Source organism: Stutzerimonas azotifigens DSM 17556, assembly GCF_000425625.1.
GTDB lineage: Bacteria > Pseudomonadota > Gammaproteobacteria > Pseudomonadales > Pseudomonadaceae > Stutzerimonas > Stutzerimonas azotifigens.
Genome location: NZ_KE384410.1, coordinates 131,424 through 187,176, shown reverse-complemented (window position 1 = coordinate 187,176; position 55,753 = coordinate 131,424). Strand labels below are relative to the sequence as shown.

Sequence of the window (55,753 nt, the reverse complement as noted above, 5' to 3'; positions counted from 1 at the left end):
TTCGACAGCGTCTGGGCCACCAGCAGGTTTGGGTAGCGGTCGATCAGGGCTACGGCACTCTGCCCGCCGAAGTCGATGTAGGCCTCGTCGACCAGCACCACCGAGTCGGGATTGGCCTGGAGGATCGACTCGATCGCCTCCAGCCGCAGCAGGCGGCCGGTGGGCGCGTTCGGGTTGGGAAAGACGATGCCGCCGTTGGGCTGGCTGTAGTCTTCGGGGCGGATGCGGAACTGCTCGTCCAGCGGCACCTCCCGGTACTCGATGTCGTACAGCCCGCAGTAGACCGGGTAGAAGCTGTAGGTGACGTCCGGGAACAGCAGCGGCCGGCCATGCTGGAACAGACCATGGAAGGCGTGCGCCAGCACCTCGTCGGAGCCGTTGCCGACGAATACCTGCTCGGAGCGGATGCCGTAATAGTCGGCCACCGCCTGCTTCAGGCGTTCGCCGCTGGGGTCCGGATACAGGCGCAGGGCGTCGCCCAGCTCGGCCTGCATCGCGGCGACCGCCCGCGGCGAGGGGCCGTAGGGGTTCTCGTTGGTGTTGAGCTTGACCAGCCGGCTCAGTTTCGGCTGCTCGCCCGGCACGTAGGGCACCAAGGCGCTGACGAAGGGGCTCCAGAATTTGCTCATGGGTTCTCGCAATTCTCATTAGGCGGGCCGGTCTGGCACGCGTGCAGTTTCGAGACGGGGCGTCAGTCTATCGCTGGAGGCTTGAGGCTGGACGGTTGGACGGTTGGACGGTTGGACGGTTGGACGAAGAGCGCATGCAGTTGCCTTTTCGTCCAGCCATCCAGCCTCCAGCGCCTTTATCGGCTTCTCAGCTTTTAATCCGGTATTCGGCGCTGCGTGCGTGCGCCGTGAGCGACTCGCCCCGCGCCAGCACCGAAGCGACCTTGCCAAGCTCGGACGCACCCTCGGCCGAGCAGTGGATGATCGACGAGCGCTTCTGGAAGTCGTACACCCCGAGCGGCGAGGAAAAGCGCGCCGTGCCGGAGGTCGGCAGCACGTGGTTCGGCCCCGCGCAATAGTCGCCCAGCGCCTCGGCGGTGTAGCGCCCCATGAAGATGGCGCCGGCATGGCGAATGCTCGGCAGCCACTGTTCAGGCTCCGCAACCGAGAGCTCCAGGTGCTCCGGCGCGATGCGGTTGGCTACCTCGATCGCCTGGTCCATGTCGGCGACCTGGATCAGCGCGCCGCGGCCTTCCATCGAGGTGCGCGCGATGCCTTCGCGTTCCAGTGTCGGCAACAGGCGCGCGATGCTTTCAGCGACGCGGTCGAGGAAGGCGGCGTCCGGGCTGACCAGAATCGCCTGGGCATCTTCGTCATGCTCGGCCTGGGAAAACAGGTCCATGGCGATCCAGTCCGGATCGGTCCGGCCGTCGCAGACCACCAGGATCTCCGAGGGCCCGGCGATCATGTCGATGCCGACCTTGCCGAACACGTGGCGCTTGGCGGTGGCGACGTAGATGTTGCCGGGCCCGACGATCTTGTCCACCGGCGGCACGCTCTCGGTGCCGTAGGCCAGCGCCGCCACCGCCTGCGCGCCGCCGATGGTGAACACCCGGTCGACACCGGCCAGGGCGGCCGCGGCCAGCACCAGCTCGTTGATCTCGCCACGCGGCGTCGGCACCACCATGACCACCTCGCGGACGCCGGCGACCTTGGCCGGCACGGCATTCATCAGCACCGAGGAGGGATAGGACGCCTTGCCGCCCGGTACGTAGAGCCCGGCGCGGTCGAGCGGCGTGACCTGCTGGCCAAGCACCGTGCCGTCGGCCTCGGTGTAGCGCCAGGAGTCCTGCTTCTGCCGCTCGTGGTAGCGGCGCACGCGTTCGGCGGCCACTTCCAGGGCCTGGCGCTGCTGCGGCGAAATGCGCTCGAGCGCCTGCTCGAGACGGGCACGCGGCAGGATCAGGTCGGCCATCGAGGCCACCTCGAGGCCGTCGAAGCGCCGGGTGTACTCCACCAGCGCCGCGTCGCCGCGCTCGCGCACCGCCTGGATGATTTCCAGCACCCGGCCGTTGACCGCCTCGTCGGAGACGCTTTCCCAGCTCAGCAGATGGTCCAGATGACGCGCGAAATCCGGATCGGCAGCGTTGAGTCGGCGGATGGCGATGGGAGCGGTCATGGTGGAGCCTCGTGAACTGTCGCGAAAACCTGTCTGGATGTGCGCCGCCTGGCGGCGGGCGGCCTGGGCCGGGCACCGTCGCCCTGCCGGCGATGGTGAGCGGCGCCCGCTAGATTACCAAGGCTGCCGCACCGGCAGCGGAGAAATATTGGCTATCGGAGACATAGCCGCGCGTTGGCGTTCTCAGGCCTGCCTGCGCTCGACGGCCTCGCGCAGGGTGTCGATCAGGGCCTGGATGCGCGCGTGCTGCATTTTCATCGAAGCCTTGTTGACGATCAGCCGGGAGCTGATGGTGGCGATCAGTTCCTGCGGCTCCAGACCGTTGGCGCGCAGGGTGTTGCCGGTATCGACCACGTCGATGATCTTGTCGGCCAGCCCCACCAGCGGCGCCAGCTCCATCGAGCCGTACAGCTTGATGATGTCGACCTGGCGGCCCTGCTCGGCGTAGTAGCGCTTGGCGACGTTGACGAACTTGGTCGCCACCCGCAGGCGCCGGCGCGGCTCCGGGACCCCGACCTTGCCGGCGGTCATCAGCTTGCACTTGGCGATCTTCAGGTCCAGCGGCTCGTACAGCCCCTGCCCGCCGAACTCCATCAGCACGTCCTTGCCGGCGACGCCGAGGTCCGCCGCGCCCTGTTCGACGTAGGTGGGCACGTCGGTGGCGCGCACGATCAGCAGGCGCACGTCGTCCTGGGTGGTGGGGATGATGAGCTTGCGGCTCTTGTCCGGATCTTCGGTCGGCTCGATGCCGGCCGCGGCGAGCAGCGGCAGCGTGTCGTCGAGAATGCGACCCTTCGACAGGGCGATGGTGAGCATGGGATGTCCTTCGGTTCGGCGCCCGGCAGCGGGCGAAGCATTCGGCCGGCGCCGCGCATGCGGGCCGGCCGACACGGGATCGGATCAGCCCGGAACCCGGCGAATCTTCGCGCCCAGCAGCTGCAGCTTTTCCTCGATGCACTCGTAGCCGCGGTCGATGTGGTAGATGCGGTCGATCAGCGTGTCGCCCTCGGCCACAAGGCCGGCGATGACCAGGCTGGCCGAGGCGCGCAGGTCGGTGGCCATGACCGGCGCGCCCTTGAGGTGCGGCACGCCGGTGACGATGGCGGTGTTGCCCTCGACGAGGATCTGCGCGCCCATGCGGTTCATCTCGTAGACGTGCATGAAGCGGTTCTCGAACACCGTCTCGATCACCGTGCCGGTGCCTTCGGCGATGGCGTTGAGCGAGATGAACTGCGCCTGCATGTCGGTGGGGAACGCCGGATAGGGCGCGGTGCGTACGTTCACCGCGCGCGGCCGGTTGCCCTTCATGTCCAGCTCGATCCAGTTGCTGCCGGTGCTCAGGCTGGCGCCCGCTTCCTCGAGCTTGTGCAGCACGGCCTCGAGGATGGTCGGATCGGTGTCCTTGAGCTTGACGCGGCCGCCGGTGGCCGCCGCGGCGACCAGGTAGGTGCCGGTCTCGATGCGGTCCGGCATCACGCTGTAGCGGCCGCCGCCGAGGCGCTTGACGCCGTCGATGGTGATGGTCGCGGTGCCGGCGCCGGAGATGTTCGCGCCCATGGCGTTGAGGAAGTTGGCCAGGTCCACCACTTCCGGCTCGCGCGCGGCGTTTTCCAGCACGCTGCGGCCGTTGGCCAGGGCCGCGGCCATCATGATGTTCTCGGTGCCGGTGACGCTCACCGTATCGAAGAAGAAGTGCGCCCCGCGCAGGCCGCCGGCCGGCGCCCGGGCCTTGATGTAGCCGCCCTCCACCTCGATCTGTGCGCCCATGGCCTCGAGGCCGCGGATGTGCAGGTCCACCGGCCGCGAGCCGATGGCGCAGCCGCCTGGCAGCGCGACTTCCGCCTCGCCGAAGCGGGCGACCATCGGGCCGAGCACGAGGATCGACGCGCGCATGGTCTTGACCAGCTCGTAGGGCGCGACCAGCGTGCGGATGGTGCTGGCGTCCACTTCGACGGAGAGCTTCTCGTCGATCACCGGCTGCACGCCCATGCGCCCGAACAGCTCGATCATGGTGGTGATGTCGTGCAGGTGCGGCAGGTTGCAGACGGTCACCGGGGTGTCGGCGAGCAGCGTCGCGGCGAGGATGGGCAGCGCGGAGTTCTTCGCGCCGGAGATGCGGATTTCGCCATCGAGACGAATGCCGCCGGTGATGATCAGTTTGTCCATCGGATTCCCGTAGCCCGCAGGCTGCAAGCTCTCATAGAGAAGGAGGGCCCGACGATGCCTCGCATCGCCGGGCGCCGGGTCGTATCGAGGGGCGACGCCTTATGCGCGCCCGGCCCACTCGCTGCGACTGAAGAATTTCATGGTCACCGCATGGATGCTGCCGTCGGCGATCCACGGGTTGAGGTGAGCATAGATCTGCTGCTGGCGCTTGACCGGACTCAGCCCGGCCAGTTCGTCGCTGATGACGTTCAGCTGGAAGTTGCAGCCCTCGCCTTCCACTTCCACCTGGGCTCCCGGCAGCTTCTGCTCCAGGAGGCTTTTCACTTCTGCGGCCTGCATGTTCAACCTCGTTCGGCGCCTGTGCGCACGGGCCGGCCATCATACAAAAAAGCCGCGGAGCTGCGAACCCCGCGGCCTCGCCGGCCGATGAGCACCCTGTCGCACCCAGGACTATACGATCGGCAGGATGCCGTCCAGGCCGCTGACCCTGGCGATGTCGCGCATGTCCGTGGGCAGCCCGCTGATCCGCGCCTCGCGCCCGAGCGCCCGAGCGTCGCGAACGAAGGCCAGCAGCAGGGACAGGCCGACGCTGCTGGATTTTTCCACGGCCGAACAGTCGATCACCAGCGGATCGCTCGGCGACTGGCCGAGCAGCGCGCGCCCCTGCTTGCGCAGGCCCGGACCGGTGCGATAGTCCAGCACGCCGGCCAGGCGCAGCTCGCCGGCGGCGCCGAGGGTCACCTGCGCGTCACTCATCGGCGCCCGCCTGCTGCGCGGCCGGCGTGTCCTTGGCGCGGGCGACCACTTCGGCCCAGCCGTCGATGGTGCGGTCGAGGTTGTTGCCGTTGCGCTGCATGGCGTCGGCGAACTGGTCGCGGAACAGCTTGCCGATGTTGATGCCGTTGATGATGACGTTGCGCACCATCCACTGCCCGCCGATGTTGGTCATGGTGTAGGAGACCGGGTAGACGGTACCCTGCCGGTCGACCACTTCCATGCCGACGCTGGTGCGCTCCGGGTCCTGCTTGCCGCTGGGCGGCAGCACGCGGATCTGCTGGTTGTCGTATTCGAGCAGCGCGTTGCCGTAGAACTGCATCAGGCTGCGCTTGAAGTTCTCCTGGAAGCGCTGCATCTGCTCGGGGTTCGCCTGACGCGAGTACTTGACCGTCATGATGCTGCGCGAGATGCCTTCGGCGTCCACCACCGGGCCGAGGATCCGGTTCAGCGCGTCGTAGAAGGCCGAGGGGTTCTGCCTGTACTGCTCCTTGTTGGCCTTGAGGTCCTCGAGCAGTTCGTCGGTGGTCTGCTGGATCACCTGATGGGCGCTGGGCGCCGCCTGGGCCCACAGCGGCAGGATCGCGATCAGCACCAGCAGGCCGCGACGCAGGAGGTTGGTCATCTGTATTCTCCTCATTCCTTGTTAACTGAATTGAGCAGGAATTTGCCGATCAGTTCTTCGAGCACCAGCGACGATTGGGTATCGCGGATGGTGTCGCCGTCGGCGAGCATCTCTTCCTCGCCGCCCACGCTGATGCCGATGTACTTTTCCCCGAGCAGGCCGGCGGTGAGGATCAAGGCGGTGGAGTCGACCGGCAGGATGTCCACGTCCTGGTCGATGTCCATGGTCACCCGCCCGGTGTAGCTGTCGCGGTCGAGATCGATCGCCGTGACCTTGCCAATGGTCACGCCGGCCATGGTGACCCTCGAGCGCACGCTCAGGCCGGCGATGTTGTCGAAGTAGGCGTAGAGCCGGTAGGTGTCGGAATGACCGACGCTGAGCCCGCTGACGCGCAGCGACAGCAGCAGCAGCGCCAGCAGCCCGGCCAGCAGGAACAGGCCGACACCGATTTCCAGGGTGCGGATGCGCATCAGAAGTCTCCAAACATCAAAGCGGTCAGAATGAAATCGAGGCCCAGCACGGCGAGCGAGCCGTAGACGACGGTCCGGGTGGTCGCGCGGCTGATCCCCTCGGAGGTGGGCTCGCAGTCGTAGCCCTGGAACACGGCGATCCAGGTCACCACCAGGGCGAACACCAGGCTCTTGATCACGCCGTTGAGCACGTCGGACGTGAAGCTCACGCTGTTCTGCATGTTCGACCAGAACGACCCCTCGTACACGCCGAGCCAGTCGACCGCGACCATGGCGCCGCCCCAGATGCCGACCACGCTGAAGATCATGGTCAGCAGCGGCAACGAGATGAAGCCGGCCCACAGGCGCGGAGCGATGACGTACTTGAGCGGGTCGACGCCAATCACCTCCAGGCTCGACAGCTGCTCGGTGGCCTTCATGTTGCCGATTTCCGCCGCCAGCGCCGAGCCGGCACGGCCGGCGAACAGCAGCGCGGTCACCACCGGGCCGAGTTCGCGCAGCAGGGTCAGCGCGATCATCTGGCCGACCGCCTGCTCCGAGCCGTAGTTGCTGAGGATGCTGTAGCCCTGCAGCGAGAGCACCATGCCGATGAAGATGCCGGACACCACGACGATGGCCAGCGACAGCACGCCCACCGAGTAGAGCTGGCGGACCAGCAGGCCCAGGGCGTCGCCGATGCCGCCGCGGCCGAACAGCGCATGCCCGAGGAACAGCACCGAGCGCCCCAGCGCCGCGACCACGTCGAGGCCGGCGCGGCCGAGCAGGCGAACACGCTCGAGCGGCGAATGCCTACGCATGCTCACCTCCGAGCAGATCGCGGGCGTAGTCGCCCGCGGGGAAATGGAAGGGCACCGGGCCGTCGGCCAGCCCCTGCATGAACTGACGCAGGCGCGGGTTATCCGAGTCCCTGAGCTGCTCCGGCGTGCCCTGCCCGAGCACCTGCGAATCGCCCACCACATAGATGTAGTCGGCGATGCTCGCGGTCTCGGCGAGGTCGTGCGACACCACGATGCTGGTGATGCCCAGCGCATCGTTGAGCAGACGGATCAGGCGTACCAGCACGCCCATCGCGATCGGGTCCTGTCCGGCGAAGGGCTCGTCGTACATGAGGATCTGCGGGTCCAGCGCGATCGCCCGGGCCAGCGCCACGCGACGCTTCATGCCGCCGGACAGCTCGTCCGGCATCAGTTCCACGGCACCGCGCAGACCGACCGCCTGGAGCTTCATCAGAACAATGTCACGAATCATTTCATCGGGCAGTTCGGTGTGCACCCGCAGCGGAAAAGCCACGTTCTCGAACACGTCGAGATCGGTGAACAGCGCGCCGCTCTGGAACAGCACGCCCATCTGCTTGCGCAGGTCGAACAGCTCGCTGCGCGACAGTGACGGCAGGTTGTGCCCGGCCACCCAGACCTCGCCGCTGGCCGGCTTCAACTGGGCCGCGATCAGCCGCAGCAGCGTCGTCTTGCCGCTGCCGGAGGGGCCCATGATGGCGGTAACCTTGCCGCGGGGAATGCATATGTCGACACGGTCGAAGATAGTCCGCTCGCCGCGCTTGAAGGTCACCTGCTTCAGCTCGACGGCGTAGGGATTGGCGCTCATCGTTTCTCCTTGAAGACCCGAGAGGAGACGCCAGGCGTGGCCGCCAGGACACGTCTGCCACCGGGCTCGGAACGAGCGGCGCACTATAGCACCGTGCCGTCCGGCTCCAAACCGGAACGCCCGGGCCGGCGCATTCGATCTGTAAGGCGATGTGCGATTGCCGCTATAATCAGCCCCTTTTTCAGCCAGACCCCCGCCATGAACCAACGCCGCCAACTGATCGAATCCGCCCAGCGCACCATCCGCATGGAACTGGACGCGGTCGAACAGCTGAAGAGCCGCATCGACGACGACTTCGTCCGCGCCTGCGAACTCATTCTCGCCAGCAAGGGACGGGTCGTCGTGCTCGGCATGGGCAAGTCCGGGCACGTCGGCAACAAGATCGCCGCCACCCTGGCGAGCACCGGCACTGCCGCCTTCTTCGTCCACCCGGCCGAGGCGAGCCATGGCGACATGGGCATGATCACCAAGGATGACGTGGTGCTGGCCCTGTCCAACTCCGGCAGCACCAGCGAGATCGTGACCCTGCTGCCGCTGATCAAGCGCCTGGGCATCACCCTGATCAGCATGACCGGCAACCCCGATTCGGTCCTGGCCAAGGCCGCCATCGTGAACCTCGATGCCAGCGTGTCGGTCGAGGCCTGCCCGCTGAACCTGGCGCCCACCTCCTCGACCACTGCGGCCCTGGTGCTCGGCGACGCGCTGGCCATCGCCCTGCTCGAGGCGCGCGGTTTCACCGCCGAGGATTTCGCCTTCTCGCATCCGGGCGGCGCGCTCGGCCGGCGCCTGCTGCTCAAGGTCGAGAACGTCATGCACACCGGCGAACGCCTGCCGCACGTGCAGCGCGGCACGCCGCTGCGCGCCGCGCTGCTGGAGATGACCCGCAAGGGCCTGGGCATGACCGTGGTCCTGGAGAGCGACGGCCGCCTGGCCGGAGTGTTCACCGACGGCGACCTGCGCCGGACCCTGGACAGGGGCGTCGACGTGCGCGACGCGGTCATCGACGACGTCATGACCGCGCACGGCAAGACGGCGAGTGCCGAGATGCTCGCCGCCGAGGCGCTGAAGATCATGGAAGACAACAAGATCAGCGCCCTTGTGGTGGTCGACGAAACGGACCGCCCGGTCGGCGCGCTCAACATGCACGACCTGCTGCGCGCCGGGGTGATGTGATGGATGCCGACCTGCTCGAACGCGCACGCAACGTCCGCCTGGCGATCTTCGACGTCGATGGCGTGCTCACCGACGGCCGCCTGTACTTCCTCGTCGACGGCAGCGAATTCAAGACCTTCAACACGCTCGACGGCCACGGCATCAAGATGCTGATCCGGTCCGGCGTGCGCACCGCGATCATCAGCGGCCGCAAGACCCCGGTGGTCGAGCGCCGCGCTGCCAACCTGGGCATCCAGCACCTGTACCAGGGGCGCGAGGACAAGATCGTCGTGGTCGAGGAACTGCTCGGCCAACTGGGCCTCGATTATTCACAGGTCGCCTATCTCGGTGACGACCTGCCGGATCTGCCGGTGATCCGCCGCGTCGGCCTGGGCATGGCGGTCGCCAACGCCGCCGCCTTCGTTCGCCGCCACGCCCATGGAGTCACCGAGGCACGTGGCGGCGAAGGCGCCGCACGGGAATTCTGCGAACTGATCATGCAGGCCCAGGGCACCCTCGAGCCCGCCCTGGCCGCCTACCTGTAGAGGCAACATGCTGCGCCGACTTCGTACTGCCCTGATCCTCGGTTGCATCGCCGCCCTGCTGGTGGCGGTGGGCTATTGGAACATCCGCCCGGAAAGCTTCATGCGCACGCCGGTCGAACGGGTCGCCGAGCAGCCCGAGATCGACTTCTACGCGACCGGCACGCGCACGGTGAAGTACCAGCCGGACGGCCAGCGCCAGTACGTGCTGACCGCGGAGAGGGTCGAGCACATCCTCGCCACCGAGGTCAGCCTGCTGACCTCCCCGGACCTGCTGCTGTACCGCGGCACGCCGCAGCCCTGGCACGTCAGCAGCGTGCGCGGAGAAGTCTCCCCGGACGGCAGCGAAGTCGAGCTGATCGACCAGGTCAGGGTCGAGCGCACCGACGCCAAGGGCCGCACCACACTGCTCACCACCAGCCGCATGACCGTGTTCCCCGATCGGGAATATGCGCAGACCCGCCAAGCCGTTAGAATCGCGGCGGCCAACGGCGTGACCACGGCGACCGGGATGGAAGCGTATCTAAACGACGGCAGAATGCTCCTGCTGTCCAACGTAAGAGGCCAGCATGAGGTTCGTTAACCCCCTTCCCCTTCTTCTCGGCATCGGCGCGCTGCTGGCCAGCGCGGCGAGCTGGGCGCTGCCCGAGGATCGCAACCAGCCGATCCGGGTCCAGGCCGACACCGCCGAACTCGACGACCGCCAGGGCGTCGCCGTCTACCGTGGCGACGTGGTCATCACCCAGGGGACGCTGAAGATCACCGGCAACCAGGTGACCATCACCCAGGACGCCAACGGCGACGTCGAGGTCTTCACCGCCGTCGGCAAGCCCGCCTACTACGAGCAGAAGCCGGCCGTGGACAAGCCGATCGTCAAGGCCTACGGCCTGACCATCCAGTATTTCGCCGAGAACGAGCGCATCGTGCTGATCGACCAGGCGCGGGTGGTGCAGGAAGGCAACACCTTCGAGGGCGAGAAGATCGTCTACGACACGCAGCGCCAGATCGTCAACGCCGGGCGCGCCACCGACACCCAGGTCACCACGCCGCGACCGCGCGTGGACATGGTCATCCAGCCGAGAAACCGCGGCCAGGAAGCAGGGCAGAATCCCTGATGGCGATACTGAAAGCGCAACACCTGGCCAAGAGCTACAAGGGCCGTCAGGTCGTCCGGGACGTCAGCCTCTCGATCGAAAGCGGCCAGATCGTCGGCCTGCTGGGCCCCAACGGCGCCGGCAAGACCACCTGCTTCTACATGATCGTCGGCCTGGTGGCGGCCGACCAGGGCCGCGTGCTCATCGACCAGAGCGACGTCACCCACCTGCCCATGCACGGCCGTGCCCGCGCCGGCATTGGCTACCTGCCGCAGGAAGCGTCGATCTTCCGCAAGCTGAGCGTGGCCGACAACATCATGGCCATCCTCGAGACGCGCAAGGACCTGAACCACGCCGGCCGCCTGCAGGAGCTCGAATCGCTGCTGCAGGAATTCCACATCAGCCACATCCGCGACAACCAGGGCATGAGCCTGTCGGGCGGCGAACGGCGCCGGGTGGAGATTGCCCGGGCGCTGGCCACGGCCCCGAAATTCATCCTGCTCGACGAACCCTTCGCCGGAGTCGACCCGATCTCGGTGGGCGACATCAAGCAGATCATCCACCAGCTCAAGGCCAAGGGCATCGGCGTGCTCATCACCGATCACAACGTGCGCGAGACCCTCGACATCTGCGAAACGGCCTACATCGTCAACGCCGGCCAGCTGATCGCCGAAGGCGACTCGCAGACCATCCTGGCCAACCCGCTGGTCAAGGACGTCTACCTCGGCCACGACTTCCGCCTGTGACTTTTTACCGTCACCTCCGCCAGGGGGGTCTAGGCAAAGGCTTGTTTTCCGGGCATATAATTTGCTTCCTGTCGGCGCCCAAGGGCGTCAGAAGTCGGATCCGGCGAGCTGCGCTGGTCAACTAGGTTCCAAGATCCTGCCATGAAACCATCGCTAGTCCTGAAGATGGGCCAGCAGCTGACGATGCCCCCCCAGCTGCAACAGGCCATTCGATTGCTCCAGCTGTCCACCCTGGACCTCCAGCAGGAAATCCAGGAAGCCCTCGAATCGAACCCGATGCTCGAGCGCCAGGAGGACGGCGAGGATTTCGACACCAGCGACCCCATGGCCGACTCGGCCGAAAAAGGCATTGAAACCGCCACGGCCAGCAACCAGGAGAGCACCTACGAGGAGCCGACGCACAGCGCCGAGAGCCTCGAGGATGGCCAATGGAACGAAAGCATTCCCAACGAGCTGCCGGTCGACACCGCCTGGGAAGACGTCTACCAGACGAGCGCCAGCAACCTGCCGAGCAGCGATGACGACGAGTGGGACTTCACGGCCCGTACCTCCTCCGGCGAAAGCCTGCAGTCGCACCTGCTCTGGCAGCTGAACCTGGCGCCGATGAGCGACACCGACCGCGTCGTCGCAATGACCCTGATCGACTGCATCAACGACCAGGGCTATCTCGAGGAAACGCTCGAGGAAGTCCACGCCTCGCTCGATCCCGAACTGGAGGTCGAACTCGATGAAATCGAGGTGGTGCTGCGCCGCATCCAGCAGTTCGAGCCCGCCGGGGTCGGCGCCCGCGACCTGCGCGAGTGCCTGCTGCTGCAACTGCGCCAGCTGCCGGCCGATACGCCTTGGCTGGAAGAAGCCGAGCGTCTGGTGCGCGACCACCTGGACGTGCTCGGCAACCGCGACTATAGCCTGCTGATGCGGCGGATGAAGCTCAAGGAAGACGAGCTGCGGCAGATCATCGAACTGATCCAGACCCTCAACCCCCGGCCCGGCTCGCAGATCGAATCCAGCGAGCCGGAGTACGTCGTCCCCGACGTCATCGTGCGCAAGCACAACGATCGCTGGCTGGTCGAACTGAACCAGGAAGCGGTCCCGCGGCTGCGGGTCAACGCCCAGTACGCCGGCTTCGTCAAGCGCGCCGATTCCAGCGCCGACAACACCTTCATGCGCAACCAACTGCAGGAAGCGCGCTGGTTCATCAAGAGCCTGCAGAGCCGCAACGAGACGCTGATGAAAGTCGCCACCCAGATCGTCGAGCACCAGCGCGGTTTTCTCGAGTACGGCGACGAGGCGATGAAGCCGCTGGTGCTGCACGACATCGCCGAGGCGGTGGGCATGCACGAGTCGACCATTTCGCGGGTCACCACGCAGAAATACATGCACACCCCGCGCGGCATCTACGAGCTCAAGTACTTCTTCTCCAGTCACGTCAGCACGTCCGAAGGCGGCGAGTGCTCCTCCACCGCGATCCGCGCGATCATCAAGAAACTGGTCGCCGCGGAAAATCAGAAAAAGCCGTTGAGCGATAGCAAGATCGCTGGTTTACTGGAGGCACAGGGCATACAAGTAGCCCGCCGCACCGTCGCCAAGTACCGCGAATCGCTGGGCATCGCGCCCTCGAGCGAACGCAAGCGGTTGATGTAGTCCGACCCTGCGGCGAGCAGGCCGAAGCGTTCGGCGGCAGGCCCTCGGGCCTGCCTCTCTGCACGTGGCAAGAAGGAGAAAGCAGCATGCAAGTCAACATCAGTGGACACCATCTGGTTGTGACAGACGCCCTGCGGGACTACATCGAAGACAAGTTCGATCGACTCCAGCGCCATTTCGACCGCATCATCAAGGTTCAAGTCATTCTCCAGGTCGACAAGGTCAAGCAGAAAATCGAGACCACCCTGCATGTCGCCGGCCGCGAAGTGGTGGCCAACGCCGAACATCAGGACATGTACGCGGCCATCGACCTGCTCACCGACAAGCTCGACCGCCAGCTGATCAAGCACAAGGAAAAGCAGCTCGACCGTCACCAGGGCGTGGTCGTTCGCTGACCCATCATGATCCGACTCGAAGACATCCTGACCCCCGGACGTTCCCAGGTGAACGTTCCGGGCGGCAGCAAGAAACGCGTACTCGAACAGATTGCCCGGCTGGTTTCCAAGGACCTGCCGGACCTCGACTCGCAACTCGTATTCGAAAGCCTCATCGCCCGCGAGAAGCTCGGCTCCACCGGCTTCGGCAACGGCATCGCCATTCCCCACTGCCGCCTCGCCGGCTGCCAGTCGCCGGTCAGCGCCGTGCTGCGCCTGGACGCGCCGGTCGACTTCGATGCCATCGATGGCATGCCGGTCGACCTGCTGTTCGTCCTGCTGGTGCCGGAAGCGGCCACCGACGAACACCTCGAACTGCTGCGCCAGATCGCCAGCATGCTCGACCGCAGCGAGGTGCGCGACCGCCTGCGCCAGGCACCGGACAGCGATCACCTGTTCCAGGTGGTGATCGACGCCCAGCGCGATTACTGAGGAGCCGGCCGTGCGCCTGGTCATCGTCAGCGGTCGCTCGGGTTCGGGCAAGAGCACGGCGCTCGACGTCCTGGAAGACAACGGCTTCTACTGCATCGACAACCTGCCGGCCGGGCTGCTGCCGGAACTCGCCGAACGGGCGCTGCTGCACACCGAGCTGCTGCACCCGCAGGTGGCGGTCTCCATCGACGCGCGCAACCTGCCGAGCCAGCTCAAGCGCTTTCCCGACCTGCTCGCCGAGGTGCGCGCGCGCCACATCCAGTGCCACGTGCTCTACCTCGACGCCGCCGATGAAACGCTGCTCAAGCGCTTCTCCGAAACCCGCCGACGACACCCGCTGACCAACGAGAACCGCTCGCTGGCCGAGGCAATCCATGACGAGGAAGCTCTGCTCGGGCCGATCGTCGACCTCGCCGACCTGAAGATCGATACCACCCACCTGAACCTCTACCAACTGCGCGACACCCTCAAGCTGCGGCTGTTGAACACGCCGGAGCCGGGTACCGCATTCCTCATCGAATCGTTCGGCTTCAAGCGCGGCATGCCAGTCGATGCCGACCTGGTATTCGACGTGCGCTGCCTGCCCAATCCGTACTGGAAGGCGGACCTGCGCGAGCATTCCGGGCTGGATCAGCCCGTGATCGATTACCTGGCCGCCCAGGACGAGGTGGAGGAACTGTTTCAGGACATCCACGCCTATCTCGCCAAGTGGCTGCCGCGCTACGCGGCCAGCAACCGTGCCTATGTCACGGTGGCCATCGGCTGCACCGGCGGCCATCATCGCTCGGTCTATCTGGCCGAGCGCCTCGGCGAGGCACTCAGGGGACGGCTCAAGAACCTTCAGGTACGCCACCGGGACCTCAGCTAGGACACCTGCAATGCCTTCCTGCGAAGTACTGATCATCAACAAGCTGGGGCTGCACGCCCGAGCTGCCGCCAAGTTCGTGGGCGTGGCGTCCCGCTACCCGTGCGAGGTGCGCGTCGGCCGCTCGCAGGACTGCCTGGTCGACGGCAAGAGCATCATGGCGGTGATGATGCTCGCCGCCAGCAAGGGCACCACGCTGCACCTGCACACCACCGGCGAAAACGAAGACGAGGCCCTGGACGCGCTCACCGCGCTGATAGCCGACTACTTCGAGGAAGGCGAATGAGCTGCGGGCGCTGAAACCGCCGAGCCCGGAGTGCCTTCGCTCGAGGACGAGACGAACATGCCGGCAGTCCGGCCGCTACGCCGCGGGGGCTCATGCCTGAGCCCACCTACCAACCCAGCCCCGTATCCAGCCCCATCATCAGGCAGAAGCCGGCCAGCACTCCCAGACTGGCCGACATGCCGTGCGCAGTCCGGTGAGCCTGCGGCACGATCTCGTGAACCACCGCGAACAGCATCGCGCCCGCAGCGAACGCCAGCCCCCAGGGCAGCAGCATGTTGGAAATGCCGACCAGCCAGGCGCTGATCACCGCGGCCAGCGGCTCCACCAGCCCCGAGGCGGCACCTATCGCCACCGCCTTGCCGCGTCCCATACCGGCGCTCGCCAGGACCAGGGCGACGATCATGCCTTCCGGCACGTCCTGCAGGGCGATGCCCAGCGCCAGTTGCCGCGCGTCCTCGAGCGAGGCGACGGTAGCCACGCCGACCGCCATGCCCTCCGGCACGTTGTGCAGGACGATGGCCACCACGAACAGCAGTACCCGTGCCATCCGCGTCTCGTCCTCGCTCGCCGACGGTCTCGACGACAGCACCGGCAGCAGGCGTCCGCCGGCGAACAGGCCGCCCGCCCCGAGCAGCAGACCGGCGACCATCAGCAGGCTGGCCTGCCAGGCCTGGTAACCTTGCCCACGGGCCGCCTCCAGGCCGGGCATCAACAGCGAGAACGCCGTGGCTGCGAGCATCACCCCGCCGCCGAAACCCAGCATCGCCGCCTCGGTGCGCGCACTGATGACTCGCACGAACAGCACCGGGATCGCGCCCAGCGCGGTACCGACGGCACACAGCAGGCCGCCCTGCAGCGCCAGGCCGATGACCGGATCGACGCTGCTTTCGTGGAACTCGACGATACGTTCGAACAACAGCGCGACGCCAAGCAGCAGTACCAGCGAGCCCAGCGCCTGGCGCAACAGGCGGAACTGGGCGGAACCGAAAGCCAGCATGGAAGATCCTTTCGCCGCTCAGCCCAGCGCCCGACGGTAGCGGCGCGCCACTTCCTGCCAGTCGATCACGTTGTAGAACGCGCCGATGTATTCCGGCCGACGGTTCTGGTAACGCAGGTAATAGGCATGTTCCCAGACATCCAGGCCGAGGATCGGCGTGTTGCCTTGCATCAGCGGGCTGTCCTGATTGCCGGTGCTTTCCACCTTCAGATTTCCCGTGCGGGTCACGCAGAGCCAGGCCCAGCCGCTGCCGAAACGGGTCAGTGCCGCCTGAGTGAAGGCCTCCTTGAACGCGGCGAAACCACTCAGCTCGCGATCGATGGCCGCCGCCAGCTCACCCTCCGGCTCGCCGCCGCCAGTCGGCGACATGACCGTCCAGAACAGCGAATGGTTGGCATGGCCGCCGCCATTGTTGATCACCGCGGTGCGCTTGGCGGCGGGCAGTTCGTCGAGCCGTCGCAGCAGGTCCTCGACAGGCAACTCGGCCAGGGGATGCCCTTCGAGAGCCGCGTTGAGGTTGTTGACGTAGGTCTGGTGATGCTTGCTGTGGTGAATCTCCATGGTCTGCGCATCGATGTGCGGCTCGAGCGCATCGTAGGCATAGGGCAACGCAGGCAACTGATAGCTCATGACTCGTCCTCTTTAGTGGTAGTCGCGCGGTTTCGCTCGGGCGTCGGCCAGGCGGTCCCGGGCCGGTTTCGCCAGCAGGGCATCGCAGCGTGGAGAGAAACCCTGCTCGGTGGTGAAACTCAGCAGGGCGACGTAGGTCTCCCGGCTGTGGCGCAAAGCCGCCTGCCGCAGGCCCTCGCCCAGGTGCGGATCGGCCATGCTGCGCAGCAGGCGCTCGTGACAGGCGCACAGGTACTCCGCGCTCTCCTCCGGCTGGCCGAGGCGCAGGTGCAGGTCGGCCAGGTTGTGGTGGGAGACCACCAGCGCGGCCACCGCCTCGTCGGCATCGGGCCAGCGCTCGAACAAGGTCAGGGCCAAGGCCAGTGCCTGCAGATAGAGCTCGCGGGCCTCGACCCAGTCGCCGAGCTGGAAATGACGATTGCCCGCAGCGATCATGTCCTTCCAATGCTCCACGGATGCACCTCCTCGCCCAGCTGGGCGTCATGCGCGCCGGCAATGGCCCGGCACCCTTCGGGAAATGTCAAAGGCCGCCGGCGGTGAGCTTCTCCGGGTCGAGCAGACGCTCCAGCTGGGGGCGATCGAGGTCGGTGTGCTCCAGCGCCACATCGACTATCGGCCGCCCTTCGCGGTAGGCCTGCTTGGCGATTTCCGCCGCCTTCAGGTAGCCGATCACCGGGTTCAATGCGGTGACCAGGATCGGGTTGCGTCCCAGCGCCTCGCGCAGCCTGGCGTCGTTGACCTTGAAGGTGGCGATCGCGCGGTCCGCCAGCAGCCGGCTGGTGCTGGCGAGCAGCTGGATGCTGCCCAGCAGGTTGTGCGCCAGCACCGGCAGCATCACGTTCAGCTCGAAATTGCCGGACTGCCCGGCGATGACGATGGCGGCGTCGTTGCCGATCACCTGGGCGGCGGCCATGGCGGTGGCCTCGGGGACCACCGGGTTGACCTTGCCGGGCATGATCGACGAGCCGGGCTGCAACGCCTCCAGTTCGATCTCGGCAAGGCCTGCCAGGGGGCCCGAGTTCATCCAGCGCAGGTCGTTGGCGATCTTCATCAGCGACACCGCGGTGGTCTTGAGCTGGCCGGAGAGCGCCACGGCGGTGTCCTGCGAACCGATCAGGGCGAAGAAGTTCTGCCCGGGGGTGAAGCCTTGGCCGGTCAGGCCGTTCAGTTCCTGGCAGAAACGCTCGGCGAAGCGCGGATGGGCATTGACCCCGGTGCCTACCGCCGTGCCACCCTGGGCCAGGCCGAGCAGGCTCGGCAGCAGCGCCTGCAGATGCCGGATGTCGGCCTGGATCTGCGCGGCCCAGCCATCGAGCACCTGGCTCATGCGTACCGGCATCGCATCCATCAGGTGGGTGCGGCCGGTCTTGACGTAGGGCTGCACCGCCAGGGATTTCTCGCACAGCGTCTGCAGCAGGTGGCCGAGCGCCGGCAGCAGCTGTTCGCTGAGCTCCAGCACGGCACTGACGTGGATGGTGGTCGGGATGATGTCGTTGCTGCTCTGCCCGCAGTTGACGTGATCGTTGGGGCTGACCGGCTCGCCGAGCCGGTTGCTGGCCAAGGTGGCGATCACCTCGTTGGCGTTCATGTTGGTGCTGGTGCCGGAGCCGGTCTGGAACACATCGACCGGGAAGTGCTGGATGAAGTCACCCTCCAGCAGTTGCTGACAGGCGCCGACGATGGCGTCGCCGATGGCCGGGCCGAGCTGCTCCAGATCGACGTTGGCACGCGCCGCGGCGGCCTTGGCGAGGATCAGCGAACGGATGAACGGCACCGGCATGCGCAGGCCGCTGACCGGGAAATTCTCCACCGCACGCTGCGTTTGCGCGCCGTACAGGGCGTCGGCCGGCACGGCCAGCTCACCCATGCTGTCGCGCTCGAGACGGGTTTCACTCATGGCGTTTTCCTTCCGGTTCCAGATAAGGGAATGAGGGGACCAGCTCGGTCACCGCCAGTTGCCGGCAAAGCAGGCTCAGGCGGCACTGCTGCGCCTCGCTGCAAGCCAGGGACTCGAGCTCGCGCAGCGGGCGGTAGGCGTGGTCGAGACACAGGCAGCGCCAGTGCCAGGGCAAGGCATGGTCGTGCGCCGTATCCAGCAGCAGGCGGAAGGTGGTTTCAGCGGCACGCCAGGGCGTGAGCTGACCATGGCGTACCAAGGCCCGGCTCTGCGCCATGAAACACGCGATCAGCTGCGGGTCGTCGACCGTCAGGGCACAGCGAATCCTGAGCTTCAGGCGGTGCCAGCGATCGAGGGATGTGGGTCGGTCCGATGGGCAGCGCAAAGATTGGCCTCCGATAATTGATAATCATTATTATTGGATAATCAATCTCGAGACAAGCCGGTTCTCGGCCATCCGTCATTTTCGTTTCGGAATCGGCAATGGCCGCGGGCTGGATGGGTCCGAAGCGCGGGTGCGCCGGGCGTCAGCCCGCCGAGATACAACGGAGCGGTGTCTGGTGGGCTGAAGCCCACCCTACGGCAGTTCGTTTTCGTGAGTGGGCGGATTCTCGTAGGGCGAGCCGAGCGGCGCTCCGCTTCAGCCCACCCAGGTGCACGGGACTGGACGCCACACGCCATGGCGCCTGCCACCGGGCTCCCGCGCCGGGGCACCTTGCGCGCCCCGATGGGTCACCTCATCGTGCTCAGCTGCCGGCGACGGTCATGCGCTCGATCAGCACCGAGCCCGAGTGGATGCTGCTGCGCCGTTCCACGTCCGAGCCGACCGCCAGGATCTGGCGGAACATGTCCCTGAGGTTGCCGGCGATGGTCACCTCCTGCACCGGAAACTGGATCTCGCCGTTCTCCACCCAGTAGCCGCCGGCACCACGGGAATAGTCGCCGGTCACCAGGTTCAGCCCCTGCCCCATCAGCTCGGTGACCAGCAGCCCGCGCCCCATCCGCCGCAGCAGCGCGGCCTGGTCCTCGTCCCCGTGGCTGACGAACAGGTTGTGCACGCCGCCGGCGTTGGCGGTGCTCGGCAGCCCGAGCTTGCGTCCCGAGTAGGTGCTCAGCGCATAGGACAGCAGGCGCCCGTGCTCGACGAAGGGCTTGGCGTAGGTCGCCAGGCCGTCGCTGTCGTAGCCGGCGCTGGCCAGGCCGCGGGGGATGTGCGGGCGTTCGTCGAGGGTCAGCCACTCGGGGAACAGTGTCTGGCCGATCGCGCCTTCGAGGAACGACTGCTTGCGGTAGAGGTTGCCGCCGGAAATGGCCGCGAGGAAATGGCCGAACAGCCCGGTCGCCAGTTCGGCGGAGAACAGCACCGGCACCTCGCAGGTGGGCACCGGGCGCGCGCCCAGGCGCTTCACCGAGCGTTCGGCCGCCCGCCGGCCGATGCTCGCGGGGCTGGCCAGCTCCTCGCCGACGCGGCTGACGTCGTAGAAGTAGTCGCGCTGCATCTGCCCGTCGGCCTCGGCGATCATCACGCAGCTCAGGCTGTGCCGGGTGCTGCAGTAGCTGCCGATGAAGCCGTTGCTGTTGCCGTAGGCACGGCAGCCCCGGTGGGTGTTGAGGCTGGTGCCGTCGGCGTTGCGGATGCGCGGATCGGTGTCGAACGCCGCCGCTTCGCATTCGAGGGCCAGTTCGATGGCCCGCTCGGGCGTCACCGCCCAGGGGTGGAAGAGTTCGAGATCGGGCAGGCCGCGGGCCATCAGCTGCGGATCGGCCAGCCCGGCGTACTCGTCCTCGGAGGCGTGCTGGGCGATCGCCAGGGCGGCGGCCACCGTCTCGCGGATGTCCTCGTCGCTGCTGCCGGTGGTGCTCGCCGAGCCCTTGCGCTGGCCGACGTACAGGGTGATGCCGAACCCTTGGTCGCGGTTGAATTCGACCGTCTCCACCTCGCGCTGGCGCACCGTGGTGGACAGCCCCTGCTCCATGGAGACCGACACTTCACTGGCGGTGGCGCCCTGCCGGCGCGCCTCGTCGATGATGCGCGCCACCTTCTCCTGCAGCGCAGCCTGCCCTTCGGGACCGATCGCCTCTACTTCGCTCATAACCTCTCCAGTCTGCTGAACCCCGGCCCGGCGTACGCGGCGGCGACGCCCGGTGCCGAGGCTGCTGTTATCATGGCGGCGTTTCCTACTGGACCGTCCCCATGTCTGATTTCTCCGACGCCGATGCCTTCGACGAAAAAAGCAAATCCCAGGTCAAGCGCGAGCTGCATGCGCTGCAGGACCTCGGCGAACGCCTGACCACGCTCAAGCCCGACCTGCTCGAACGCCTGCCGCTGACCGACGCTCTGCGCAAGGCGCTGGAGGACGCGCCGAAGCACAAGGCCAACGTGGCGCGCAAACGCCACCGCCAGTACATCGGCCGGCTGATGCGCGACCAGGACGTCGACGCCATCCTCGCCCTCGTCGATCAGCTGGACGCCTCCACCCGCCAGTACAACGAGCGCTTCCACGCCCTGGAGCGCTGGCGCGACCGGCTCATCGGCGGCGGCGACAACGACCTCGAGGCCTTCGTCGGCGAATACCCCGAAGCCGACCGCCAGCACCTGCGCGCCCTGGTCCGCCAGGCCCAGCAGGAAGCCGCACGGGAAAAACCGCCGGCCGCCAGCCGCAAGATCTTCAAGTACATCCGCGAGCTGGACGAAGCCAAGCGTGGATTGCGTTAAAAGCGATAAAGCCGCTCGAGGCTGAAGGCTGGAGGCTGTACGCGAACCCGCCGCGCAGCCGTTCCTTCCAGCCTTCCAGCCTTCCAGCCTTCAGCGATTCTTCAGGCGCCGGTCCCCCCCACCGTTATCGCATCGATCTTCAGCGTCGGCTGCCCCACGCCCACCGGCACCGACTGGCCGTCCTTGCCGCAGGTGCCGACTCCGCTGTCCAGCGACAGGTCGTTGCCCACCATCGACACCCGCGTCATCACCTCCGGGCCATTGCCGATCAGGGTCGCGCCTTTGACCGGCGCGGTGACTTTGCCGTCCTCGATCAGGTAGGCCTCGCTGGTGGAGAAGACGAACTTGCCGCTGGTGATGTCCACCTGCCCGCCGCCGAGGCTGGCGCAGAAGATGCCCTTCTTCACCGAGGCGATGATTTCCGCCGGGTCGCTTTCGCCGGCGAGCATGTAGGTGTTGGTCATTCGCGGCATCGGCAGGTGCGCGTAGGACTCGCGCCGGCCGTTGCCGGTGGGCCTCACGCCCATCAGGCGTGCGTTGAGCTTGTCCTGCATGTAGCCCTTGAGCACGCCGTTCTCGATCAGGGTGGTGCACTGGGTCGGCGTGCCCTCGTCGTCGACGCTGAGCGAACCGCGGCGGTTGGCCAGGGTGCCGTCGTCGACGATGGTGCACAGCGACGAGGCCACCGGCTGGCCGATGCGCCCGCTGTAGGCCGAGCTGCCCTTGCGGTTGAAGTCGCCCTCCAGGCCATGGCCGACCGCCTCGTGCAGCAGCACGCCGGACCAGCCCGGGCCGAGCACCACCGGCAGCGTGCCGGCCGGCGCCGGTACCGCCTCGAGGTTGACCAGCGCCTGGCGCAGCGCCTCGCGGGCATAGCCCATGGCGCGGTCCTCGTCGAGGAAGAAGTCGTAGCCGGTGCGCCCGCCGCCGCCCTGGCCGCCGCGCTCGCGGCGGCCGTTCTGCTCGACGATCACGCTGACGTTGAAGCGCACCAGCGGGCGGATGTCGGCGGCCAGGTCGCCGTCCAGCCCGGCCACCAGCACGTGGTCCCAGACCCCGGCCAGGCTCACGGTGACCTGCTTGATGCGCGGATCGAGCGCGCGGGTGGCGGCGTCGATGCGTTTGAGCAGCTCGACCTTCTCCGCACGGCCGAGGCCTTCGAGCGGGTTGTCGGCCCGGTACAGCGGCGAAAAGCGTGCATCGTTCAGCACCGCGACCTGGCGCGACTCGCCGCTGCGGGCGATCGAGCGGGCGGCCACCGCGGCCTGGCGCAGCGCATCGGTGGTGATCGCGTTGCTGTAGGCGAAGCCGGTCTTCTCCCCTGACAGCGCGCGCACGCCGACGCCGCGCTCGAGGTGGAAGCCGCCCTCCTTGACGATGCCATCCTCCAGCACCCAGGACTCGGTGATCTGGTCCTGGAAATAGAGGTCGGCGGCGTCCACGCCCGGGCCGGCCAGCTCGCCGAGGAAGCCCGGCAGGTCGTCCAGGCCGAGCCCGGTGGGAGCCAGCAGGCGTTCGGTAACGGGTAACAGCAGTTCAGTCATGTCTACTCCGAAGTGCCGGCCAGATGCGGCACGGAAAAACGTCGGTGGCGCGCCACCGGCATGCGCTGGCGGATGGAGGCCTGTTCGGCGGCGTCGCGGGCCGCCACCAGTGCGCCCTCGCCCTCCGGCTGGGCGGCGACCAGCCGCCCCCAGGGATCGACGATCGCCGAATGCCCGTAGGTGCGGCGACCGCCGGGATGCTCGCCGGACTGCGCGGCCGCCAGCAGATAGCACTGGGTCTCGATCGCCCGTGCGCGCAGCAGTGCTTCCCAGTGCGCCGCGCCGGTCACCGTGGTGAATGCCGAAGGCGCGCTGATCAGCTCGGCACCGGCGGCGGCCAGAGCCACGTAGAGCTCGGCGAAGCGCAGGTCGTAGCAGACGCTCAGGCCCAGGCGGCCGACCGGCGTGTCGACGACTACCAGGCTATGACCCCGCGCGTAGTCGTCCGATTCCCGGTAGCGACCCCGGCTGTCGGCGACCTCGACGTCGAACAGGTGCAGCTTGTCGTAGCGCGCGACGCGTTCGCCGTGCGCGTCGTAGACCAGCGAGCAGGCGCGCGGCTTGCCCTCCGGCTCGTCATCGGCCGGCAGCGGCAGCGTCCCGGCGACGATCCACAGCTCGAGTTCGCGCGCGGTGCGCGCCAGCCAGGGCAGCACCGGCCCCTCGCCGCGGAGTTCGGCACGGCCGAGCGCGGCCAGGTCGGCGCGCCCCATGGCGGCGAAGTTCTCCGGCAGCACCGCCAGGCGCGCACCGCCGGCCGCCGCCTGCTCCAGCAGGCGACGGGCCTGCCGCAGGTTGGCGGCGACGTCCGCCTGGGTGTTCATCTGGATGACCGAAAGCGACATGGCGGGTCCGGGCTGGGCTCTGGGAAGCACCGGTTGGCCGGCGCACGAACCGCTAGCCTGCAGCAAAACGACCAACCCGCCTAGCCCGTCGCGGCGGATCGGGTCATTCGGCGGGCTTCTCGAACGGGCGGTCGAAGGTGATGCTCGGCGCCTGCCAGGGGCCCTCGACCCGGTACTGCACGCTGGCGAACCGCGCCACCCGGTCGCCGAGCAGCTTGTCGGCGATGAACAGCGCGCCGCCGATGGCCGGCGCGCCGGCGATGATCGCCGCCAGCGGCAGGTTGTTGCTCACCGGCAGGGTGACCAGCAACCGGGCGTCGATGCGGTCGCTGCGCATGTCCAGCGTGCCGTTGAGCTCGAGGTTGCTCGACGGGCCGGTCAGCGTCAGCGGCTCGCGGGTCCTGTAGACCCCCTCGGCGACGTCCAGCCGCCCGCGCACCCGGTCGTAGCTCAGGCCGCGGTCGAGCAGGTCGGAGAAATCCAGGCGCAGGCGGCGGCCGATGGAATTGAGGTTGAGCAGGCCGAATACCCGCAGCGCCTGAGCGCCGCCTTCCATTTCCACCAGTTGGCCCTCGCGCAACTGCGGCGACAGCGTGCCGGACAGCCGCTCGAGGCCGAACCAGGCCGGCGAGCCCGGCCAGCGGGCGTCAACGTCGAGCTGGAAGGCGCGACTCGTCACCGAGGGCTCCAGGCCCCAGGCGGCGAGCACCTCGGCCAGGTTCCCGCCCTGCAGGCGGCCGCGATACCAGCTCTGCCCGCCGCTCCAGCCGCCGCTGCCGCCGAGCTGCAGCCCGCGCAGCTGGAAGGCCAGGTCGCGGAACTCGACGCCGCCGCCCACCGGCCGCAGCTTCAGCGAACCGCCGCCGAGCAGCGCGTCACCCTGCAGCAGGCGCTCGACGCCGATGTCCAGCGCCGGCAACCCCGCCGGATCGACGCCGGCCAGGGGATCGGCGGTGCGCGGCGGCGCCGCCGGGTCCGCTTCCGGCAGGCGCAGGTGGCGGAGCGCGACGACGATGGGCTGGTCCGGCCGGTCGGCCAGCCGCAGCGTGCCGCCGACCCGCTCGCTGTCTAGCCCGACGCGCCAGGCCGCGCCCTCGCGCGTCAGCTGGACGTCCAGGTTTTCGATGGTCTGGCCGAAGCCGTCGAAGCGGTCGATCTGCAACCGCCCGGCGCGCAGCAGCGGCGCCTCCGCGGCGCCTGCGTTGCCATCGCCAGCGGCCGGCAGGTAGCGGGCCAGCGTCTCGCGCCAGGCGGCCCAGTCCAGCTGCGCGACGCGCCCGCGGACACGCACGCCGTCGCCGTCCGGCAGCACGGCGGCCGCGCCGCCAAGGCTCAGCTCGCCGCGCCCTTGCAGCGGGCGCTGCTCGGGCGCGGCGTAGGCGAGGCTGGCCAGCGCCGCCTGGGTCAGCTCGTAGTGCCGCTCGGGGCCTTGCAGGGTCATGCGGAACGAGCTGTCGCGCCGCTCCGAGGCCGGCTTGCCGAAGGGCGCCGGCAGGTCCACCGTCGCCCCCAGCAGCGAAGAGTGCACCCGCAATTCGCTGGCGGCACCGGCCAGTTCGAGCTGCAACTGGTACGGCAGCGTGCCGGACATCGGCTGCGGCCTGTCGAAGCCGAGCCAGCGGGTCAGGCGCTCGACCTCGATCTGCCCCTGCGCCTCGACGCGGCTGGCCGGCGCGCCGGCCTTGCCGGTGGCGACGATGCGCCCGCGCACCGGCTGCCCGAACGCCACCGCGCGCAGCGACTCGGCGGCCAGGCCGCGAGCGGTGTCGTACTGGAAGGCCCCGGCGATCTCGTCCAGTTGCAGCGCCGGCGTCGTCAGCTTCAGCTGCGCGCCCTCGGTCTCGAAACGGGCGACCACCTGCGGCGTGCCCTTGCCCAGCGGCAGGTCGAGGTCCAGCGTGCCGCTCAGCGGGCCGCTGGCGGACCAGCCGTCGAACACCTCGGCGGTGCCGATCGGCGCCTGCTGGAGGATCTGCAGGGCATCGCCCGCCGTGCCTTCGAGACGCCCGTTCAGCCGCAGCCGCGGCGTACGACCGTCGTGCGTGAGCGGTATTTCGGCATTGGCCTCGAGGATCCGGGTATCGAGCAGGCGCCCGCGGTCCAGGCGCACGCGCACGCCGTCGTCCTCGATCAGCACCTCGCCGCGGGCCCTGCGCAGCGCCGGCCAGCCCGGCTGGAACGCCAGTTCCGCATCGCTCACCCGGAAATACAGGCTCAGGCTGCGCGAGCCGGGGTCGGCGCCCTGCAGCGCGCCCTGGTACTCGAAATAGCCCTGCTCGATGGTCCCACCGCGGATCGCCTCGCGCAGCCAGTCGACCAGCGCCGGGCTCATCGCCGGCGACAGGGTCGGCAGGTAGCGTTCGGCGAAACGCGCGTCGCCCTGGCTGAGCCCGACGCGCAGGTCCATGTAGTCCTCCGCCTCCGGGTCCCTCAGCAGGCGGATGAACATGTCGCCGGCCAGGCGCCCTTCCTCGCCGTCCAGGCGCATGTAGGGAATCGACAGCGTGGTCTCGTCGCTGGAATGCGTCCAGCGTAGCCGACCCTGGGCCTGCCGGTAGCGCCAGGCCTGCGGGAACAGCTGGTCGAGCTGAAAGAGGAAATCCGTGGAGGACAGGCGCGCTTCGCCCCCGCCGAGATCGCCGGCCAGGCTGCCGTCGACGTTGTCCACCGTCGGGATGCCGCGCCAGCCGGAAATGCCGGCCCGCGCGACATTGGCTTCATAGCGCAGGCGCCCGTTCGGGTCGGCGTTCGGCCGGTACTCCAGCCGGACGTTGCCGAGCCGGCCGTGCGGCTGCATCTGCGCGAGCGCCTCGCGGGCACCGTCCGACAGCGGCAGCAGGGCGGCGGCCAGCGGCACCAGCGGCGCCAGCTCCAGGCGGTCGGCCTGCAGCAGCCAGCGCGGCTGCAGCTGCTCGCTCTCGCGGACCTGCTCGATGGCGACGCGGGTCTCGCCCCAGCGCGTCTGCCCGTCGCTGAAGGCCAGGCCGTCGAGCAGCAGCCGGTAGCCTTCCTCGCTGCGCCTGGCGTAGGCGGTCAGCGCCAGGTCGCGCAGGCTGACGCCCGGCTGCGCCTCGCGGGCGCCGGCCAGCAGCGGCGCATGCAGTCGCAGGGTGGCCGCCTGCAGGGCCTGTTCACGCCAGCGCAGCCAGAGTTCGCCGCCGGCCTGCAGGCTGTCGAGCCGCCAGTCGCCGAAGCGCTCGGGCAGCCATTCGGCCCACTGGCTCTGCGGCAGGCTCAGGTAGCCGTCCAGTTCGGCGTCGCGCCAGCGCGACGGCGTGGCCTGCCCGCGCAGCTGCAGGGCGAGCGGCTGACCGTCGGGCAGGATCACCCGGCCGTCGAGGCGCAGGCGGTCGCCGGCGCTGGTCAGGTCGAAGTCGGCGTAGGTGAGGGTGAGCGGCGCGCGCGCATGGGCCTCGAAGGTGACCTGGCTGTCGCGCACGCGCAGCTCGCCGAGCCGACGCAGGCCGGCGAGGATGCGTTCGGGGTCGGGCGCCGCCTGCTCATCGTGCGCCACGAAACCGGGCAGCCGCCAGCGCCCGTCCGGCAGTTGCTCGAGCTCGAGGTGGGCGCCTTCGAGCTCGGCGCTGGCCAGCTGCGGCGTGCGCTGCCAGAGCGATTCGAATACGTCCGGCACCAGCGTCACGCTGTCGATGCGCACCGCGCCCGGGCCTTCGCCGATGCGCAGGTCGCGCGCCACGATCTGCGGCGCGAAGGCGCGCCACCCGCCTTCGACCGCGCCGAGGGCAACCGGCTGCTGCAGGGCCTGTTCGAGGCGCTCGCGGATCTCGCCGCGGTACTCGGCCACCAGCGGCACCAGCTGGCGCCCGAGGCTGACGTACAACCCCGCCGCCACCAGCGCCCAGGCCAGCAGCCACAACAGCCGCCGGCCGAAGCCCGCCAGCATCCCGCCCATCCGCCTCACCCCCGGCCGACCGCCTGCTGCCGCATCAGAGCAGCACCACGTCGTACTGCTCCTGGGAGTACATGCTCTCGACCTGGAACTTGATCGGCCGGCCGATGAAGCTTTCCAGATCGGCGACGTTGCCGGACTCCTCGTCCAGCAGCCGGTCGACTACCTTCTGGTTGGCCAGCACGCGGTAGCCCTCGGCCTGGTAGGCGCGGGCCTCGCGCAGGATTTCGCGGAAGATCTCGTAGCACACGGTCTCCGGGGTCTTCAGCTTGCCGCGCCCCTGGCAGCTGCTGCAGGGCTCGCAGAGCACCTGCTCGAGACTCTCGCGGGTGCGCTTGCGGGTCATCTGCACCAGCCCGAGCTCGGTGATGCCGATGATGTTGGTCTTGGCGTGGTCGCGGTCGAGCTGCTTCTCCAGCGTACGCAGCACCTGGCGGCGGTGCTCCTCGTCCTCCATGTCGATGAAGTCGATGATGATGATCCCGCCGATATTGCGCAGGCGCAGCTGGCGGGCGATCGCGGTGGCCGCCTCGAGGTTGGTCTTGAAGATGGTCTCTTCCAGCGTGCGGTGGCCGACGAAGGCGCCGGTGTTGACGTCGATGGTGGTCATCGCCTCGGCCGGGTCGATCACCAGATAGCCGCCGGACTTGAGCAGCACCTTGCGCTCGAGCGCCTTCTGGATCTCGTCCTCGACGCCGTAGAGGTCGAAGATCGGCCGCTCGCCGGGGTAGTGCTCCAGGCGGTCGCCGAGTTCCGGCATCAGTTCCGCGACGAACTGGGTGATCTTCTGGAAATTCTCCCGCGAATCGACGCGGATCTTCTCGATGCGCGGGTTGACCAGGTCGCGCAGGGTGCGGATCGGCAGCGCCAGGTCCTCGTAGATCACCGAAGGGGTGCCCGCCGTCTTCGTCTGCGCGGCGATCTGGTCCCACAGCCGGCGCAGATAGCGGATGTCCACCAGCAGCTCCTCGGCGCCGGCGCCCTCGGCGGCGGTGCGCAGGATGAAGCCGCCGGCCTCCTCGATGCCCTCGGCGGCGACGCAATCGGTCACCACCTGCTTGAGCCGCTCGCGCTCGGCCTCGTCCTCGATGCGCAGCGAGATGCCGACGTGCGCGGTGCGCGGCATGTAGACCAGGTAGCGCGAGGGGATCGACAGCTGGGTGGTCAGCCGCGCGCCCTTGGTACCGATCGGATCCTTGGTGACCTGCACCACCAGGCTCTGCCCCTCGTGCACCAGCGCGCCGATCGGCTCGACGGCATTGCCCTCGCGGGTGGAGATTTCCGAGGCATGGATGAAGGCCGCCCGGTCCAGGCCGATGTCGACGAAGGCCGCCTGCATACCCGGCAGCACTCGCACCACCTTGCCCTTGTAGATATTGCCGACGATGCCCCGGCGCTGGGTACGCTCGACATGCACCTCCTGCAGCACGCCGTTCTCCACCACCGCCACCCGCGATTCCATCGGGGTGATGTTCATCAGGATTTCTTCACTCATGGTCAGTCCTCGACAGGGCGCGGGCGTCGTGCCCGCACGGCTGGCGCCTGGGCAACGGCTTCTCAGCCGTGTGGCCGCCAGCCATGGAATCCGAACAGCTCCAGCATCTGCGAGGTTTCGCACAACGGCAGCCCCACCACCGCACTGTAGCTGCCCTCTATGCGTTCGACGAATACCGCGCCGAGGCCCTGGATGCCGTAGGCACCGGCCTTGTCCGCCGGCTCGCCGGTAGCCCAGTAGGCGTCAATTTCACCCGCCCCCAGGGGCCGGAACCAGACCCGCGTGGTAACCACCTTTGACAGGCAGCGGTCGGCGTCGGCGATCGCCACCGCGGTCATCACCTCGTGGGCGCGGCCGGACAGCGCGCCGAGCATGCTGCGCGCGTCGGCCTGGTCGCGCGGCTTGCCGAGGATCCGGCCATCGAGCACCACGGCGGTGTCGGAACCGAGCACGCAGGCACCGGCCGCCTCGCGCGTATGCAGCACGCGCAGCGCCTTGGCCCGTGCCAGGCGTTCGACGTAGGCATCAGGCGCCTCGCCGGGCAGCGGCGTCTCGTCGACGGGCGACACCCGCACGCTGAAGGCCACGCCGATCTGGCTCAGCAGTTCGGCGCGCCGGGGCGATGCGGAGGCGAGATAGAGCGTGCTCATGCAACCTCTCCGGTCGTCGGGGGCACGCCAGCGTGCGGCCGTGCCGAAACTTCAATTCACCTGCAGCCGCAGGCGCAGGCTGCGCAGGGCCACGAACATCCAGGGCCAGAGCAGCGCGCTGACCAGCACCGGCAGGAGGAAGGGCAGCGTCGGCGGCGGCGGGCTGCCGGACAGCACGTTCAGCCACAGCTGCACCAGTTGCGACAGGCCGAGTACCACCAGCAGCACCAGGCTCTGCTGCCACATGGGGAACATCCGCAGCCGCTGCTGCAGCAGCAGAATGAGGAAAGCCACCAGGGTCAGCACCAGCGCATTCTGGCCGAGCAGCGTGCCATAAAGCACGTCGGCCGCCACGCCGAGCAGCCAGGCGCTGCCCATGCCGACCCGGTGCGGCAGGTACAGCGTCCAGTAGCTGATGAACAGCGCCAGCCACAGCGGCCGGCCGATCTCCATGAACGCCGGCATCGGCGCCACGCTGAGCAGCAGGCCGAGAGCGAAGGTGAGCCAGATCGCCCAGCCGTTGTTCGGTCGTGAACCGATCATTGGCGGGCCCCCTCGGCCGGGGCGGCGGGTGCCGGTGCCGCGGGCGCGGCTGCCGGCGCTTCGGTCGGGGTATTCGCGCCGTTCGCGGCATCGGGCGCGGCGGTGCCGCGGTTCGGCTTGAGCGGCGCCGGAGCGGATTCGCCGGCTTCCTCGGCGGCGATCGCCGAGTCGTTCGCGCGCTGCTCGGGCGTACGCCGGTCGGTGAATACCAGCAGCAGATAACGGCTGCGGTTGAGCGCGGCGGTCGGCACCGCGCGGACGATGGCGAACGGCTGGCCGGAGTCGTGGATCACTTCCTTGACGGTGGCCACCGGGTAGCCGGACGGGAACCGCTGGCCGAGGCCGGAGCTGACCAGCAGGTCGCCTTCCTTGATGTCGGCGGTGTCGGCGACGTGGCGCAGTTCCAGCCGCTCCGGGTTGCCGGTGCCGCTGGCGACGGCGCGCAGGCCATTGCGGTTGACCTGCACGGGAATGCTGTGGGTGCTGTCGGTGAGCAACAGCACGCGCGCGGTATAGGGCATCACCTCGACCACCTGACCCATCAGCCCGCGGGCGTCGAGCACCGGCTGGCCGAGGAACACGCCGTCCTTCTCGCCCTTGTCGATGAGGATGCGGTGGGTGTAGGGGTTGGGATCGACGCCGATCAGCTCGGCCGCCAGCACCTCGTCGTCGACCAGCGCGGAGGAGTTGAGCAGTTCGCGCAGGCGCACGTTCTGCTCGGTCAGCGCGGCGAGCTTCTGCAGGCGCCGCTGCATCAGCAGCACCTCGGCCTGCAGCTTCTCGTTCTCGGCCATCAGCGTGCTGCGGCTGGTGAACTGCTCGGTGGTGCGCTCCCACAGGCGCACCGGCACCTCGGCCAGCCAGTAGAAGGGGCTGAGGACCAGGCCGAGCTGGCTGCGCACCGGCTTGAGCACCTCCAGGCGCGCATCGACCACCATCAGCGCGACGGACAGCACGACGAGCGCCAGCAGGCGCACGCCGAACGAAGGCCCTTTAGCGAATAGCGGTTTTATGGCGAGGTCCTCGCAACGACGGGCTCGAGGCCGCAGGCCTCAGGCAAGGGGAGCTCGGCCAGCCGTTTGCCGCCCGCAGCCTGCCGCCTCATTCGGTCGACAGCAGGTCCATGGTGTGACGATCCATCATTTCCAGCGCACGGCCACCGCCGCGCGCGACACAGGTCAGCGGGTCCTCGGCAACGATCACCGGCAGCCCGGTCTCCTGGGCCAACAGCTTGTCGAGGTCGCGCAGCAGCGCGCCGCCACCGGTCAGCACCAGGCCGCGCTCGGCGATGTCGGCGGCCAGTTCCGGCGGCGACTGCTCCAGGGCGCTCTTGACCGCCTGGACGATGGTGGCGAGGGATTCCTGGAGCGCTTCGAGCACTTCGGCGGAATTGAGCGTGAAGCTGCGCGGCACGCCCTCGGCGAGGTTGCGGCCGCGCACGTCCACTTCGCGCAGCTCGGAGCCCGGGAACGCCGTGCCGATTTCCTGTTTGATGCGTTCGGCGGTGGATTCGCCGATCAGGCTGCCGTAGTTGCGGCGCACGTAGGTGACGATGGATTCGTCGAAGCGGTCGCCACCGACGCGCACGGACTCGGCGTAAACCACGCCGTTGAGCGAGATCAGCGCGATCTCGGTGGTGCCGCCGCCGATGTCGACGACCATCGAGCCGCGGGCCTCCTCGACCGGCAGGCCGGCGCCGATGGCCGCGGCCATCGGCTCTTCGATCAGGAACACTTCACGCGCGCCGGCGCCGAGGGCCGATTCGCGGATGGCACGGCGTTCGACCTGGGTCGACTTGCAGGGCACGCAGATCAGCACGCGCGGGCTGGGCTGCAGGAAGCTGTTCTCGTGAACCTTGTTGATGAAGTACTGCAGCATCTTCTCGCAGACGCTGAAGTCGGCGATCACGCCGTCCTTCATCGGGCGGATGGCATTGATGTTGCCTGGGGTCCGGCCGAGCATGCGCTTGGCTTCGGTACCCACCGCCACCACGCTCTTCTGATTGCCGTGGTTGCGAATGGCGACTACCGAGGGTTCGTTGAGGACGATGCCCCGATCGCGCACATATATAAGGGTATTGGCAGTGCCCAGGTCGATCGACAGATCGCTGGAAAACATGCCACGCAGTTTCTTGAACATGGAGAGAGGGCCCTGGGGCAAACGCGTGGGGAAAAAAGTGCGGCAAACTCTAACAACGGGGCTCGCTTAGGGCAAGGCGCAACGCCCGCGGCTTGACCGGTTCGTGAACCCTGCACGAAGCCCGCGCGGCGCGCCCTGCAGCCCCTCGGCAAAGCCTCCGGCACAGCCCCGCGCTACCGGGCCCGGACCCAACATGCTAGATTGCCGCCTTTTCCGGGCCACCCTTTCCCGGCAGGCCCGGCGGCCTTTTCCGCCGGCCCGCCCGACGGAAGGTCGCGCCCGATTCGCTTCCGCTGGAGATTCCGATGGCGCTTGAACGCTCCGAGGTGGAAAAGATCGCCCATCTGGCCCGCCTGGGCCTGGACGAGGCCGACCTGCCCCGCACCACCGAGACCCTCAACAACATCCTCGGCCTGATCGACCGCATGCAGGCCGTCGACACCACCGGCGTCGAGCCGCTCGCGCACCCGCTGGAGACCACCCAGCGCCTGCGCGCCGACCAGGTCACCGAGCGCAACCAGCGTGACCAGTACCAGGCGGTCGCGCCCGCGGTCGAGGACGGCCTGTACCTGGTGCCGAAGGTGATCGAGTGATGGAGCACACCGACATGCATCGACTCACCCTCGCGCAGATCGCCCGCGGCCTGGCCGACAAGGCGTTTTCCGCCGAAGAGCTGACCCGTGCGCTGCTGGCGCGCATCGCCGAGCACGACGGCACGCTCAACAGCTTCATCACCGTCACCGAGGAGCGCGCGCTGGAACAGGCACGGGCCGCCGACGCCCGTCGCGCCGCCGGCGAGCAGGGCGCCCTGCTCGGCGCGCCGATCGCGCACAAGGACCTGTTCTGCACCAAGGGCGTGCTGACCACCTGCGGCTCGAAGATCCTGCACAACTTCGTCTCGCCCTACGACGCCACCGTGGTCGAGAAGCTCACCGCCGCCGGCGCGGTGAGCCTCGGCAAGCTGAACATGGACGAGTTCGCCATGGGCTCGGCCAACGAATCCAGCCACTACGGCCCGGTGAAGAACCCCTGGGACCTGTCGCGCGTGCCCGGCGGCTCCTCCGGCGGCTCGGCCGCAGCCATCGCCGCGCGCCTGCTGCCCGCCGCCACCGGCACCGACACCGGCGGCTCGATCCGCCAGCCCGCCGCGCTCACCGGCCTGACCGGATTGAAGCCCACCTACGGCCGGGTGTCGCGCTGGGGCATGGTCGCCTACGCCTCCAGCCTCGACCAGGCCGGACCGATGGCGCGCAGCGCCGAGGACTGCGCCCTGCTGCTGCAGGCCATGGCCGGGCTCGACCCCAAGGATTCGACCAGCGTCGACCAGCCGGTCGACGACTACCTGGCGGCGCTGAACCAGCCGCTGGCCGGGCTGCGCATCGGCCTGCCGAAGGAGTACTTCGGCGAAGGCCTGGATGCCAGGATCGCCGACAAGGTGCTGGCCGTGGTCGAGGTGCTGAAGACGCTCGGCGCCACGGTGAAGGACATCAGCCTGCCGAACACCCGGCACGCGATCCCTTCCTATTACGTGATCGCGCCGGCCGAGGCCAGCTCCAACCTGTCGCGCTTCGACGGCGTGCGCTTCGGCTATCGCTGCGAGAACCCCGTCGACCTCACCGACCTGTACAAGCGCTCGCGCGCCGAGGGCTTCGGCGACGAGGTCAAGCGCCGCATCATGGTCGGCACCTACGCGCTCTCGGCCGGCTACTACGATGCCTACTACCTGAAGGCGCAGCGCATCCGCCGGCTGATCAAGAACGACTTCGTCGAGGCCTTCGGCGAGGTCGACCTGATCCTCGGCCCGACCACGCCGAATCTCGCCTGGAAGCTCGGCGAGAAGAACGCCGACCCGGTCTCGGCCTACCTGGAAGACATCTACACCATCACCGCCAACCTCGCCGGCATCCCCGGCCTGTCGATGCCCGCGGGCTTCATCGACGGCCTGCCGGTGGGCGTGCAGCTGCTGGCGCCCTATTTCCAGGAAAGCCGCCTGCTCAACGTCGCTCACCAGTACCAGCAGGTCACCGACTGGCACAAACAAGCCCCAGAAAGCTTTTAACCATGGCGCAGCCATGCGACCTTTCCCCCTCTCCCGCCGGGAGAGGGTGGCGCAAAGCGCCGGGTGAGGGACGCTGGCGGCGACACCCCGTTACAGGAATCGCACCATGCAATGGGAAACCGTGATCGGGCTCGAGATCCACGCTCAGCTCGCCACCGCATCGAAGATCTTCTCCGGCAGCGCCACCACCTTCGGCGCGGAACCGAACACCCAGGCCAGCCTGGTCGACCTGGGCATGCCCGGCGTGCTGCCGGTGCTCAATGAGAACGCCGTGCGCATGGCCTGCATGTTCGGCCTGGCGGTCGACGCCGAGATCGGCGAGCGCAACGTGTTCGCGCGCAAGAACTACTTCTACCCGGACCTGCCCAAGGGCTACCAGACCAGCCAGATGGACCACCCCATCGTCGGCAGGGGCTTTCTCGACATCACCCTCGAGGACGGCACCAGCAAGCGCATCGGCATCACCCGCGCGCACCTCGAAGAGGACGCCGGCAAGAGCCTGCACGAAGACTTCCACGGCATGAGCGGCATCGACCTCAACCGCGCCGGCACGCCGCTGCTGGAAATCGTCTCCGAGCCGGACATTCGCTCGGCCAAGGAAGCGGTCGCCTACGTCAAGGCGATCCACGCGCTGGTGCGCTACCTGGGCATCTGCGACGGCAACATGGCCGAGGGCTCGCTGCGCTGCGACTGCAACGTCTCGGTGCGGCCCAAGGGTCAGGCCGAATTCGGCACTCGCGCCGAGATCAAGAACGTCAACTCCTTCCGCTTCATCGAGAAGGCGATCAATCACGAGGTGCAGCGCCAGATCGAACTGATCGAGGACGGCGGCAAGGTGGTGCAGGAAACCCGCCTGTACGACCCGAACAAGGACGAAACGCGCTCCATGCGCAGCAAGGAAGAAGCCAACGACTACCGCTACTTCCCCTGCCCCGACCTGCTGCCGGTGGTGATCGAGCGCAGCTTCCTCGAGGAGCTGCGCACGCAGCTGCCGGAGCTGCCGGTGCAGAAGCGCGAGCGCTTCGAACGCGAGTTCGGCCTGTCGGCCTACGACGCCAGCGTGCTCTCGGCCAGCCGCGAGATGGCCGACTACTTCGAACAGGTCAACGCCACCTGCGGCGACGCCAAGCTCGCCGCCAACTGGGTGATGGGCGAGCTGTCCAGCCTGCTGAACAAGGACAACCTGGACATCGAGCAGTCGCCGGTCTCGGCCGGGCAGCTGGGCGGCCTGATCCTGCGCATCAAGGACAACACCATCAGCGGCAAGATCGCCAAGATGGTGTTCGAGGCGCTGGCCGGCGGCGAAGGCGCGAGCGCCGACGAGGTCATCGAACGGAAGGGCCTCAAGCAGGTGACCGACAGCGGCGCCATCGAGGCGATGCTCGACGAGGTGCTGGCGGCCAATGCCGCGCAGGTCGAACAGTACCGCGCCAGCGACGAAGCCAAGCGCGGCAAGATGTTCGGCTTCTTCGTCGGCCAGGCGATGAAAGCGTCCAGGGGCAAGGCCAACCCGCAACAGGTCAACGAGCTGCTGAAGAAGAAGCTCGAGGGCTGAAGCACCGGGTTACGGTCGGCGCTGAACGAAATCCCCTCACCCATGCTCGAATGGGCGTTGCGCAGGCCTGCACGCGACGGGTGGGCGTGCGGTAGCGCCGCCTGCCCGCTGACGGCAGGGTCGGAGGCCTGCTGCGCCGTCATCGACAGGAAGGGCTCCCCCATGCGCCTCTCGTTGCGTTCCCCGCTCATCGCCCTGCTGGCGGCCGTGCTGCTGGCCAGTTGCGCCGAGGTTCCCACGCCGCGCCCCGGCGCCGACCGCGAGCCGGCGCCGGCCCCGCGCGAGCGGCATTTCAGCCAGGAAGGCAAGGCCTCGTTCTACGCCCGCATGCACCACGGGGAGCGCACCGCGAACGGCGAGCGTCACGACCAGAATGCGCTGGTCGCCGCGCACCGCTCGCTGCCCTTCGGCACGCAGGTGCGGGTGACCAACCTGGACAACGGGCGCCAGGTCACGGTGCGCATCAACGACCGCGGCCCCTACCAGACCGGCCGCATCATCGACCTGTCGCGCGCCGCGGCGCGCAAGCTCGGCATGCTCGACGACGGCGTGGTCCGCGTGCGTATCGAAGCCGACCTCTGAACCGACGGAGCGTGGATGTCACTGACCACTTTCGCCTTTCTCGTCGCCGGCCTGGTGCTGCTGGTGATCGGCGCCGAAGCCCTGGTACGCGGCGCTTCCAGGCTGGCCGTGCGCATCGGCCTGTCGCCGCTGGCGATCGGGCTGACCGTGGTCGCCTTCGGCACCAGCGCGCCCGAGGCGGCGGTGAGCGTCCAGGCGGCCTTCAGCGGCAGCGGCGACATCGCGGTGGGCAACGTGCTCGGCAGCAACATCGCCAACATCCTGCTGATTCTCGGCCTCTCGGCGCTGATCGCGCCGCTGTCGGTGTCGCGCCAGCTGGTGCGGCTCGACGTGCCGGTGATGATCGGCGCCGGCGTGCTGACCTACGCGCTGGCCTGGAACGGCCGGCTGGGACGATTGGAGGGCCTGCTGCTGCTCGCCGGCATCGTGGTCTACACCCTCACGCTGTTCCTGCTCAGCCGTCGCGGCCAGGCCACCCCACCGGCCATCGAGGCGGACATGCCCGAGGTGCGCCCGAGCCGCTTGGCCTGGCTCACCGACCTGCTGCTGGTGACCCTCGGCCTGGTGCTGCTGGTCGGCGGCGCCAGGCTGCTGGTCGAGGGCGCGGTCACCCTGGCCCGGGCGCTGGGCCTGTCGGAGCTGCTCATCGGGCTCACGGTGGTGGCGGTCGGCACCAGCCTGCCGGAACTGGCGACCTCGATGCTGGCGGTGCTGCGCGGACAGCGGGACATCGCGGTGGGCAACGTGGTCGGCAGTTCGATCTTCAACCTGCTGCTGGTGATCGGCGCGGCGGCGGTGGCCGCGGCGGACGGCCTGTCGATTTCGCCGAACGCGCTGGCGTTCGATTTCCCGGTGATGCTCGCGGTGTTCGTCGCCTGCCTGCCGATCTTCTTCTCCGGCTACCACATCAACCGCTGGGAGGGGCTGCTGTTCTTCGCCTACTACCTGGCCTACACCCTCTATCTGGTACTGTTCGCCACCGGCCTGCCGGCCCTCGAACTGTTCCGTCACGCGATGACCTGGTACGCGCTGCCGCTGACCTGCACCGTCGTGCTGGTGACCTTCCTGCGTGCCCTCAGGCACCCGCGCTGACCTTGCCCCACAGGAGAGCTTCCCCGTGACGCTGATGACTTTCGTGTACCTGATCGCCGGCCTCGTCCTGCTCGTCGCCGGCGCCGAGGTGCTGGTGCGCGGTGCCGCGCGGCTGGCGGCGCAGTTCGGCATCCCGCCGCTGATCATCGGCCTGACGGTGGTGGCCTTCGGCACCAGCGCCCCGGAGACCGCGGTCAGCGTGCAGGCCTCGCTGGCGGGCAGCGGCGACATCGCGATCGGCAACGTGATCGGCAGCAACATCGCCAACGTGCTGCTGATCCTCGGCGCGACCGCGCTGATCGCCCCGCTGGTGGTGTCGCGCCAGCTGATCCGCCTCGACGTGCCGATCATGATCGGCGCCAGCCTGGTGACCTACGCGCTGGCCCTCAACGGCACGCTGAGCCGTCTCGACGGCGCCCTGCTGTTCGCCGGCGTGCTGGCCTACACCCTGTTCCTGATCGTCAGCAGTCGCAAGGAGAAGGCCGCCGCGGACGACGAGTTCGCCGAGGAATACGGCGTCGAGCAGGCCGCCAAGCCCTACGCCTGGTTGATCAACGCGGTGCTGGTGATCGCCGGCCTGGTGCTGCTGGTGCTCGGTTCGGACTTCCTGGTGGAGGGCGCCGTGTCGCTGGCGCGCGCGCTCGGCCTGTCGGAACTGGTCATCGGCCTGACGGTGATCGCCGTCGGCACCTCGCTGCCCGAGCTGGCAACCTCGGTCATGGCGGCCATCCGCGGCGAGCGCGACATCGCCGTTGGCAACATCGTCGGCAGCAACATCTTCAACCTGCTCTGCGTGCTCGGGCTGGCCGCGCTGGTGTCGCCGCAGCCGATTCCGGTCGCCGCCAACGCGCTGGCCTTCGACTTCCCTGTGATGATCGCGGTGGCGATCGCCTGCCTGCCGATCTTCTTCACCGGCTACAGCATCGCGCGCTGGGAAGGCCTGCTGTTCGTCGCCTACTACGTGGCCTACACCACCTACCTGGTGATGGCCAGCACCGGCCGGCCGCTGGCCGAGGTGTTCGGCCACGCCGTGGTCGGCTACGCCCTGCCGCTGACCGCCGTCACCCTGCTGGTGCTGGCCACGCGCGCCTGGCGCAGCCAGCGCGGCCAGGCCTGAGCGGTCAGATCCAGCCGAGGCTCAGCAGCAACAGCATGCCGAGGTTGATGGTCAGCGCCCCGCCCAGCGTGGTCAGCACGATGATGGCCGCGGCGAGCTGGTAGTTGGCGTTGGCCGCCCGCGCCATCACGTAGCTGGCGGCGGCGGTCGGGCTGGCGAAATAGAGGAACAGCACGCCCAGCTCCGGGCCGCGGAACCCCAGCAGCCAGGCGATCAGGGTGAACACCGCCGGAAACCAGACCATCTTCATCAGGCTCGAGCCGATCGCCGGGCCGCGCCCCTCGCGCAGCGCCGAGAGCGACAGCGATCCGCCGATGCAGATCAGCGCCAGCGGCAGCGACATCTCGCCGAAGTACATGCCGGAGGTCAGCACCCACGCCGGCAGCTGGATCTTCCAGTAGGCGAACGGAATGGCCGAGACCACGCCGATCACCAGCGGGTTCCTGGCGATGCTGAGGGCGATGGCGCGCACGCTGGCCCCGCCGCTGGGGTTGTAGATCGCCAGGATGATCGCCGACAGCCCGTTGTAGACGAGGATCACCGCGCCGGCCAGCAGGCCGCCGAGCGACAGCCCGAGGTCGCCGTAGAGGCTGGTCGCCAGCGCCAGGCCGACCACCCCGTTGTTGCCGCGGAACGCCCCCTGCACGTATACCGCGCGCTCCTGCACCGGTACCCGCCAGCAGGCCCAGGCCCAGATGAGGAAGAAGCCGGCGACGTTGGCCAGCAGGAAGTAGGCCAGCAGCGCCGGCTGCAGCGCGGTCTCCAGGTCGGCCTTGAGGATCGAGAGGAACAGCAGGGTCGGCATGGTCGCGTTGAACACCAGCTTCGAGGCGGTGTTCATGAAGGCGTCGTCGATCGCGCGCAGGCGCTTGAGCGCCATGCCCAGCAGCAGCATGACGAAGACCGGCGCGGTAACGCTGAACGTCTGGAGGAGGAGCGCGAGCATGGGCGGGGCGGATCGGCTGACAGAGGCCGATATGTTAAAGAATTTGTCAGCCGCTTGGGTGACTGCCGTGCGCCCGCGTTAGCGGGCGCACGGAGCGGCCTGCCCGCTCAGCGCCTGACCGGGCGCTTCTGCAGCTTGCGCTGGAGCGTGCGGCGGTGCATGCCCAGCGCGCGGGCGGTGGCGGAGATGTTGCCGTCGTGGTCGGCGAGCACCCGCTGGATGTGCTCCCACTGCAGGCGGTCCACCGACATCGGGTTTTCCGGTACCAGGCTGTCGAGGTCGGCATGCTCGGAAAGCAGCGCGGCGAGCACGTCGTCGGCGTCGGCCGGCTTGCACAGATAGTTGCAGGCGCCGCGCTTGATCGCCTCCACCGCGGTGGCGATGCTCGAGTAGCCGGTCAGGATCAGCACGCGCATTTCGGCGTCGAGCTCGAGCAGCTTGGGCAGCAGCACCAGCCCGGAGTCGCCCTCCATCTTCAGGTCCAGCACCGCGTAGTCCGGCGTGTCCTGGCGGGCCAGCATCAGGCCTTCGTCGGCGGACCCGGCGATGCTCACGCGCAGCCCGCGCCGGCTCATCGCGCGCGCCATCACGCGGGTGAAGGTGGGATCGTCGTCGACCAGCAGCAGATGGGGCTGCTCTTCGCCGTCGAGCGTCGTCTCGTCTGTCATGTCAGCTCCTCGGTTGGCGTCAGGGTCTGGCCACGCCGTGCGGCAGGCGCAGCTCGGTCAATGTGCCGCCATCCTCGTGGTTGTACAACTTCACCGTGCCGCCGGCGCGGGTCACGCTGGCCTGGCTGAGGAACAGGCCGAGGCCGAAACCCTTGCCCTTGGTGGTGAAGAACGGCCGGCCGATCTGTTCGGCGATGGCCAGCGGCACGCCCGGCCCGTGGTCGCGGATGGTCAGCTTGACCCACTGCGCGTCCCAGTCCAGGCGGATGTCGAGGTTTTCCGGCGAGGCGTCGGTGGCGTTGTTCAGCAGGTTCAGCAGCGCCTGGCTGAGGTCGGCCGGCGGCATCAGCCGTGGCGCGCTGCCGCGGCCGAGGCTCTGGAAGCGGTAGGTCGCCTCGGGTCGCATCAGGTGCCAGCGCCGCAGCACCGCGTCGACCCATTCCAGCGCGGTCTGCTCGCGGATCGCCTGGCGGCGGTCGGCCTCGGCGGCGCGCACCAGTTGCTGCAGGCTCTCCTTGCACAGCTGCACCTGCGCCTGCAGCAGGCCGAGGTCGTCCTGCAGCTGCGGGTCGCGGTGCTCCTGGCGCAGCTCCTTGAGCAGCACGCTCATGGTCGCCAGCGGGGTGCCCAGTTCGTGCGCCGCGCCGGCGGCCTGGGTGGCCACCGCCAGCAGTTGCTGGTCGCGCATGCTTTCCTCGCGGCGCTGCGCCTGGCGCTGTTCCTGGCGGCGCAGCTCCTCGGCCATGCGCGCGACGAAGAAGGTGATCAGCCCGGCCGCCAGCACGAAGCTCAGCCACATGCCGTAGATCTGCAGCGTGGCGCGATAACCGGGCGGCAGGTCGAGCGGGTCGTACCAGGCCAGCAGCAGCGTGTAGGCGGCCAGGGCGAGGCCGGAGAGGACGATCGAGTACAGCCAGGGCAGCGTGGCCGCGGCGATGGTCAGCGGCACCAGGTAGTAGGAGACGAAGGGGTTGGTCGAACCGCCGGTGTAGTACAGCAGCACGCTGTGGATGATCAGGTCGACGCCCAGGTGCGCCGCGTATTCCTGCTCGGTGACCGGCCAGGGACCGCGCAGGCGCAGCGCGGTGGCCAGGCACAGCGCCGCCGAGACGGCCAGGGTGACGCACAGCGCGAGCCAGGGCAGCGGCAGCAGGTGGATGGCATAGGCCATTCCGACGGAGCCAGCCTGGGCGGCGAGGACGAGGACACGGATGAGCGTCAGGCGCAGCAGGTTCTGGCGACTGGCCGACAGCAGCTGGACGGGTGCGTACATGAGGTCTCCAATGACCGGCGGAGTATAACGAAGCCCGTCACAGCCCTATTGACGTGCGGCAACGCGACGCAGAGAAAGGCTGCGCAACCAGGGCTCGCGCGCTAGAGTCAGCGCGATCCATTTCCTCTCCACAAGGAACGCACCATGCCTGCCACTCGCTTTCTGCCTGCCGCCCTGCTGCTGATGTCCGGCGCCCTCGCCCAGCTTCCGGCCCACGCCGACGAGCCGCGCTACAACCAGGTCTCCCTGCGTGCCGAGGTCAGCAGCGAAGTCGCCCGCGACCTCATGCACGTCACCCTCTTCACCGAATCGCAGAGTGAGGACCCCGCGCAGCTGGCCGCCCAGACCACCCGCACGCTGAACGCCGCACTCGAGCGCGCGCGCAAGGCCAAGGGGGTGACCGTCAGCCAGGGCAACCGCAACAGCTACCCGGTCTACAGCGAGAAAGGCGAGCGCATCAGCGGCTGGCGCGAACGCGCCGAGCTGCGCCTGGAAAGCGCCGACTTCGCCGCGCTGTCGCAGCTCACCGCCGAGCTGATGCAGACCCTGAAGATGGGCGAAATGCGCTTTAGCGTGTCCGACGTCATCCGCAAGGAAAACGAGGATGCGCTGCTGGAGAATGCCGTGGCCGCCTTCCGCGCGCGCGCCGAGCTGGCGACCCGGGCGCTGGGCGGCAGCGGCTACCGCATCGTCTCGCTCAACCTCGGCTCCGGCGGCTTCCAGCCGATGGCTCGCGGCGTGGCGATGAAGGCCATGATGGATTCGGCGCCCGCCGCCGAGATCGAGGCCGGCACCCAGCAGTTGACCGTCAACGCCGACGGCGTCATCGAAGTGCAGATGCCCTAGGGTCTGTTGCCGTTTCGCCGCGAGCCACCTTGCTGCGCAAATGGCGCCAGGCCGGGCGGCGATCCAAGGCGCGGGATGCAGGCACTGGTGAACCCTTGCCAAGTCCCGCAACGCCGCATGGCGCCATTTGCCGGCGCCACCTAAACGAGAATGTATGCTAACGGTAAATCCTTAGCATTCTTTCGTTCGACCTCCTAGAATCGGCCACCATCTCAAGACGGATCGAACGCTCCATGCGACTCTGGCTCGGCACCCTGCGCCAATGGCACTGGATCAGCTCGGCGCTGTGCCTGGTCGGCATGCTGCTGTTCGCCCTCACCGGCATCACCCTCAATCACGCGGCGCAGATCGAGGCCCGCCCGGCGATCAGCTCGCACGAAGGGCAGTTGCCCGAGCCTCTCCAGCGAACACTGCTCGAGGCCCCGCCCGAACAGGGCTTGCCGGAGCCGCTTCGCCAATGGCTGGAAAGCGAACTGCAGCTGTCGCTCGACGGCCGCGAGGCGGAATGGACCGACGGCGAACTCTACGTCGCCCTGCCTCGCCCCGGCGGCGATGCCTGGCTGAGCCTGAGCCCAGAGACCGGCGAACTGCTCTCCGAATCCACCGATCGCGGCTGGATCGCCTATCTCAACGACCTGCACAAGGGCCGCAACACCGGCGGCGCCTGGAGCCTGTTCATCGACCTGTTCGCCGTCGCCTGCGTGGTCTTCAGCCTCACCGGCCTGCTGCTCCTGCAACGCCACGCCGGCGCGCGACCGACGACCTGGCCGATGGTGGGGCTGGGGCTGGTCGTTCCGTTGCTGCTCGCCCTGCTGTTCATTCACTGAGGAATCCCCATGCGCAAAGCCCTGCTGTTGCCCCTGGCCCTGCTCGCTGCACCGGCGCTCGCCGGGGAGCTGGAGGTCGGCGTGCAGATCCCGCGTCTGAACGTCGCCGAATACCATCGGCCCTACGTCGCCATCTGGCTGGAGCGGCCGGACCAGCAGCACGTCGCCGACCTCGCCGTGTGGTACGACCTCAAGCTGAAGGACGACGAGGGCGAGAAATGGCTGAAGGACCTGCGCCAATGGTGGCGGCGCAGCGGACGCCAGCTCGACATGCCGGTCGACGGCCTCAGCGGCGCAACCCGGGCGGTCGGCACCCACCAGCTGAAATTCGACAGCACCCGGCCGCCGCTGGCCGGGCTCGAGCCCGGCGACTACCGACTGGTGGTCGAGGCGGCGCGCGAGGTCGGCGGTCGCGAACTGCTGCGCGTGCCCTTCAGCTGGCCGGTCGACGGGCCGCAGTCGGCCCAGGCCCAGGGCGAGACCGAGCTGGGCACCGTCACCCTCACCCTTACCCCCTGATCCCGTTCAAGGAAGCGCTGCGATGAAACCGAACCTGAAATGGGCCGCCGTGGCCCTCGCCGTCTGCCTGCCCCTCTCCGCCGAGGCCCACCGTGCCTGGATGCTGCCGTCGGCCACGGTGCTCTCGGGCGAAGACCCGTGGATCACGGTGGATGCCGCCGTCTCCAACGACCTCTTCTATTTCGAGCATTTCCCGCTGCGCCTGCAGGGCATCGGCGACACCGAGGCGGTACCGGCGGGCAGCCCGCCCGGCGCGCGCCCGCGCCCGGCCGCCCGGCTGAGCGTCCTGGCGCCCGACGGCAGTGAGGTGCAGCCGCAGAACGGCAGCCTCGGCCGCTATCGCAGCACCTTCGACCTGCACCTGACCCAGAAGGGTACCTACAAGCTGGCGGTGGCCAACGCCGGGCTGTTCGCCAGCTACAAGGAGAACGGCCAGACGCGCCGCTGGATGGGCAGCGCCGCCGACTTCGCCAAGCAGGTACCGGCCGACGCCGAGGAGCTGAAGGTCAGCCAGACCAACACCCGCATGGAAGTGTTCGTCACCTCCGGCAGCCCCAGCGAAACCGTGCTGGAGCCCACCGGTCAGGGCCTGGAGCTGCGCCCCGAGACCCACCCCAACGACCTGTTCGCCGGCGAGGCCGCCGAGTTCGTCTTCCTGCTGGACGGCAAGCCCGCCGCCGGCGTCGAGGTCAGCGTGATTCCCGGCGGCATCCGCTACCGCGACCAGCTCGGCGAGATGAACCTGACCACCGACGCAGCCGGCAAGGTCAGCATTACCTGGCCGAACCCGGGCATGTACTGGCTGGAGGCCGAGACCCGCACCACCGCCGGCGTGACAGCGCCGGCGAGCGAGCGCCGCGCCAGCTACAGCGCGACCCTGGAAGTTCTCGCGCCCTGAGCCGAAGGCCGGCCAGGCGCCGATCGCCCGGCCGGCCCCGCGGAAGCCGCCTCTTGCATCCACGCACCCTCCTGTCGCGCTGCTGGCCACTGCTGGCGTTCGTCGCGCTGGGCCTGGCCCTGTTCTGGCTGCGGCCGGAACGCCAGGTCAGCGCCGCCGCCGTCACGCTGGCCTACCTGGCCGGTTGCGCGCTCGTCTGGCGGCGCCAGCGTCGGCAGAAGCCGCCCGCCCGGCCGCTCGGCGACACCCTGGTCGCCTATGCCAGCCAGGGCGGTCAGGCGCACGAACTGGCCTGGCGCAGCGCCGAGCAGCTGCGCCAGGGCGGGCTGAGCGCCGAATGCCGCGCGCTGGCCGACCTGTCGCTGGATGCCCTGCCCGCGGGTGCGCGGGTGCTGTTCGTTGTCAGCACCTACGGCGAAGGCGAGGCGCCGGACAACGGCGCACGCTTCGAGCGCCGCCTGCTCGCCGACGATGGCCGGCTGGACGGCCTGCGCTACGCGGTGCTCGCCCTCGGCGACCGTCGCTACCCGAACTTCTGCGGATTCGGCCGACGCCTCGAGCGGCGCCTGCATGCCCTGGGCGCCGAGCCGCTGTTCGACGCCGTGGAGGTCGACCGGCTGGACGGCGGCGCCTTGCGCCACTGGCAGCACGAACTCGCCCAGCTCACCGGCCACACCGATTTCGCCGATTGGCAGCCGCCCCTGTACCAGCCGTGGCGATTGCACAGCCGCACCTGCCTGAACCCCGGCAGCCAGGGCTGGCCGGTGTTCCTGCTGGGGCTCGTCGCCGAGCCGGAGCTGATGCACTGGCAGGCCGGCGACATCGCGGAAATCGGGCCGCGTCAGGCACCGGCACGGGTCGAGCGCTTTCTCCGGGCGCTCGACCTGAACCCGACGCAGCCCGCCGCGCCCGGCCAGACGCTCGCCGAGGCGCTGGCCGAGCGGCAGCTGCCCGGCGAACCCGACGACTGCCGGGGCCTCTCCCCCCGCGACCTGCTGGAACGGCTGGCTCCGCTGGCGCACCGTGAATACTCGATCGCCTCCACCCCGGCGGACGGGCGACTCGAGCTGCTGGTACGGCTGATGCACACGGCGGACGGCGAGCCGGGCATCGGCTCCGGCTGGCTGTGCCGCGCGGCCGAGGTGGGCCAGCCGCTCGCGCTGCGCATCAGGCGCAACCCGGGCTTCCACGGCCCGACGACCGACACGCCGATGATCCTCATCGGCAACGGCACCGGCCTTGCCGGCCTGCTCGCGCACCTGCGCGAGCGCCAGGCCCATCCGGGCTCGCGCAACTGGCTGCTGTTCGGCGAGCGCAGCACGGCCCACGACCGCTTCTGCCGCGAGCAGCTGGACGCCTGGCGGGCGAGCGGCCACCTGAACCGCCTCGACCTCGCCTTCTCTCGCGACCAGACGCACAAGCGCTACGTGCAGGACCTGCTGCGCGAACAGCGAGACGAACTGCGTCGCTGGGTCGACGGGGGCGCGGCTATCTACCTGTGCGGCAGCCTCGAAGGCATGGGCCGCGACGTCCAGCACACGCTGGTCGAGCTGCTGGGCGAGGAAACCGTCGAGCGCCTGCAAACCCAGGGGCGCTATCGGCGGGACCTGTATTGACGAGGACGCGCCTTTTTGTACCCCGCCATACCGCGCCAGATACCAGAACAGCCCCTTCCGGGAGAGGGTTGGAGTGAGGGCCTGTGTGCAGGCTTCCCTCATCCGGCCCTGTGGGCCACCTTCTCCCGGAGGGAGAAGGGAAGGCATGTGCGGCACCGAACCCCAGCCTGCGACCGGCGCCTGCACCAGGCCGCGGCCAGCACCAGAACAGCCCCCTCTCCCTCCGGGAGAGGGCTGGGGTGAGGGCTTCAGGTTCCATTGCCCGGATCAGCACCTGTGGCAGGAACGCCCTCAGGCTTCTTCGCCGAAGCCGCCGCCCAGCACCTTGTACAGCTGTACCTGGTTCTGCAGCTGGCCGGAGGTGTTCTGCAGCAGCGCGTCGCGCGCCGAGAAGAAGCTTTCCTGGGCGTTCAGCACGGTGAGGACGTCCGCCGCGCCGGCGCGGTACTGCGCCTCGGCCAGACGGAAGGCGCGCTCGGCGTTGACCAGCACCCGCGCCTGGCTGTCGCGCTGCGCCTGGCCTTCGCGCAGGGCGATCAGCGCGTCCTCCACCTCCTGGAAAGCGATCAGCACGCTCAGCCGGTAGCCGTCGGCCAGCTCCCGGTAACGCTCCTCGCTCAGGCGCACCTGGTTGCGCAGCGCGCCGCCGTCGAAGATCGGCTGCAGCAGCGAGGCGCTGACGCTGTGGGCCAGGTTGCCGCTGTTGAACAGGCTGGCGAAGAGGCCGGCGTCGTAGCCGCCCGAGGCGCTCAGCGACAGGCTGGGAAACAGCGCCGCGCGTGCCGCGCCGATGTCGGCGTTGGCGGCCAGCAGGCCGGTTTCCGCCCGGCGCAGGTCGGGGCGGCGCAGCAGCAGTTCCGAAGGCAGCCCGCCGGCGATGGGGTCGGGCAGGGTCAGCGCGGCCAGCGAGTCGCCCAGCAGTTGCGCGGCGAAGCCCTGCGGCGCCTCGCCCAGCAGCAGCGCCAGGGCGTTTTCCGCGGTCTGCCGCTGCTGGCGCAGGGACGGGATGGCGGCGCGGCGCTGCTCCACCAGCGTGCGCTGCTGCACCAGGTCCAGCTCGGTGCCGGCGCCCAGGCGCACCCGGGCCTCCACCACGGCGAGGATGCGTGTCGCGTTGGCCAGGTTTTCCTCGGCGATGCGCAGCCGCTCGCGCAGCTCCAGCACCTTGAAGTAGCTGCTGGCCACCGCGCCGGTCACGGTCAGCGCCACGGTATCCCGGTCGAAGGCGCTGGCCAGGGCGTCCAGCTCGCTGGCCTGCACGCTGCTGCGATTGCGTCCCCAGACATCCACCTCGTAGCTCGCCGACAGGCTGGCGGAGTAGCGCGTACTGTTCCCGCCGCCGTTGTTGTCCGAGGCCTGGGCGCGGCTGCCGCCGAGCCCGCCGCTCAGGCTGGGCAGCAGGGCGGTGCCGGCGATGCGCGCCTGCAGGTCGGCCTGGCGGACCCGGCTCATGGCGGTGGCCAGGTCGAGGTTGTTGGCCTGCGCGCGGACGATCAGCGCCTCCAGCTCGGGGCTGGAAAAGCCGCGCCACCAGTCGGCGGCCGGCCAGTCGGCCGCGCCCTGGGCATGCTCGAAGGCGGCCGGGCGCGCCAGGTCGGGCTGTTCGTAGTGCGGGGTGAGGTTGCAGCCGGCCAGCAGCACGGCGCCGGCCAGCAGGGAAAGCAGGGGTCTGTTCATCGTCCGGGTACTCAATCGGAAGCCAGGGCCAGCACGGGGTCCATGTGCGCCGCCTTGCGCGCCGGCATCAGGCCGAAGATCAGGCCGATGGCGAAAGCGCAGCCGAAGGCCAGCAGCACCGGCGCCAGGGTGAACTGCACGGCGGTGCCCAGCCGCCCGATCAGCCAGGCCGCACCGAGCCCGGTCAGCACGCCGAGCGCGCCGCCGATGGCCGACACCACCAGCGCCTCGGTGATGAACTGCTGGAGGATGTTGCCGGTGCGCGCTCCGGTGGCCATGCGGATGCCGATCTCGCGGGTACGCTCGGTGACGTTGACCAGCATGATGTTCATCACGCCGATGCCCCCCACCAGCAGCGAGATGGCGGCGATGGAGCCGAGCAGCACGGTGAGGGTGTCCTGGGTCTGGGTCACCGCCTCCAGCAGCGAGGCGGTGTTGCGGATCTGGAAATCCTCGACGCCGTTGTGGCGCGCCAGCAGTGCCTGGCGGATCAGCGCCTCGGTCTCGTCGATGCGCGCCACGTCGGCGATGTGGGCGGTGATGCTCTGTACGTAGCGCTGGCCGAACAGGCGCAGGCTGCCGGTGCTGAACGGCACCAGCGCCACGTCGTCCTGGTCCTGGCCCCAGGGCGTGGCGCCCTTGGCGCTCATCACGCCGATCACCTGGAAGGGCACGTTCTGGATCAGCAGGTACTGGCCCACCGGATCGCGCTCGGGGAACAGGTTGTTGGCCACCGTCTGGCCGATCACCGCGACCGTGGCGTAGGTGCGCTCGTCCTCGGCGGTGAAGAAGCTGCCGCTGGCCAGTTTCCAGTCGCGCACGCTGGGCATGGCCGCGTTGGTGGCGGTGATGCTGGTCTTGTAGTCGATGTTGCCGACGCGCAGGGTGGCGTTGCCCTGCAGTTCGCCGAGCGCCTCGGTGACGTTGTCCAATTCCGCGACCGCGCGGGCGTCCTCGGCGGTCAGGGTGGCGGTGACGCCATCGGCCGAGCGCGGCATGTTCGGCGCGCCGGGGCGCACCGACAGCAGGTTGGTGCCCATCGCGCTGATACGGTCGACCACGTCCTGGCGCGCACCGTTGCCCACCGCCAGCATGGCCACCACCGAGGCCACGCCGATGACGATGCCGAGCAGGGTCAGCACGGTGCGGAACAGGTTGGCGCGCAGCGCGCGCAGGGCCATGCGGATCGCCTCGCCGGTGTCGGCCAGGCCGATACCGGCCAACGGCACCGGCTGCGGCGCCGGGGCGACGACCTGCGCCGCGTCCGCCGGCGGGTTCGCCGCGCCGCTGTCGGCGATGATGCGGCCGTCGCGGATCTCGATCAGCCGTTCGGCATGCTCGGCCACTTCGCGGTCGTGGGTGATGATGATCACCGTCTTGCCGGCGGCGCTCAGCTCCTTGAGCAGCGTAAGCACTTCCTGCCCGCTGCGGCTGTCCAGCGCGCCGGTGGGCTCGTCGGCGAGGATCACCTCGGCATCGTTCATCAGCGCGCGGGCGATGGAGACCCGCTGCTGCTGGCCGCCGGACAACTGGTTGGGGCGATTGCCCAGGCGCTCGCCGAGCCCCAGCCGGGTGAGCAGCTCCTCGGCGCGGGCATGGCGCTCGGGCGCCGGGCGGCCGGCGTAGATGGCCGGGATCTCGACGTTTTCCAGCGCGCTGGAACTGGAGATCAGGTGGTAGCTCTGGAACACGAAGCCGAAGGCCCGGCGGCGCAGCCCGGCCAGGCCGTCGCTGTCGAGCTCGCCCACCGACTGGCCGGCGAAACGGTATTCGCCCCGGCTCGGCCGGTCCAGGCAGCCGAGGATGTTCATCAGGGTGGTCTTGCCGGAGCCGGACGCGCCCATGATGGCGACGAACTCGCCGCGCCGGATGTCCAGCGACACCCCGTGCAGCACCTGGGTGGTCAGCTCGCCGTTGCGGTAGATCTTCTCGACGTCACGCAGTTCGATCAGGGCGCTCATGGCCGACTCCTCAGATCCGCGGTCCGCCGGGGCCCATGCGCCGCTGGCCCGGGTTGCCTCCGGCCGGCGCCGCCGCCACATTCGTCGGCGCCACCAGTTGCTCACCCTCGCGCAGCCCCTCGACCACCTGCGCGCTGACCCGGTCGCGCAGGCCGATGACCACCTCGCGCTCCACCGGCTTGCCGTTTTCCAGCACGCTCAGGCGGTACAGCGCGCCCTGCGGGTGAGGCCGGCCACGGCGACCCTGCAGCACGCTCACCGGCACCACCGGCACGTCGTGGGCCTCGGCGTTGACGAAGAACACCTGGGCGCTCATCTGCGTCATCAGCCGGCCGTCCGGGTTGGCGACGTCGAACTGGGCGTTGTAGAGCACCACGTTGTTGATGACTTCCGGCGTCGGCAGGATCTGCCGCAGCGTCGCCTCCCAGCGACGCTCCTGGCCGAGGGTGGTGAAGTAGACCGGCATGCCGACCCGCAGGCGTCCGATGTCCGCCTCGGACACCTGGGTCTTGACGGTCATCTGCGCCAGGTTGGCGATCTGCACGATCACCGGCGCCTGCTGGTTGGCGTTCAGCGTCTGGCCCTGCTGGGCCGACTGCGAGACCACCGTCCCGCTCATCGGCGCATAGATCTTGGTGTACTGCAGGTTGGCCTGGTTTTCCTTGAGGGTGGCGTCGGTCTGGGCGATCTGCGCCTCCAGCGCCTCGATCTGCGCGGCGGTGACCTGGACCTGCGCCTCGGCGGCCTCCAGGCTCTCCTGGCTGGTGGCCTGCTCCCGGAACAGGGCGCGCTGGCGCGCCAGCTGCAGCTCGGCCAGGCGGTGCTGGGCCTGGCGCTCCTTGAGCTGGGCCCGCTGGTTCTTCAGCTGCGCCTCGCTGGCGACCACCTTGGCCTCGAACAGCGTGGGGTCGATCTCGGCCAGCAGTTGCCCCTCTTCGACCTGATCGCCCAGCTGCACGTGGAGTTTCTGCAACTGGCCGGACACCTGCACGCCGACGTCCACGTAATCCAGCGGCTGCAGGGTGCCGAGGGCGGTGATGTTGTCCTGGATGTCACCGCGGCTCACGCTCAGGGCCGGCGCCCCACTGGTGGCCTGCGCCTGGTTGTGGGTGATCCAGTAGTAGCCGGGCGCGCCACAGAGCAGCACGAGGCCCAGCCCATAGGCGAACAGGCGACGAACCGGGCGGGAAGAGGATGCAGGCATGATGGAGACGTCCCTGATGAGATTACTGCCAACTTGCGACCATGGTAGGCAGCGCCACACGGGCCGAATACGGGGCGATCGGTAAAGGAAAGTAAAGGTTTCTTGACCTTGCGGAGGCCTGGCCGAATGAGCGCCCGTGCTGCGCCCTCGCCCGCCCCGGCGGACCCTGCAGGAGCAGGCTCTGCCTGCGACCAGAGCCCGCGGCCCGCACCCGATCCCGGTGGGCCTGGCCGAGGTGGTCGGTCGCGACGGGTGCGTGCAGGCGTCGGAGCCGGAGCCGGTGGGCTGAAGCCCACCCGGCGGTGGATGCGCCCTGCCGAGCTGAAAAGCTTCGCGAGCAAGCTCGCTCCTACGATTCCGGCGGGAGCCGGCCGGGGTGGCCGGTCGCGACGGGTGCGTGCAAGCGCATCGGGCCCCGGAGCGGGAGGGCCTCCGGGGCTGGCGAACAAGCGAGAAGCCCCGCCTGGGCAGGGCTGCGTGTGTTAGCCGCCGATCAGTAGTGGAAGCTGGTGGTGAGCAACGCCGTGCGGCCCGGCGCCACGTGGGCGTAATGGGTGGAATAGACCTGGTCGAAATAGCGCTTGTCGGTCAGGTTCTGCACATTCAGCTGCAGATCGAGGTTCCGGCTGACCTGGTACTGCGCCATGGCGTCGTAGCGCCAGTAGTCCGGAACTTCGACCGAATTGGCGGTGTTGCCGAAACGCGAATCCACGTAACTGGCTCCGGCCCCGATGCTCAGCCTCGGCAGAACCTGGTAGGTGGACCAGAAGCTGAAACTGTTCCGCGGCGCGTTCGGTACCTCGTTGCCGTTATCCAGCCCCTCTACATAGATGGGCGCCGTGCGGGTGCCGACGTTGGCCGCGCCGGCGTCGACGATTTCGGTGTCGAGGTAGGTGTAATTGGCGAATACCTTCCATTTCGGCGTGATGGTGCCGCTCGCGCCGATCTCGAAGCCGTTGATTTCCGTTTCGCCGATGTTCCGGGTCAGACCGTCCGCGTCGGTAACCCGGGCGTTGGTCTTCTCGGTGCGGAAGATCGCGGCATTGAGCGACAGGCGTTGCTCGAACAGATCCCACTTGGTGCCGATCTCGTAGTTCCGGTTGCGCTCGGGGTCGAGTATGGCATTGGCCTCGCTGAGGCTGTCCGCGCCCTCGCCGCCGGTCTCGCCGGGCGGGTTGCTCGAGGTCGACCAGGCGACGTAGATGCTGCCGTTGGGAAGGGGATTGAAGACCAGCCCCAGCTGGTAGTTCCAGAAATGGGTGTTGTTCTCCGCCAGGGTGGTGACGCCGGTCGACGTGTTGACGCCCTTGGCGCGGGTCTCATAGTCGTCGTAGCGCAGCCCCATGTTCAGCGACCACCGCTCGTTGAGCTTGAGCGTATCGAATACGTACGCCGACAGCGTTTCGGTATCGGTGTCGGTCATGCTCAGGCTGCGGTCGACCGAACCGGTCCAGGGTGCGTCGGGGTTGGGATCGCTCAGGCTGGTGCAGTCGCCGGACGCCAGCAAGGCGGCGTTGCAGGCCGACCCCGCCGCCCCCGGGTTGACGGTATAGCCATGGTTGTGAACGCCGATGCTGCTCGCCTCGATCCCGGTTATCAGGTTGTGCTCGATGAACCCCGTGCTGAAGCGGGCGCGCAGGTCGGTCTGGTTGATCCAGCCTTCGTTGGTGGTATTGCGGTTCTTCGACGAGCGATACACCAGGCCGTTGACGACGTTGCCGCGGCTGTCGTCCGGATTGGTGACGATGTAGTCGAGCGTAGTGCGCACCAGGCGCAGGCTGTTCGAGATCGTCAGGTTGTCGTTGAGGTCGTGTTCGATGGCGAAGGTGCCGGTGTCGGTGGTGTTCTCCCGGTAGTCGCGCGAGCGCAGGCCGTAGAAATTGTCCCGGTCCACCGAAACCGGTCCGCTGGGGTTCGCCTTGCTGCGGTTCACGTTGCTCAGCGGAATGCCGTAGTCCGGCATGTCGTCCGTTTCCAGGTGGTAGTAGGACAGGGTCGCGCGGGTCGGCGTGTCCAGGCCGAAGGTGATGGTCGGCGCCACGCCCCAACGGCTGACGTCGACCCCGTCGCGGCCGGCGACGTTGGCGTCGTGCTTCATCAGGTTCAGGCGCCCGGCGACATGCTCGGTCAGCACCCGGTTGACGTCCAGGGTGTAGCGGCGGGTCTGGTCGGACCCGTAGGTGAAGCCGGCATCGAGAAAATCGTTCTGCTTGGCGGTCTTGCTGATCAGGTTGAGGCTGCCACCGGTGGAACCGGCGCCGGTATAGGCCGAGCCCGGGCCCTTGCTGACCTCGATCTGCTCGAGGTTGAAGACCTCCCGCGTCTGCGAACCGATGTCACGCAGACCGTCCACGAAGATATCGCTCTCGGCGTTGAAGCCACGAATGATCGGACGATCGCCGGCCGGGTTGCCGCCCTCGCCCGCCCCGAAGGTGATGCCCGAGGTAGTGCGCAGCGCGTCGGTCAGTGACAGCGCGCCGGTGTCCTGTATCACCTGTTCGGTGATGACGGTGACCGATCGCGGCGTCTCGCGCAGCGGTGCGGTGTACTTGTTCGACGCCGACGTACCCGCGTTGTAGCCACCCGCGTCCTCGCCGACGACGGTCATTTCATCCAGCGCCAGCGGGTCATCAGCGCTGTTCTGGTTGCTGGCCTGCGCAAATGCCTGGCCGGACATGGCGCCGAGCGCGACGCCGATGGCCGACGCGAGAAGACGCGGGTGGGGTACGGATTCCTGGAGCTGGGACATCGGCACATCCTCTGTTTTTGTAAAGAATGCAAATCTAACGATGGCGATAATAATTATCAATTAGCTCCGAAATATTTTCTTACGTCGCTATACTCGCGCTCCGATCGTGGTTCTTTCCCTCTTTCGCCTCCGGTGACCCCATGCTGCTACGCATTGCCCAGCTGTTCACGTCCGAGGAAATCTCCCGCATCCGCACGGCGCTGGAAAGCGCCCAATGGCTGGACGGACGCGTGACCGCCGGCTACCAGTCGGCGCGCGCCAAGTACAACCTGCAGCTGGCCGAAGACGACCCGCTGGCCCGGGAGATCGCCGAGGCGATGATCGACCGGCTATGGAAGCACCCGCAGTTCATGTCCGCCGCGCTGCCGCACAAGGCCTTCCCGCCGCTGTTCAACTGCTACGCCGGCGGCGGCAGTTTCGGTTATCACGTCGACAATGCGGTGCGGCAGGTGCGCGGCAGCGCCGAGCGGGTGCGCACAGACCTGTCGGCCACGCTGTTCTTCTCCGAGCCGGACAGCTACGACGGCGGCGAGCTGGTGATTCAGGACACCTATGGCGTGCACAGGGTGAAATTCGCCGCTGGCGACCTGGTGCTGTATCCCGGCACCAGCCTGCACAGCGTCGAGCCGGTCACCCGCGGCGCGCGGCTGGCGTCGTTCTTCTGGATCCAGAGCCTGGTGCGCGAGGACGCCCAGCGCACGCTGCTCTACGAGATGGATCAGGCGATCCAGCAATTGACCCGCGACGTGCCGGACCATCCCTCGCTGATCCAGCTGACCGGCACCTACCACAACCTGCTACGCCGCTGGGTCGAGGTCTGAATGGGCTGGTTGCTGCGCCGCGAGGAAGGCGCCGGCCAGGGCGTACCGGAAAACCCGCGGCAGGCCGCCGGCCTGATCCTCGCCGCGGCGCGTGCCGGCGACCTGGACGCCCAGGCGCTGCTCGGGCAGATCCTGCTCGATGGCCATGGCATCGAACGCGATCCGGCGCTGGCGCTGAGGTGGTTCCGCATCGCCGCCGCGCGCGGGCATGCGATGGCGGCGAACATGGCCGGGCGCTGCCTCGAGCACGGCTGGGGCTGCGCGGCCGACCCGGCGCAGGCCGCCCGCCATTACAACGTCGCCGCGGCCCGGGGCCTGGACTGGGGGCTGTACAACCTGGCCAACCTGCTGGCCACCGGCCGCGGGGTGGAGCGGGACGAGGCGCGCGCCTTCGCCTGTTACCGGCAGGCCGCCGAGCAGGGCCACGCCAAGTCGATGAACCTGGTCGGCCGCTATCTCGAGGAGGGCCGCGTGGGCCCGCCGGACCCCGTGGCAGCCCGCGAGTGGTATCGCCGTTCGGCCGAGGCCGGGGACTTCCGCGGGCAGTTCAGCCATGCCGTCACGCTGCTCGCCGACGGGCATCTGGACGAGGCGCTGGCGTGGCTCGAACGGGCGCTGGCGCTGGGCAACCTGAACTTCCTGCGGGTCGCCCGCGGTGCCCTGCTCACCTGCGCCGAACCGCGCCTGACGGCCCTCACCCTCGCCTACCACGCGCGTGCCGCCGCGCTCGGCGACGACAGCGACCGCGAGGCCGAGCGCCGGGCCTGGGCGCAGGTGGCGGAGGGCGGCATTCCGGCGTGACGGCACAGGCGAGCGGGCTGGAGGCTGGAGGCTGGAGGCTGGAGGCTGGAGGCTGGAGGCTGGAGGCTGGACGGAATGGTATGTCTGCAAGGCGAGCCCTGAAACCTCATGGGAAGCAACCAACAGCGGTGGAAAACGCTTCGCGGCTTTCCACGGGTGGCCTTCCACCCTACGGCGCGGCCTGCAACCTGGACGAACACCTGTAGGAGCAGGCTCT

55 protein-coding genes (1 of these 55 running past the window's edge) are annotated in these 55,753 nt (G+C 68.6%); 24 read left to right on the top strand and 31 right to left on the bottom strand.

Annotation, left to right across the window (positions count from 1 at the left end; translation table 11 throughout):
- The 10 genes from hisC to H610_RS0114195 form a co-directional block, all read right to left on the bottom strand.
- On the bottom strand, positions 1–629 hold the 5' portion of the coding sequence (gene hisC, locus H610_RS0114240) for a histidinol-phosphate transaminase (protein WP_028240295.1). The gene continues 433 nt to the left of window position 1, outside the view; the window shows 629 of its 1,062 coding nt (coding positions 1–629); it begins with the start codon at positions 627–629; its stop codon lies off the left edge, out of view.
- 187 nt (positions 630–816) lie between these two features.
- Entirely contained in the window at positions 817–2,127 is a 1,311-nt protein-coding gene (gene hisD, locus H610_RS0114235) for a histidinol dehydrogenase (protein ID WP_028240294.1), read from the bottom strand.
- Between the two features lie 183 nt (positions 2,128–2,310).
- Positions 2,311–2,943 (bottom strand): ATP phosphoribosyltransferase, encoded by a 633-nt coding sequence (gene hisG / locus H610_RS0114230; RefSeq protein WP_028240293.1) that lies wholly within the window; start codon positions 2,941–2,943, stop codon positions 2,311–2,313.
- 84 nt (positions 2,944–3,027) lie between these two features.
- Positions 3,028–4,293 carry a UDP-N-acetylglucosamine 1-carboxyvinyltransferase gene (gene murA / locus H610_RS0114225; protein WP_028240292.1) on the bottom strand — a complete coding sequence of 422 codons (1,266 nt, stop codon included), beginning with the start codon at positions 4,291–4,293 and terminating at the stop codon, positions 3,028–3,030.
- A gap of 99 nt (positions 4,294–4,392) precedes the next feature.
- On the bottom strand, positions 4,393–4,632 hold the full coding sequence (locus H610_RS0114220) for a BolA family protein (RefSeq protein ID WP_028240291.1): 240 nt from the start codon (positions 4,630–4,632) through the stop codon (positions 4,393–4,395).
- A gap of 111 nt (positions 4,633–4,743) precedes the next feature.
- Positions 4,744–5,049: an STAS domain-containing protein gene (locus tag H610_RS0114215; RefSeq protein ID WP_028240290.1), complete on the bottom strand. Its 306-nt coding sequence runs from the start codon at positions 5,047–5,049 to the stop codon at positions 4,744–4,746.
- The gene (locus H610_RS0114210) at positions 5,042–5,692 is read right to left on the bottom strand and encodes an MlaC/ttg2D family ABC transporter substrate-binding protein (RefSeq protein ID WP_028240289.1); all 651 of its coding nucleotides are present in this window, start codon (positions 5,690–5,692) and stop codon (positions 5,042–5,044) included. The genes H610_RS0114215 and H610_RS0114210 overlap by 8 nt, the downstream gene beginning before the upstream one ends.
- Before the next feature lie 11 nt (positions 5,693–5,703).
- Entirely contained in the window at positions 5,704–6,162 is a 459-nt protein-coding gene (gene mlaD, locus H610_RS0114205) for an outer membrane lipid asymmetry maintenance protein MlaD (protein WP_028240288.1), read from the bottom strand.
- Entirely contained in the window at positions 6,162–6,959 is a 798-nt protein-coding gene (mlaE, locus tag H610_RS0114200) for a lipid asymmetry maintenance ABC transporter permease subunit MlaE (RefSeq protein WP_028240287.1), read from the bottom strand. The genes mlaD and mlaE overlap by 1 nt, the downstream gene beginning before the upstream one ends.
- Positions 6,952–7,764 carry an ATP-binding cassette domain-containing protein gene (locus H610_RS0114195; RefSeq protein ID WP_028240286.1) on the bottom strand — a complete coding sequence of 271 codons (813 nt, stop codon included), beginning with the start codon at positions 7,762–7,764 and terminating at the stop codon, positions 6,952–6,954. The genes mlaE and H610_RS0114195 overlap by 8 nt, the downstream gene beginning before the upstream one ends.
- A 198-nt stretch (positions 7,765–7,962) precedes the next feature.
- Between H610_RS0114195 and H610_RS0114190 the strand changes: the two genes are divergently transcribed.
- From H610_RS0114190 to H610_RS0114145, 10 genes are all read left to right on the top strand, one after another.
- Positions 7,963–8,937 (top strand): KpsF/GutQ family sugar-phosphate isomerase, encoded by a 975-nt coding sequence (locus tag H610_RS0114190; protein WP_028240285.1) that lies wholly within the window; start codon positions 7,963–7,965, stop codon positions 8,935–8,937.
- Positions 8,937–9,461: a KdsC family phosphatase gene (locus tag H610_RS0114185; protein WP_028240284.1), complete on the top strand. Its 525-nt coding sequence runs from the start codon at positions 8,937–8,939 to the stop codon at positions 9,459–9,461. The genes H610_RS0114190 and H610_RS0114185 overlap by 1 nt, the downstream gene beginning before the upstream one ends.
- Positions 9,462–9,468: 7 nt before the next feature.
- On the top strand, positions 9,469–10,041 hold the full coding sequence (gene lptC / locus H610_RS0114180; RefSeq protein ID WP_028240283.1) for an LPS export ABC transporter periplasmic protein LptC: 573 nt from the start codon (positions 9,469–9,471) through the stop codon (positions 10,039–10,041).
- Positions 10,028–10,573 (top strand): lipopolysaccharide transport periplasmic protein LptA, encoded by a 546-nt coding sequence (gene lptA, locus H610_RS0114175; RefSeq protein ID WP_028240282.1) that lies wholly within the window; start codon positions 10,028–10,030, stop codon positions 10,571–10,573. Before lptC ends, lptA begins: the two co-directional genes overlap by 14 nt.
- Positions 10,573–11,298 carry an LPS export ABC transporter ATP-binding protein gene (gene lptB / locus H610_RS0114170; protein WP_028240281.1) on the top strand — a complete coding sequence of 242 codons (726 nt, stop codon included), beginning with the start codon at positions 10,573–10,575 and terminating at the stop codon, positions 11,296–11,298. The genes lptA and lptB overlap by 1 nt, the downstream gene beginning before the upstream one ends.
- Before the next feature lie 141 nt (positions 11,299–11,439).
- Positions 11,440–12,942 carry an RNA polymerase factor sigma-54 gene (locus tag H610_RS0114165; RefSeq protein WP_028240280.1) on the top strand — a complete coding sequence of 501 codons (1,503 nt, stop codon included), beginning with the start codon at positions 11,440–11,442 and terminating at the stop codon, positions 12,940–12,942.
- Between the two features lie 86 nt (positions 12,943–13,028).
- Complete coding sequence (hpf, locus tag H610_RS0114160) at positions 13,029–13,337, top strand: ribosome hibernation-promoting factor, HPF/YfiA family (RefSeq protein WP_028240279.1); 309 nt, start codon at positions 13,029–13,031, stop codon at positions 13,335–13,337.
- A gap of 6 nt (positions 13,338–13,343) precedes the next feature.
- Positions 13,344–13,808 carry a PTS IIA-like nitrogen regulatory protein PtsN gene (gene ptsN, locus H610_RS0114155; RefSeq protein ID WP_028240278.1) on the top strand — a complete coding sequence of 155 codons (465 nt, stop codon included), beginning with the start codon at positions 13,344–13,346 and terminating at the stop codon, positions 13,806–13,808.
- A 10-nt stretch (positions 13,809–13,818) separates the two neighbouring features.
- Positions 13,819–14,676 (top strand): RNase adapter RapZ, encoded by an 858-nt coding sequence (gene rapZ / locus H610_RS0114150; protein ID WP_028240277.1) that lies wholly within the window; start codon positions 13,819–13,821, stop codon positions 14,674–14,676.
- 10 nt (positions 14,677–14,686) lie between these two features.
- A complete protein-coding gene (locus tag H610_RS0114145) occupies positions 14,687–14,959 on the top strand; it encodes an HPr family phosphocarrier protein (protein WP_028240276.1) in 273 nt (90 codons plus the stop codon).
- Positions 14,960–15,065: 106 nt separating this feature from the next.
- Here H610_RS0114145 and H610_RS0114140 read toward each other — a convergent pair whose 3' ends face one another.
- From H610_RS0114140 to pmbA, 6 genes are all read right to left on the bottom strand, one after another.
- The gene (locus H610_RS0114140) at positions 15,066–15,956 is read right to left on the bottom strand and encodes a ZIP family metal transporter (protein ID WP_028240275.1); all 891 of its coding nucleotides are present in this window, start codon (positions 15,954–15,956) and stop codon (positions 15,066–15,068) included.
- An 18-nt stretch (positions 15,957–15,974) separates the two neighbouring features.
- The gene (locus tag H610_RS0114135; RefSeq protein WP_028240274.1) at positions 15,975–16,586 is read right to left on the bottom strand and encodes a superoxide dismutase; all 612 of its coding nucleotides are present in this window, start codon (positions 16,584–16,586) and stop codon (positions 15,975–15,977) included.
- A gap of 12 nt (positions 16,587–16,598) precedes the next feature.
- Positions 16,599–17,039, bottom strand: a complete 441-nt coding sequence (locus tag H610_RS23930) for a tetratricopeptide repeat protein (protein WP_051231765.1) — start codon at positions 17,037–17,039, stop codon at positions 16,599–16,601.
- A gap of 67 nt (positions 17,040–17,106) precedes the next feature.
- Complete coding sequence (locus H610_RS0114125) at positions 17,107–18,483, bottom strand: class II fumarate hydratase (protein WP_028240273.1); 1,377 nt, start codon at positions 18,481–18,483, stop codon at positions 17,107–17,109.
- Positions 18,476–18,742, bottom strand: coding sequence for a hypothetical protein (locus H610_RS0114120; protein WP_236614302.1), 267 nt, complete (start codon positions 18,740–18,742; stop codon positions 18,476–18,478). The genes H610_RS0114125 and H610_RS0114120 overlap by 8 nt, the downstream gene beginning before the upstream one ends.
- A gap of 487 nt (positions 18,743–19,229) precedes the next feature.
- Entirely contained in the window at positions 19,230–20,576 is a 1,347-nt protein-coding gene (gene pmbA, locus H610_RS0114115) for a metalloprotease PmbA (RefSeq protein WP_028240271.1), read from the bottom strand.
- A 101-nt stretch (positions 20,577–20,677) separates the two neighbouring features.
- Here pmbA and yjgA point away from each other — a divergent pair, with 101 nt between their 5' ends.
- A complete protein-coding gene (yjgA, locus tag H610_RS0114110; protein WP_028240270.1) occupies positions 20,678–21,199 on the top strand; it encodes a ribosome biogenesis factor YjgA in 522 nt (173 codons plus the stop codon).
- Between the two features lie 101 nt (positions 21,200–21,300).
- Here yjgA and tldD read toward each other — a convergent pair whose 3' ends face one another.
- From tldD to mreB, 8 genes are all read right to left on the bottom strand, one after another.
- Positions 21,301–22,743 (bottom strand): metalloprotease TldD, encoded by a 1,443-nt coding sequence (tldD, locus tag H610_RS0114105; RefSeq protein ID WP_028240269.1) that lies wholly within the window; start codon positions 22,741–22,743, stop codon positions 21,301–21,303.
- Between the two features lie 2 nt (positions 22,744–22,745).
- Positions 22,746–23,588 (bottom strand): carbon-nitrogen hydrolase family protein, encoded by an 843-nt coding sequence (locus tag H610_RS0114100; protein WP_028240268.1) that lies wholly within the window; start codon positions 23,586–23,588, stop codon positions 22,746–22,748.
- Between the two features lie 103 nt (positions 23,589–23,691).
- Entirely contained in the window at positions 23,692–27,510 is a 3,819-nt protein-coding gene (locus H610_RS0114095) for a YhdP family protein (protein ID WP_408054998.1), read from the bottom strand.
- A 25-nt stretch (positions 27,511–27,535) separates the two neighbouring features.
- Positions 27,536–28,993 carry a ribonuclease G gene (gene rng, locus H610_RS0114090; RefSeq protein WP_028240266.1) on the bottom strand — a complete coding sequence of 486 codons (1,458 nt, stop codon included), beginning with the start codon at positions 28,991–28,993 and terminating at the stop codon, positions 27,536–27,538.
- Positions 28,994–29,055: 62 nt separating this feature from the next.
- Positions 29,056–29,643 carry a Maf family protein gene (locus tag H610_RS0114085; protein ID WP_028240265.1) on the bottom strand — a complete coding sequence of 196 codons (588 nt, stop codon included), beginning with the start codon at positions 29,641–29,643 and terminating at the stop codon, positions 29,056–29,058.
- A gap of 51 nt (positions 29,644–29,694) precedes the next feature.
- The gene (mreD, locus tag H610_RS0114080) at positions 29,695–30,186 is read right to left on the bottom strand and encodes a rod shape-determining protein MreD (RefSeq protein WP_028240264.1); all 492 of its coding nucleotides are present in this window, start codon (positions 30,184–30,186) and stop codon (positions 29,695–29,697) included.
- Positions 30,183–31,163 carry a rod shape-determining protein MreC gene (mreC, locus tag H610_RS0114075; RefSeq protein WP_028240263.1) on the bottom strand — a complete coding sequence of 327 codons (981 nt, stop codon included), beginning with the start codon at positions 31,161–31,163 and terminating at the stop codon, positions 30,183–30,185. The genes mreD and mreC overlap by 4 nt, the downstream gene beginning before the upstream one ends.
- Before the next feature lie 124 nt (positions 31,164–31,287).
- Positions 31,288–32,325, bottom strand: coding sequence for a rod shape-determining protein MreB (mreB, locus tag H610_RS0114070; protein ID WP_028240262.1), 1,038 nt, complete (start codon positions 32,323–32,325; stop codon positions 31,288–31,290).
- Positions 32,326–32,630: 305 nt separating this feature from the next.
- On the opposite strand from mreB, the gene gatC reads away from it, so the two are divergent.
- From gatC to H610_RS0114040, 6 genes are all read left to right on the top strand, one after another.
- Positions 32,631–32,918, top strand: coding sequence for an Asp-tRNA(Asn)/Glu-tRNA(Gln) amidotransferase subunit GatC (gene gatC, locus H610_RS0114065; RefSeq protein WP_028240261.1), 288 nt, complete (start codon positions 32,631–32,633; stop codon positions 32,916–32,918).
- 14 nt (positions 32,919–32,932) lie between these two features.
- Positions 32,933–34,384 (top strand): Asp-tRNA(Asn)/Glu-tRNA(Gln) amidotransferase subunit GatA, encoded by a 1,452-nt coding sequence (gatA, locus tag H610_RS0114060; RefSeq protein WP_028240260.1) that lies wholly within the window; start codon positions 32,933–32,935, stop codon positions 34,382–34,384.
- Between the two features lie 106 nt (positions 34,385–34,490).
- Positions 34,491–35,939: an Asp-tRNA(Asn)/Glu-tRNA(Gln) amidotransferase subunit GatB gene (gene gatB / locus H610_RS0114055; protein WP_028240259.1), complete on the top strand. Its 1,449-nt coding sequence runs from the start codon at positions 34,491–34,493 to the stop codon at positions 35,937–35,939.
- Between the two features lie 162 nt (positions 35,940–36,101).
- Positions 36,102–36,521 (top strand): septal ring lytic transglycosylase RlpA family protein, encoded by a 420-nt coding sequence (locus H610_RS0114050; protein WP_028240258.1) that lies wholly within the window; start codon positions 36,102–36,104, stop codon positions 36,519–36,521.
- 15 nt (positions 36,522–36,536) lie between these two features.
- A complete protein-coding gene (locus tag H610_RS0114045) occupies positions 36,537–37,613 on the top strand; it encodes a calcium/sodium antiporter (RefSeq protein ID WP_028240257.1) in 1,077 nt (358 codons plus the stop codon).
- A gap of 25 nt (positions 37,614–37,638) precedes the next feature.
- Positions 37,639–38,730, top strand: coding sequence for a calcium/sodium antiporter (locus H610_RS0114040; RefSeq protein WP_028240256.1), 1,092 nt, complete (start codon positions 37,639–37,641; stop codon positions 38,728–38,730).
- Positions 38,731–38,734: 4 nt separating this feature from the next.
- Here H610_RS0114040 and H610_RS0114035 read toward each other — a convergent pair whose 3' ends face one another.
- From H610_RS0114035 to H610_RS0114025, 3 genes are all read right to left on the bottom strand, one after another.
- Positions 38,735–39,676: an AEC family transporter gene (locus H610_RS0114035; RefSeq protein WP_028240255.1), complete on the bottom strand. Its 942-nt coding sequence runs from the start codon at positions 39,674–39,676 to the stop codon at positions 38,735–38,737.
- Between the two features lie 107 nt (positions 39,677–39,783).
- Entirely contained in the window at positions 39,784–40,344 is a 561-nt protein-coding gene (locus H610_RS0114030) for a response regulator transcription factor (protein ID WP_028240254.1), read from the bottom strand.
- Positions 40,345–40,363: 19 nt separating this feature from the next.
- On the bottom strand, positions 40,364–41,617 hold the full coding sequence (locus H610_RS0114025; RefSeq protein WP_028240253.1) for an ATP-binding protein: 1,254 nt from the start codon (positions 41,615–41,617) through the stop codon (positions 40,364–40,366).
- 144 nt (positions 41,618–41,761) lie between these two features.
- Here H610_RS0114025 and H610_RS0114020 point away from each other — a divergent pair, with 144 nt between their 5' ends.
- The 5 genes from H610_RS0114020 to H610_RS0114000 all read left to right on the top strand — a co-directional run bounded on the left by H610_RS0114020 (position 41,762) and on the right by H610_RS0114000 (position 46,323).
- Entirely contained in the window at positions 41,762–42,463 is a 702-nt protein-coding gene (locus H610_RS0114020; protein ID WP_028240252.1) for an SIMPL domain-containing protein, read from the top strand.
- 233 nt (positions 42,464–42,696) lie between these two features.
- Positions 42,697–43,290, top strand: a complete 594-nt coding sequence (locus H610_RS0114015) for a PepSY-associated TM helix domain-containing protein (protein ID WP_028240251.1) — start codon at positions 42,697–42,699, stop codon at positions 43,288–43,290.
- Between the two features lie 9 nt (positions 43,291–43,299).
- Positions 43,300–43,809 (top strand): DUF2271 domain-containing protein, encoded by a 510-nt coding sequence (locus H610_RS0114010; RefSeq protein WP_028240250.1) that lies wholly within the window; start codon positions 43,300–43,302, stop codon positions 43,807–43,809.
- A 22-nt stretch (positions 43,810–43,831) separates the two neighbouring features.
- Positions 43,832–44,707 carry a DUF4198 domain-containing protein gene (locus H610_RS0114005; protein ID WP_028240249.1) on the top strand — a complete coding sequence of 292 codons (876 nt, stop codon included), beginning with the start codon at positions 43,832–43,834 and terminating at the stop codon, positions 44,705–44,707.
- A 53-nt stretch (positions 44,708–44,760) separates the two neighbouring features.
- Positions 44,761–46,323 carry a sulfite reductase subunit alpha gene (locus H610_RS0114000; protein WP_028240248.1) on the top strand — a complete coding sequence of 521 codons (1,563 nt, stop codon included), beginning with the start codon at positions 44,761–44,763 and terminating at the stop codon, positions 46,321–46,323.
- A gap of 291 nt (positions 46,324–46,614) precedes the next feature.
- On the opposite strand, the gene H610_RS0113995 is transcribed toward H610_RS0114000, so the two are convergent.
- The 4 genes from H610_RS0113995 to H610_RS0113975 form a co-directional block, all read right to left on the bottom strand.
- Positions 46,615–48,000, bottom strand: a complete 1,386-nt coding sequence (locus tag H610_RS0113995; RefSeq protein WP_051231763.1) for an efflux transporter outer membrane subunit — start codon at positions 47,998–48,000, stop codon at positions 46,615–46,617.
- A gap of 11 nt (positions 48,001–48,011) precedes the next feature.
- Positions 48,012–49,961 (bottom strand): MacB family efflux pump subunit, encoded by a 1,950-nt coding sequence (locus H610_RS0113990; protein WP_051231761.1) that lies wholly within the window; start codon positions 49,959–49,961, stop codon positions 48,012–48,014.
- Positions 49,962–49,971: 10 nt separating this feature from the next.
- Positions 49,972–51,165, bottom strand: a complete 1,194-nt coding sequence (locus tag H610_RS23925) for an efflux RND transporter periplasmic adaptor subunit (protein ID WP_051231759.1) — start codon at positions 51,163–51,165, stop codon at positions 49,972–49,974.
- A 493-nt stretch (positions 51,166–51,658) separates the two neighbouring features.
- Positions 51,659–53,914 carry a TonB-dependent receptor gene (locus tag H610_RS0113975; RefSeq protein ID WP_028240245.1) on the bottom strand — a complete coding sequence of 752 codons (2,256 nt, stop codon included), beginning with the start codon at positions 53,912–53,914 and terminating at the stop codon, positions 51,659–51,661.
- Between the two features lie 140 nt (positions 53,915–54,054).
- Here H610_RS0113975 and H610_RS0113970 point away from each other — a divergent pair, with 140 nt between their 5' ends.
- Positions 54,055–54,735 (top strand): Fe2+-dependent dioxygenase, encoded by a 681-nt coding sequence (locus H610_RS0113970; protein ID WP_028240244.1) that lies wholly within the window; start codon positions 54,055–54,057, stop codon positions 54,733–54,735.
- Positions 54,736–55,536 (top strand): tetratricopeptide repeat protein, encoded by an 801-nt coding sequence (locus H610_RS0113965; protein ID WP_028240243.1) that lies wholly within the window; start codon positions 54,736–54,738, stop codon positions 55,534–55,536.
- Positions 55,537–55,753: the final 217 nt, after the last annotated feature.

Bases quoted from the DNA above. Each gene is read 5' to 3' on its own strand.
- H610_RS0113965 (WP_028240243.1), top strand. From the start codon at position 54,736: ATGGGCTGGTTGCTGCGCCGCGAGGAAGGCGCCGGCCAGGGCGTACCG.
- H610_RS0114210 (WP_028240289.1), bottom strand. From the start codon at position 5,692: ATGACCAACCTCCTGCGTCGCGGCCTGCTGGTGCTGATCGCGATCCTG.
- H610_RS0114195 (WP_028240286.1), bottom strand. From the start codon at position 7,764: ATGAGCGCCAATCCCTACGCCGTCGAGCTGAAGCAGGTGACCTTCAAG.
- tldD (WP_028240269.1), bottom strand. From the start codon at position 22,743: ATGACTGAACTGCTGTTACCCGTTACCGAACGCCTGCTGGCTCCCACC.
- rng (WP_028240266.1), bottom strand. From the start codon at position 28,993: ATGAGTGAAGAAATCCTGATGAACATCACCCCGATGGAATCGCGGGTG.
- H610_RS0114140 (WP_028240275.1), bottom strand. From the start codon at position 15,956: ATGCTGGCTTTCGGTTCCGCCCAGTTCCGCCTGTTGCGCCAGGCGCTG.
- H610_RS0114125 (WP_028240273.1), bottom strand. From the start codon at position 18,483: ATGAGTGAAACCCGTCTCGAGCGCGACAGCATGGGTGAGCTGGCCGTG.
- H610_RS0114035 (WP_028240255.1), bottom strand. From the start codon at position 39,676: ATGCTCGCGCTCCTCCTCCAGACGTTCAGCGTTACCGCGCCGGTCTTC.
- hpf (WP_028240279.1), top strand. From the start codon at position 13,029: ATGCAAGTCAACATCAGTGGACACCATCTGGTTGTGACAGACGCCCTG.
- H610_RS0113995 (WP_051231763.1), bottom strand. From the start codon at position 48,000: ATGAACAGACCCCTGCTTTCCCTGCTGGCCGGCGCCGTGCTGCTGGCC.
- H610_RS0114020 (WP_028240252.1), top strand. From the start codon at position 41,762: ATGCCTGCCACTCGCTTTCTGCCTGCCGCCCTGCTGCTGATGTCCGGC.
- lptB (WP_028240281.1), top strand. From the start codon at position 10,573: ATGGCGATACTGAAAGCGCAACACCTGGCCAAGAGCTACAAGGGCCGT.
- H610_RS0114025 (WP_028240253.1), bottom strand. From the start codon at position 41,617: ATGTACGCACCCGTCCAGCTGCTGTCGGCCAGTCGCCAGAACCTGCTG.
- H610_RS0113990 (WP_051231761.1), bottom strand. From the start codon at position 49,961: ATGAGCGCCCTGATCGAACTGCGTGACGTCGAGAAGATCTACCGCAAC.
- H610_RS0114185 (WP_028240284.1), top strand. From the start codon at position 8,937: ATGGATGCCGACCTGCTCGAACGCGCACGCAACGTCCGCCTGGCGATC.
- murA (WP_028240292.1), bottom strand. From the start codon at position 4,293: ATGGACAAACTGATCATCACCGGCGGCATTCGTCTCGATGGCGAAATC.
- gatA (WP_028240260.1), top strand. From the start codon at position 32,933: ATGCATCGACTCACCCTCGCGCAGATCGCCCGCGGCCTGGCCGACAAG.
- H610_RS0114145 (WP_028240276.1), top strand. From the start codon at position 14,687: ATGCCTTCCTGCGAAGTACTGATCATCAACAAGCTGGGGCTGCACGCC.
- H610_RS0114010 (WP_028240250.1), top strand. From the start codon at position 43,300: ATGCGCAAAGCCCTGCTGTTGCCCCTGGCCCTGCTCGCTGCACCGGCG.
- H610_RS0114190 (WP_028240285.1), top strand. From the start codon at position 7,963: ATGAACCAACGCCGCCAACTGATCGAATCCGCCCAGCGCACCATCCGC.
- H610_RS0114085 (WP_028240265.1), bottom strand. From the start codon at position 29,643: ATGAGCACGCTCTATCTCGCCTCCGCATCGCCCCGGCGCGCCGAACTG.
- mlaD (WP_028240288.1), bottom strand. From the start codon at position 6,162: ATGCGCATCCGCACCCTGGAAATCGGTGTCGGCCTGTTCCTGCTGGCC.
- H610_RS0114215 (WP_028240290.1), bottom strand. From the start codon at position 5,049: ATGAGTGACGCGCAGGTGACCCTCGGCGCCGCCGGCGAGCTGCGCCTG.
- H610_RS0113975 (WP_028240245.1), bottom strand. From the start codon at position 53,914: ATGTCCCAGCTCCAGGAATCCGTACCCCACCCGCGTCTTCTCGCGTCG.
- hisG (WP_028240293.1), bottom strand. From the start codon at position 2,943: ATGCTCACCATCGCCCTGTCGAAGGGTCGCATTCTCGACGACACGCTG.
- yjgA (WP_028240270.1), top strand. From the start codon at position 20,678: ATGTCTGATTTCTCCGACGCCGATGCCTTCGACGAAAAAAGCAAATCC.
- gatB (WP_028240259.1), top strand. From the start codon at position 34,491: ATGCAATGGGAAACCGTGATCGGGCTCGAGATCCACGCTCAGCTCGCC.
- H610_RS0114220 (WP_028240291.1), bottom strand. From the start codon at position 4,632: ATGCAGGCCGCAGAAGTGAAAAGCCTCCTGGAGCAGAAGCTGCCGGGA.
- H610_RS0114135 (WP_028240274.1), bottom strand. From the start codon at position 16,586: ATGAGCTATCAGTTGCCTGCGTTGCCCTATGCCTACGATGCGCTCGAG.
- H610_RS0114015 (WP_028240251.1), top strand. From the start codon at position 42,697: ATGCGACTCTGGCTCGGCACCCTGCGCCAATGGCACTGGATCAGCTCG.
- lptC (WP_028240283.1), top strand. From the start codon at position 9,469: ATGCTGCGCCGACTTCGTACTGCCCTGATCCTCGGTTGCATCGCCGCC.
- H610_RS0114030 (WP_028240254.1), bottom strand. From the start codon at position 40,344: ATGACAGACGAGACGACGCTCGACGGCGAAGAGCAGCCCCATCTGCTG.
- H610_RS0113970 (WP_028240244.1), top strand. From the start codon at position 54,055: ATGCTGCTACGCATTGCCCAGCTGTTCACGTCCGAGGAAATCTCCCGC.
- gatC (WP_028240261.1), top strand. From the start codon at position 32,631: ATGGCGCTTGAACGCTCCGAGGTGGAAAAGATCGCCCATCTGGCCCGC.
- H610_RS0114050 (WP_028240258.1), top strand. From the start codon at position 36,102: ATGCGCCTCTCGTTGCGTTCCCCGCTCATCGCCCTGCTGGCGGCCGTG.
- H610_RS0114045 (WP_028240257.1), top strand. From the start codon at position 36,537: ATGTCACTGACCACTTTCGCCTTTCTCGTCGCCGGCCTGGTGCTGCTG.
- mlaE (WP_028240287.1), bottom strand. From the start codon at position 6,959: ATGCGTAGGCATTCGCCGCTCGAGCGTGTTCGCCTGCTCGGCCGCGCC.
- mreD (WP_028240264.1), bottom strand. From the start codon at position 30,186: ATGATCGGTTCACGACCGAACAACGGCTGGGCGATCTGGCTCACCTTC.
- ptsN (WP_028240278.1), top strand. From the start codon at position 13,344: ATGATCCGACTCGAAGACATCCTGACCCCCGGACGTTCCCAGGTGAAC.
- mreB (WP_028240262.1), bottom strand. From the start codon at position 32,325: ATGTTCAAGAAACTGCGTGGCATGTTTTCCAGCGATCTGTCGATCGAC.
- H610_RS0114100 (WP_028240268.1), bottom strand. From the start codon at position 23,588: ATGTCGCTTTCGGTCATCCAGATGAACACCCAGGCGGACGTCGCCGCC.
- pmbA (WP_028240271.1), bottom strand. From the start codon at position 20,576: ATGAGCGAAGTAGAGGCGATCGGTCCCGAAGGGCAGGCTGCGCTGCAG.
- H610_RS23925 (WP_051231759.1), bottom strand. From the start codon at position 51,165: ATGCCTGCATCCTCTTCCCGCCCGGTTCGTCGCCTGTTCGCCTATGGG.
- H610_RS0114165 (WP_028240280.1), top strand. From the start codon at position 11,440: ATGAAACCATCGCTAGTCCTGAAGATGGGCCAGCAGCTGACGATGCCC.
- hisD (WP_028240294.1), bottom strand. From the start codon at position 2,127: ATGACCGCTCCCATCGCCATCCGCCGACTCAACGCTGCCGATCCGGAT.
- H610_RS0114005 (WP_028240249.1), top strand. From the start codon at position 43,832: ATGAAACCGAACCTGAAATGGGCCGCCGTGGCCCTCGCCGTCTGCCTG.
- lptA (WP_028240282.1), top strand. From the start codon at position 10,028: ATGAGGTTCGTTAACCCCCTTCCCCTTCTTCTCGGCATCGGCGCGCTG.